This window comes from Pseudomonas sp. 18175 (genome assembly GCF_050432925.1).
Classification (GTDB): domain Bacteria; phylum Pseudomonadota; class Gammaproteobacteria; order Pseudomonadales; family Pseudomonadaceae; genus Aquipseudomonas.
The window spans coordinates 54730-112400 of the sequence record NZ_JBKFTO010000012.1; the positions used below are offsets into that span (position 1 = coordinate 54730).

The 57671-nt window shown below is 60.6% G+C and carries 46 protein-coding genes, 1 tRNA gene and 1 pseudogene (2 of these 48 only partly in view); 23 read left to right on the plus strand and 25 right to left on the minus strand.

Features of this window, described 5'->3' with window-relative positions; all coding sequences use genetic code 11:
* Positions 1-903: the 3' portion of an NADP(H)-dependent aldo-keto reductase gene (locus tag ACLD1Y_RS17555; RefSeq protein ID WP_106805156.1), read on the plus strand. It extends 138 nt beyond the left edge of the window; the window shows 903 of its 1041 coding nt (coding positions 139-1041); its start codon lies beyond the left edge, outside the window; the stop codon is at positions 901-903.
* 114 nt (positions 904-1017) lie between these two features.
* Here the strand turns inward: ACLD1Y_RS17555 and ACLD1Y_RS17560 are convergent, their stop codons facing one another.
* Entirely contained in the window at positions 1018-2154 is a 1137-nt protein-coding gene (locus ACLD1Y_RS17560; RefSeq protein WP_429479134.1) for an acyl-CoA dehydrogenase family protein, read from the minus strand.
* A 220-nt stretch (positions 2155-2374) separates the two neighbouring features.
* On the opposite strand from ACLD1Y_RS17560, the gene ACLD1Y_RS17565 reads away from it, so the two are divergent.
* Positions 2375-3295 carry a GlxA family transcriptional regulator gene (locus ACLD1Y_RS17565; RefSeq protein WP_429479272.1) on the plus strand — a complete coding sequence of 307 codons (921 nt, stop codon included), beginning with the start codon at positions 2375-2377 and terminating at the stop codon, positions 3293-3295.
* Positions 3296-3441: 146 nt separating this feature from the next.
* Here the strand turns inward: ACLD1Y_RS17565 and zapE are convergent, their stop codons facing one another.
* From zapE to ACLD1Y_RS17580, 3 genes are all read right to left on the minus strand, one after another.
* Positions 3442-4536, minus strand: coding sequence for a cell division protein ZapE (zapE, locus tag ACLD1Y_RS17570; protein ID WP_429479135.1), 1095 nt, complete (start codon positions 4534-4536; stop codon positions 3442-3444).
* A gap of 79 nt (positions 4537-4615) precedes the next feature.
* Positions 4616-5971 (minus strand): tryptophan--tRNA ligase, encoded by a 1356-nt coding sequence (locus tag ACLD1Y_RS17575; RefSeq protein WP_429479136.1) that lies wholly within the window; start codon positions 5969-5971, stop codon positions 4616-4618.
* A 24-nt stretch (positions 5972-5995) separates the two neighbouring features.
* Positions 5996-6631 carry an alpha/beta hydrolase gene (locus tag ACLD1Y_RS17580; RefSeq protein ID WP_429479137.1) on the minus strand — a complete coding sequence of 212 codons (636 nt, stop codon included), beginning with the start codon at positions 6629-6631 and terminating at the stop codon, positions 5996-5998.
* A 141-nt stretch (positions 6632-6772) separates the two neighbouring features.
* Here ACLD1Y_RS17580 and ACLD1Y_RS17585 point away from each other — a divergent pair, with 141 nt between their 5' ends.
* Positions 6773-7210: a YhcB family protein gene (locus tag ACLD1Y_RS17585; protein ID WP_105696206.1), complete on the plus strand. Its 438-nt coding sequence runs from the start codon at positions 6773-6775 to the stop codon at positions 7208-7210.
* 211 nt (positions 7211-7421) lie between these two features.
* Here the strand turns inward: ACLD1Y_RS17585 and ACLD1Y_RS17590 are convergent, their stop codons facing one another.
* The 3 genes from ACLD1Y_RS17590 to ACLD1Y_RS17600 all read right to left on the minus strand — a co-directional run bounded on the left by ACLD1Y_RS17590 (position 7422) and on the right by ACLD1Y_RS17600 (position 11072).
* The gene (locus ACLD1Y_RS17590; RefSeq protein WP_429479138.1) at positions 7422-9146 is read right to left on the minus strand and encodes an ABC transporter ATP-binding protein/permease; all 1725 of its coding nucleotides are present in this window, start codon (positions 9144-9146) and stop codon (positions 7422-7424) included.
* A 110-nt stretch (positions 9147-9256) separates the two neighbouring features.
* Positions 9257-9817, minus strand: a complete 561-nt coding sequence (locus ACLD1Y_RS17595; RefSeq protein WP_003171731.1) for a response regulator transcription factor — start codon at positions 9815-9817, stop codon at positions 9257-9259.
* Positions 9810-11072: an ATP-binding protein gene (locus ACLD1Y_RS17600; RefSeq protein ID WP_429479139.1), complete on the minus strand. Its 1263-nt coding sequence runs from the start codon at positions 11070-11072 to the stop codon at positions 9810-9812. Before ACLD1Y_RS17600 ends, ACLD1Y_RS17595 begins: the two co-directional genes overlap by 8 nt.
* Positions 11073-11278: 206 nt before the next feature.
* On the opposite strand from ACLD1Y_RS17600, the gene ACLD1Y_RS17605 reads away from it, so the two are divergent.
* From ACLD1Y_RS17605 to ACLD1Y_RS17650, 10 genes are all read left to right on the plus strand, one after another.
* Positions 11279-11992, plus strand: coding sequence for an SIMPL domain-containing protein (locus ACLD1Y_RS17605; protein ID WP_429479140.1), 714 nt, complete (start codon positions 11279-11281; stop codon positions 11990-11992).
* Between the two features lie 91 nt (positions 11993-12083).
* Positions 12084-13685 carry an ABC transporter substrate-binding protein gene (locus tag ACLD1Y_RS17610; protein ID WP_429479141.1) on the plus strand — a complete coding sequence of 534 codons (1602 nt, stop codon included), beginning with the start codon at positions 12084-12086 and terminating at the stop codon, positions 13683-13685.
* A 258-nt stretch (positions 13686-13943) separates the two neighbouring features.
* Positions 13944-15572 (plus strand): ABC transporter substrate-binding protein, encoded by a 1629-nt coding sequence (locus ACLD1Y_RS17615; protein ID WP_429479142.1) that lies wholly within the window; start codon positions 13944-13946, stop codon positions 15570-15572.
* Between the two features lie 303 nt (positions 15573-15875).
* Positions 15876-17480 (plus strand): ABC transporter substrate-binding protein, encoded by a 1605-nt coding sequence (locus ACLD1Y_RS17620; RefSeq protein ID WP_429479143.1) that lies wholly within the window; start codon positions 15876-15878, stop codon positions 17478-17480.
* Between the two features lie 172 nt (positions 17481-17652).
* Positions 17653-19056: an OprD family porin gene (locus ACLD1Y_RS17625; RefSeq protein ID WP_429479144.1), complete on the plus strand. Its 1404-nt coding sequence runs from the start codon at positions 17653-17655 to the stop codon at positions 19054-19056.
* Between the two features lie 81 nt (positions 19057-19137).
* A complete protein-coding gene (locus ACLD1Y_RS17630) occupies positions 19138-20736 on the plus strand; it encodes an ABC transporter substrate-binding protein (protein WP_429479145.1) in 1599 nt (532 codons plus the stop codon).
* 76 nt (positions 20737-20812) lie between these two features.
* Positions 20813-21823, plus strand: coding sequence for an ABC transporter permease subunit (locus ACLD1Y_RS17635; RefSeq protein ID WP_017739471.1), 1011 nt, complete (start codon positions 20813-20815; stop codon positions 21821-21823).
* A gap of 10 nt (positions 21824-21833) precedes the next feature.
* Positions 21834-22745, plus strand: a complete 912-nt coding sequence (locus tag ACLD1Y_RS17640; protein ID WP_429479146.1) for an ABC transporter permease subunit — start codon at positions 21834-21836, stop codon at positions 22743-22745.
* A 10-nt stretch (positions 22746-22755) separates the two neighbouring features.
* Positions 22756-23724 (plus strand): ABC transporter ATP-binding protein, encoded by a 969-nt coding sequence (locus ACLD1Y_RS17645; protein WP_429479147.1) that lies wholly within the window; start codon positions 22756-22758, stop codon positions 23722-23724.
* A complete protein-coding gene (locus ACLD1Y_RS17650; protein ID WP_025856265.1) occupies positions 23724-24695 on the plus strand; it encodes a peptide ABC transporter ATP-binding protein in 972 nt (323 codons plus the stop codon). Before ACLD1Y_RS17645 ends, ACLD1Y_RS17650 begins: the two co-directional genes overlap by 1 nt.
* Positions 24696-24796: 101 nt before the next feature.
* Here ACLD1Y_RS17650 and ACLD1Y_RS17655 read toward each other — a convergent pair whose 3' ends face one another.
* From ACLD1Y_RS17655 to ACLD1Y_RS17665, 3 genes are all read right to left on the minus strand, one after another.
* Positions 24797-25048: a hypothetical protein gene (locus ACLD1Y_RS17655; protein ID WP_429479148.1), complete on the minus strand. Its 252-nt coding sequence runs from the start codon at positions 25046-25048 to the stop codon at positions 24797-24799.
* A 99-nt stretch (positions 25049-25147) separates the two neighbouring features.
* Entirely contained in the window at positions 25148-25393 is a 246-nt protein-coding gene (locus ACLD1Y_RS17660) for a hypothetical protein (RefSeq protein WP_429479149.1), read from the minus strand.
* 242 nt (positions 25394-25635) lie between these two features.
* Positions 25636-27219 (minus strand): peptide chain release factor 3, encoded by a 1584-nt coding sequence (locus ACLD1Y_RS17665; RefSeq protein WP_135287375.1) that lies wholly within the window; start codon positions 27217-27219, stop codon positions 25636-25638.
* 295 nt (positions 27220-27514) lie between these two features.
* On the opposite strand from ACLD1Y_RS17665, the gene ACLD1Y_RS17670 reads away from it, so the two are divergent.
* From ACLD1Y_RS17670 to ACLD1Y_RS17690, 5 genes are all read left to right on the plus strand, one after another.
* Positions 27515-28267 carry an ABC transporter permease gene (locus ACLD1Y_RS17670; RefSeq protein ID WP_429479273.1) on the plus strand — a complete coding sequence of 251 codons (753 nt, stop codon included), beginning with the start codon at positions 27515-27517 and terminating at the stop codon, positions 28265-28267.
* A gap of 18 nt (positions 28268-28285) precedes the next feature.
* Entirely contained in the window at positions 28286-29182 is an 897-nt protein-coding gene (locus ACLD1Y_RS17675; protein WP_429479150.1) for a glycine betaine ABC transporter substrate-binding protein, read from the plus strand.
* An 11-nt stretch (positions 29183-29193) separates the two neighbouring features.
* On the plus strand, positions 29194-29847 hold the full coding sequence (locus ACLD1Y_RS17680) for an ABC transporter permease (protein WP_135287373.1): 654 nt from the start codon (positions 29194-29196) through the stop codon (positions 29845-29847).
* Positions 29844-31001, plus strand: a complete 1158-nt coding sequence (locus ACLD1Y_RS17685; protein WP_003171711.1) for a betaine/proline/choline family ABC transporter ATP-binding protein — start codon at positions 29844-29846, stop codon at positions 30999-31001. The genes ACLD1Y_RS17680 and ACLD1Y_RS17685 overlap by 4 nt, the downstream gene beginning before the upstream one ends.
* Before the next feature lie 1020 nt (positions 31002-32021).
* Positions 32022-33185: a type III PLP-dependent enzyme gene (locus ACLD1Y_RS17690; RefSeq protein ID WP_105520936.1), complete on the plus strand. Its 1164-nt coding sequence runs from the start codon at positions 32022-32024 to the stop codon at positions 33183-33185.
* Between the two features lie 139 nt (positions 33186-33324).
* Here the strand turns inward: ACLD1Y_RS17690 and ACLD1Y_RS17695 are convergent, their stop codons facing one another.
* Together ACLD1Y_RS17695 and ACLD1Y_RS17700 are read right to left on the minus strand one after the other, a co-directional pair.
* Positions 33325-34077 (minus strand): tetratricopeptide repeat protein, encoded by a 753-nt coding sequence (locus ACLD1Y_RS17695; RefSeq protein ID WP_429479151.1) that lies wholly within the window; start codon positions 34075-34077, stop codon positions 33325-33327.
* A 1-nt stretch (position 34078) separates the two neighbouring features.
* Positions 34079-34759: a Fe2+-dependent dioxygenase gene (locus ACLD1Y_RS17700; RefSeq protein WP_429479152.1), complete on the minus strand. Its 681-nt coding sequence runs from the start codon at positions 34757-34759 to the stop codon at positions 34079-34081.
* A 208-nt stretch (positions 34760-34967) separates the two neighbouring features.
* Between ACLD1Y_RS17700 and ACLD1Y_RS17705 the strand changes: the two genes are divergently transcribed.
* Entirely contained in the window at positions 34968-37274 is a 2307-nt protein-coding gene (locus tag ACLD1Y_RS17705; RefSeq protein WP_429479153.1) for a TonB-dependent receptor, read from the plus strand.
* 132 nt (positions 37275-37406) lie between these two features.
* Complete coding sequence (locus tag ACLD1Y_RS17710; protein WP_429479154.1) at positions 37407-39932, plus strand: PepSY domain-containing protein; 2526 nt, start codon at positions 37407-37409, stop codon at positions 39930-39932.
* A 71-nt stretch (positions 39933-40003) separates the two neighbouring features.
* Here the strand turns inward: ACLD1Y_RS17710 and ACLD1Y_RS17715 are convergent, their stop codons facing one another.
* The 4 genes from ACLD1Y_RS17715 to ptsP form a co-directional block, all read right to left on the minus strand.
* Positions 40004-41545, minus strand: a complete 1542-nt coding sequence (locus tag ACLD1Y_RS17715) for an alkaline phosphatase D family protein (RefSeq protein ID WP_429479155.1) — start codon at positions 41543-41545, stop codon at positions 40004-40006.
* A gap of 118 nt (positions 41546-41663) precedes the next feature.
* Positions 41664-43376: a PTS fructose-like transporter subunit IIB gene (locus ACLD1Y_RS17720; RefSeq protein ID WP_429479156.1), complete on the minus strand. Its 1713-nt coding sequence runs from the start codon at positions 43374-43376 to the stop codon at positions 41664-41666.
* Positions 43377-43387: 11 nt separating this feature from the next.
* Positions 43388-44308: a 1-phosphofructokinase gene (pfkB, locus tag ACLD1Y_RS17725; RefSeq protein ID WP_429479157.1), complete on the minus strand. Its 921-nt coding sequence runs from the start codon at positions 44306-44308 to the stop codon at positions 43388-43390.
* On the minus strand, positions 44309-47167 hold the full coding sequence (ptsP, locus tag ACLD1Y_RS17730; RefSeq protein WP_429479158.1) for a phosphoenolpyruvate--protein phosphotransferase: 2859 nt from the start codon (positions 47165-47167) through the stop codon (positions 44309-44311).
* 292 nt (positions 47168-47459) lie between these two features.
* Between ptsP and cra the strand changes: the two genes are divergently transcribed.
* Both cra and ACLD1Y_RS17740 read left to right on the plus strand, forming a co-directional pair.
* The gene (gene cra / locus ACLD1Y_RS17735) at positions 47460-48455 is read left to right on the plus strand and encodes a catabolite repressor/activator (protein ID WP_429479159.1); all 996 of its coding nucleotides are present in this window, start codon (positions 47460-47462) and stop codon (positions 48453-48455) included.
* A 2-nt stretch (positions 48456-48457) separates the two neighbouring features.
* Positions 48458-49255 (plus strand): TatD family hydrolase, encoded by a 798-nt coding sequence (locus ACLD1Y_RS17740; RefSeq protein WP_429479160.1) that lies wholly within the window; start codon positions 48458-48460, stop codon positions 49253-49255.
* On the opposite strand, the gene ACLD1Y_RS17745 is transcribed toward ACLD1Y_RS17740, so the two are convergent.
* From ACLD1Y_RS17745 to ACLD1Y_RS17770, 6 genes and pseudogenes are all read right to left on the minus strand, one after another.
* Positions 49181-49612 carry a hypothetical protein gene (locus tag ACLD1Y_RS17745; protein WP_429479161.1) on the minus strand — a complete coding sequence of 144 codons (432 nt, stop codon included), beginning with the start codon at positions 49610-49612 and terminating at the stop codon, positions 49181-49183. The two genes, ACLD1Y_RS17740 and ACLD1Y_RS17745, sit on opposite strands and share 75 nt — an antisense overlap.
* A 126-nt stretch (positions 49613-49738) precedes the next feature.
* Entirely contained in the window at positions 49739-50452 is a 714-nt protein-coding gene (locus tag ACLD1Y_RS17750; RefSeq protein ID WP_429479274.1) for a methyl-accepting chemotaxis protein, read from the minus strand.
* 144 nt (positions 50453-50596) lie between these two features.
* Positions 50597-51736, minus strand: a pseudogene (locus ACLD1Y_RS17755) (HAMP domain-containing protein); the annotation flags it as partial.
* Between the two features lie 268 nt (positions 51737-52004).
* Complete coding sequence (gene ampE, locus ACLD1Y_RS17760) at positions 52005-52841, minus strand: regulatory signaling modulator protein AmpE (protein ID WP_429479162.1); 837 nt, start codon at positions 52839-52841, stop codon at positions 52005-52007.
* The gene (gene ampD / locus ACLD1Y_RS17765) at positions 52838-53401 is read right to left on the minus strand and encodes a 1,6-anhydro-N-acetylmuramyl-L-alanine amidase AmpD (RefSeq protein ID WP_429479163.1); all 564 of its coding nucleotides are present in this window, start codon (positions 53399-53401) and stop codon (positions 52838-52840) included. The genes ampE and ampD overlap by 4 nt, the downstream gene beginning before the upstream one ends.
* A 61-nt stretch (positions 53402-53462) precedes the next feature.
* Positions 53463-55613: a DUF1631 domain-containing protein gene (locus tag ACLD1Y_RS17770; RefSeq protein WP_429479164.1), complete on the minus strand. Its 2151-nt coding sequence runs from the start codon at positions 55611-55613 to the stop codon at positions 53463-53465.
* A 189-nt stretch (positions 55614-55802) separates the two neighbouring features.
* Between ACLD1Y_RS17770 and nadC the strand changes: the two genes are divergently transcribed.
* A complete protein-coding gene (gene nadC, locus ACLD1Y_RS17775) occupies positions 55803-56651 on the plus strand; it encodes a carboxylating nicotinate-nucleotide diphosphorylase (RefSeq protein WP_429479165.1) in 849 nt (282 codons plus the stop codon).
* Between the two features lie 229 nt (positions 56652-56880).
* Here the strand turns inward: nadC and ACLD1Y_RS17780 are convergent, their stop codons facing one another.
* The 3 genes from ACLD1Y_RS17780 to ACLD1Y_RS17790 form a co-directional block, all read right to left on the minus strand.
* Positions 56881-57186, minus strand: a complete 306-nt coding sequence (locus tag ACLD1Y_RS17780; protein ID WP_429479166.1) for a DUF6388 family protein — start codon at positions 57184-57186, stop codon at positions 56881-56883.
* Positions 57187-57352: 166 nt separating this feature from the next.
* Positions 57353-57425 (minus strand) — tRNA-Thr (locus ACLD1Y_RS17785).
* 48 nt (positions 57426-57473) lie between these two features.
* On the minus strand, positions 57474-57671 hold the 3' end of the coding sequence (locus tag ACLD1Y_RS17790) for an O-antigen ligase family protein (RefSeq protein ID WP_429479167.1). 1203 nt of this gene lie beyond the right edge of the window; 198 of the gene's 1401 nt are visible here — the last part of the coding sequence; its start codon lies beyond the right edge, outside the window — the gene reads right to left on this strand; it ends in the stop codon at positions 57474-57476.

Here is a 57671-nt window from a genome sequence, read left to right on the forward strand (position 1 = left end):
CTCGACACGGCCGAAATGTACCCGGTGCCGCCCAAGGCCGACACCTACGCCACCACCGAGCGTTATATCGGTAATTACTTCAAAAGCCGCGGCGACCGTGCCGACTGGGTGCTGGCCAGCAAGATCGCCGGCCCCGGCAACACCATCGACTACATCCGCGATGGCCACCTGCGCCACAACCGCAAGCATATCGTCGACGCCCTGGATGCCAGCCTCAAGCGCCTGCAAACCGACTGGATCGACCTCTACCAACTGCACTGGCCGGAGCGCAGCACCAACTTCTTCGGCCAACTGAGCTACAAGCACAAGGACGAAGACGACCTCACCCCGCTGGAAGAAACCCTCGAAGCGCTGGATGAGCAAGTGAAGGCCGGCAAGATCCGTCACATCGGCCTGTCCAACGAAACGCCATGGGGCACCATGAAGTTCCTGGCCCTGGCCGAAGCCCGTGGCTGGACCCGCGCCGTGTCGATCCAGAACCCCTACAACCTGCTCAATCGCAGTTTTGAGGTGGGCCTGGCGGAAGTCGCCATTCGCGAACAATGCGGCCTGCTGGCCTACTCGCCGCTGGCGTTCGGCATGCTCAGTGGCAAGTACGAGAACGGCGCACGCCCGGCCAAGGCGCGCTTGACCGAGTACAGCCGCTTCAGCCGGTACTTCAACCCGCAGTCGGAGGCGGCGTGCAGCCGTTATGTGGCCCTGGCGCGCGAACATGGCCTGGACCCGGCGCAGATGGCGTTGGCGTTCGTGACGCAGCAGCCGTTTGTGACCAGCAATATCATTGGGGCGACTTCGCTTGAGCAGTTGGATAGCAACATTGCCAGTGCTGACTTGAAGCTATCGAAAGAGGTGTTGGAGGGGATTGAGGCGATCCAGAAAGATCATCCGAATCCTGCGCCTTGATTGATCTGTAGGCCGCCATCGCAGGCAAGCCAGCTCCCACATTTGGAATTGTGAACACATTCAAATGTGGGAGCTGGCTTGCCTGCGATGCGGCCCTCAAACACACCGCAATACTCAAAGCGCCCGCGCAATAATCTCCTTCATGATTTCATTGGTCCCCGCATAAATCCGCTGCACCCGCGCATCCGCCCACGCCCGCGCAATCGGGTATTCCCACATAAAGCCGTAACCGCCGTGCAGTTGCACACACTCATCGAGCACCTTGCATTGCAAGTCCGTGGCCCAGTACTTGGCCATCGCCGCCGTGGGCACATCCAGCTTGCCTTCCAGATGCAATGCCATGCACTTATCCACAAACACGCGGCCAATCTGAATCTCGGTCGCCATCTCCGCCAGCTTGAACCGGGTGTTCTGGAAATCGGCAATGGCCTTGCCGAACGCCTTGCGCTCGCGGGTGTAGTCCAGGGTCCATTCCAGCGCCGCTTCGGCGGATGACACGGCACCGATCGCCACGGTCAAACGCTCCTGCGGCAGCTCCTGCATCAAATACGCGAAGCCCGCTCCCGCCTGCCCCAACAGATTTTCCTTGGGCACGCGTACGTCCTGGAAGAACAGCTCGGACGTGTCCTGGGCCTTCATGCCGACCTTCTCCAGGCGCTTGCCCTTGGCAAAGCCCGGCGTGTCGGCTTCCACCAGAAACAGGCTGGTGCCCTTGGCGCCAGCCTTGGGATCCGTCTTGGCGACAACGATCACCAACTCGGCCAGATAGCCGTTGGTGATGAAGGTCTTGGAGCCGTTGATCACGTATTCGTCGCCATCCAGCACGGCAGTGGTCTTGACGCCTTGCAGGTCGGAACCGGCGCCCGGCTCGGTCATCGCAATGGCCGTGACCATCTCGCCAGAGATCAATTTGGGCAAGTACTTGTGCTTCAGCGCCTCGCTGCCGTAATGCAGGATGTAGGGCGCAACAATGTCCGAATGCAGGGAAAAACCAATGCCCGTGAGGCCCAGCCGGCTGATCTCTTCGATCACCACTGCGCTGTAGAGAAAGTCTGCCCCCAGCCCGCCATATTCCTCCGGCAGGTGGGAACACAGCATCCCCGCCTCCCCCGCTTTGCTCCACAGGCTACGGTCGATATACCCCTGTTTCTCCCATTGCCCATGGAACGGCGCGGCGTCTTTTTCGAGAAAGGTGCGCACGCTCTCGCGAAAGAGTTCGTGCTCAGGGCTGAACAAGGTTCTGGGAATCATGGGTCACCTGCGTGGATTGTCGGACAAGGACGAGCCCACAGAGCCTATGCCGCGAAGGCAGCACGGGACACTGGACACATGCGACAAAAAATAAGACGATCCAGCCGTCTGGTGACCACTTTCCCCTATAAGAATAAATGAAATTATGTCTAACCAAATCTCCACGCCGTTGCGGCGCGTCAGCATTTTGGCCATTGATCGGGTATTCGCTTCAACCCTCATGCAAGCCAAGGATTTCTTCCATCTCGCCAGCCTGCGTTACGGCAAGCAACAAGGCCTGGGCCTGACGCCAGGGTTTCAAACGCGCTTAGTCAGCCCCGACGGGCAATCGGTGCGCAGCTTCAGTGATGTGGTCATGCCGGTGGACGGCGGCCTGGAAGACGCCGATATCATCGTGCTCCCGGCCTTCTGGGACGACTTCGACGCCCTGTGCACCCGCTACCCCCAAGTGCTGCCGTGGCTGCGTGCGCAACACGCACGCGGCGCCGTACTCTGCGGTGAAGCCACCGGGGTGTTCTGGCTGGCCGAAGCCGGGCTGCTCGATGGCAAGGAGGCGACCACCTATTGGCGCTTCTTCAACGCGTTCAGCGAGCGCTTCCCGCGGGTGCAACTCAACCAGGACAAGCACCTCACCGACGCCGATAACCTGTATTGCGCCGGCGGCACCACCTCAGCGTGCGACCTGTACATTTACCTGATCGAACGCTTCTGCGGCGCCAATATCGCCCAGGCCGTGGCCCGTGACATTCTCTATGAAGTGCAGCGCAGCTACTCACCGGGGCGCATCGGATTCGGCGGGCAGAAGCTGCACCAGGACGTGATCATCCTGCAGATCCAGCATTGGCTCGAAGAGCACTTCGCCGACAAGTTCCGCTTTGAAGACGTCGCCCGGGAACACGGCATGAGCATCCGCAACTTCATGCGCCGCTTCCAGACGGCGACCGGTGACAAGCCGCTGCACTACCTGCAACGCCTGCGTATCGAGACGGCCAAAGGCCTGCTCTCGGGCAGCCGCAAGAGCATCAAGACCATCAGTTATGAGGTGGGGTATGACGATGCGAGTTTCTTTGCGCGGTTGTTCAGGCAGCACACGGAACTGTCGCCGAACCAGTATCGGCAGCAGTTTCAACAAGCCGCGTAGGCAAGGCAGAACGCGGTAAACAATGTGGGAGCGGGCTTGCTCGCGAATGCGGTGGATCAGTCAATAAAAATGTCGACTGACACTCCGCATTCGCGAGCAAGCCCGCTCCCACACTAGCCCACTTTCACATTAGATATGCATTGCGCTTACGGCTTGTGCCCGCGCGACAGGAACTCGTGGGACTGCATTTCCAGCAAACGGCTCAGCGTACGCTGGAATTCAAAATTCAACCGACCGCCGGTGTACAGGTCCTTCAACTCAACCTCAGCCGAGATGATCAGCTTCACGTTGCGGTCGTAGAACTCATCGACCATGTTGATAAACCGCCGTGCGATGTCGTCGGTGGTGACGCCCATCTGCTCCACACCGCTCAAGATCACCGCGTGGAAGATCTTACCCAGCTCGATGTAATCGTTCTGGCTACGCGGGCCGTCGCACAGCGCGCGGAAGTCGAACCAGGCCACGTCATCGCAGGTGCGCAAGGCAACGATTTCGCGGTTCTCGATCATCAGCTTGTCGTTTTCCACCGCCTGGGTGCATTCCGGCGTGAGGGCGCGGAAGCTCTTGCGCAGGCTTTCGTGCGCCGCGTCGTTGAGCGGAAAGTGGAACAGCTCCGCTTGCTCCAGGTGACGCAGGCGGTAGTCGACGCCGCTGTCGACGTTGACGATCTCGGTGTTCTGCTTGATCAGCGCAATGGCCGGCAGGAAGCGCGCGCGTTGCAGGCCATCCTTGTACAGGCCGTCGGGCACGATGTTCGAGGTGGCCACCAGGGTCACGCCGTTCTTGAACAGCTCTTCCATCAAGGTGCCGAGGATCATGGCGTCGGTGATGTCGGAGACAAAGAATTCATCGAAGCAGATTACCCGCGCTTCGTCGGAGAAGCGCTTGGCGATGATGGTCAGCGGGTTTTTCTCGCCCGGCAGGGTCTTCATCTCTTCGTGCACACGCTTCATGAAGCGGTGGAAGTGGGTGCGGACCTTTTCCTTGAACGGCAGCGCTTCAAAGAAGGTGTCTACCAGGTAAGTCTTGCCCCGGCCGACGCCGCCCCAGAAGTACAGGCCTTTGACCGGGGTGTGGTCTTTCTTGCCAAACAGCTTGCTGAACATCCCTGGCTTGCTTTGCGAGGCCGCGACGAGGTCGTCGTACAGGCGCTGCAAGTGACGCACCGCCGTTTCCTGGGCAGCGTCATGGAAGAATTCAGGGCGTTTCAGATCAGCTTGATATCGTTCTAGGGGCGTCATAATTTCGTTAGCAAGGCAACAAAAACGGGCCGTCACTGTAACGACGGCCCTGATTAATGGCAATCAACCCTTGGTCGGGTCAATCTTCGATTGGGGTCAACGCAATGCGCAGGGCTTGAATGGCGGCATCGCGGGTCGCGCTGTCGGCGAACTGAGCACTGTCGGCCACTGCCGCGCCGTCCAGCCACACGCTGAAACCTAGGGCTTCAGGGCGTACGTCCAGCATCACACCACTTTGCAATTGCTTGGTCACTGCACCTGCGGCCTTGCCATCGGCGAAGTTACGCGACAGCAGCAGTTGCTCGCCATCGGCGGCCAGCAGGCGGAAGCGGAAGCTGCCGTCGTCTTCGCGGAAACTCACGAAGCGCGCGGCTTTTGCAGCTTTCTTCTTGGTGGCGACCGGCGCTGTAGCCTGCTCGACGAACGAACGCAGGCCCACCGCCTCACGCAGCTCAGCCAGGAAGGGAGCTGCCACCGCACGGGCTTTCTTGGCGCCGATCAGCAGCAGGTCTTCCATGTCCGCAGGGCGCGACATCAGTTGGTGATAACGCTCGCGGGCTTCGCCCAACTGGCCGTCCAACAGTTGGAACAGGCGGTTCTTCGCCTCGCCCCAACCCAGGCCTTGCAGCAGTTCGGCGCGGAACGCTTCTTCCTGGGCCTTGCTGGCAAACGCCTGGTACAGGGTGAACAAGTGGGAGTTGTCCGGGTCCTTGGCTTCGCCTGGGGCGCGCGAATCGGTGACGATGCGCGAGATCGCGTCCTTCATGTCCTTGGCGCTGGTGAACAACGGGATGGTGTTGTCGTAGCTCTTGGACATCTTGCGGCCATCCAGGCCCGGCAAGGTGGCGACGCTTTCCTCGATCAGCGCCTCGGGCATGGTGAAGAACTCTTTACCGTTGCCGAACAGGTGGTTGAAGCGCTGGCCGATATCGCGGGCCATCTCAACGTGCTGGATCTGGTCGCGACCCACCGGCACCTTGTGGGCGTTGAACATCAGGATGTCCGCCGCCATCAGCACCGGGTAGCTGTACAGGCCCATGGTGATGCCCGCATCCGGGTCTTCGCCAGTTTCCACGTTCTTGTCCACCGAGGCCTTGTACGCGTGGGCGCGGTTGAGCAGGCCCTTGGCGGCAACGCAGGTGAGCAGCCAGGTCAACTCGGGGATTTCCGGGATGTCCGACTGGCGGTAGAAGGTCACCCGGTTTACATCCAGGCCACCGGCCAGCCAGGTCGCGGCGATTTCCATACGCGAGCGCTGGATGCGCTGCGGGTCATCGCATTTGATCAGGGCATGGTAGTCGGCCAGGAAGTAGAAGGAATCGGCATTGGCGTCTTGGCTGGCAAGGATCGCCGGGCGGATTGCACCGGCGTAGTTGCCCAAGTGCGGCGTGCCGGTGGTGGTGATGCCGGTGAGGATACGGGTACGCGTCGTCATGGGTAATCGCTTATCAGACTGCTATCAATTCGAGAGGCGCGGCAGCACCAGATCCTTGAGATCGGTGAGCTTGCCATGAAAAAAGTGCCCGCATTCTGCCACTTTCAGCAGCTCATGGGGGCGATTCAGGGCGCCAGACCAGTCGTAGACGGTTTGCGGGTCGACCACTTCGTCGGTTTCTGGCTGGATCAACGTCAACGGGCAGCCCTGGGGCAACACGTCGCTGTCGCGCAGGCGCATCACCGCAGCCGCCACCATGAACAGGTGCGCGAGTTGTTCGCCCTTGGCTTCCAGGCGCCCGCCTAGGCTGGCGGCCACGTAGCCGCCGAACGAGAAACCGAGCAACGTCATCGGCAACTCCGGGTGTTTTTCCCGCAGCCAAGTAGCGGCCGCTTCGGCATCGTCCACTTCGCCGGTGCTCATGTCGTGGGTACCGGCACTCGCGCCGACGCCACGGTAATTGAATCGCAATGTAATCAAACCGGCATCGCGGGCGGTGCGTTGCAGGGTCGATACGACTTTATTGAGCATGGTCCCACCCTGCACCGGGTTGGGGTGGCAGATCAGCGCCAGGCCCCGTGGTTCGGGGTGATCCAGGTACAGGGCTTCCAATTGGCCTACCGGGCCATCGATCAAAACGGGGGTTTCACGCATGAGCATGAGATGAACTCCGTGACCTCTCAATGGGTCGACTCGTCTAGCTAAAAGTCTGTGCTTGGCATCATTGCGAGCTTAATCGCGGTATACAGCGCAGGTTTGAGCCGTTAACGTAAAGCAAAGCCGTTTATAGAGGAAGGACTCGTGGAACACTCGCTCTTAGTTTGGTTGTTGCCGACTCTTGCCCTGGTTGCCGGTGTCGCCATTGGATTCCTGGTTGCTCGCCTGCTGCCGAATGCCGCGCCTAACCGCACGCAGCGTCAGTTGGATGACATTCAGGAACGTTTTGACAGTTATCAGAACGAGGTTGTTACCCACTTCAACAGCACCGCCAACCTGGTCAAGAAGCTCACCCAGAGCTACCAGGAAGTACAAGACCACCTCGCCGACGGCGCAAACCGCCTGGCTCTGGACGACATCACCCGTCAACGCCTGCTGGCCGCGTTGCATTCCGATGCACCGCAAGCGCCACGGGAGCGCCTGACCCCACCGCGGGAAAACCAGGAGCCGCCACGGGACTACGCGCCGAAAACGCCGAACGCTCCCGGCATGCTGGATGAGCATTACGGCTTGAAGAAGTAAGTTCTCTTCAAGCACTAAAAAGCCCGGCTGATCGATGATCAGCCGGGCTTTTTGTTGGCTTCATTCTACAGAACACTGGAGATCCAATGTGGGAGCGGGCTTGCTCGCGAAAGCGGTGGGTCAGTCGGCCCATCTGTAACTGACACACCGCATTCGCGAGCAAGTCGAATCGTCGCACCGCCGCTCCCACAGTTTTTGACCGCGTGCAGCCTTAAGCCGGTTGTTGTTCCTGCAACAACCCACCCTCAATCCGCACATGCCGCCCATGGAAGCGCTTGAGGCTGCTGCGATGCCCCACGCTGACGATACTCAACCCCGGCAACTCATCGATCAACGCCTGGTACAACGTCGCTTCATCCTCTTCATCCATGGCCGATGTGGCTTCGTCCATATACAGCCACTGCGGCGCGAACAACAACGCGCGGGCAAACGCCAGGCGCTGCTGCTCGCCCGGCGAGAGCATGCGCTGCCAATGGTTAGCCTCATCAAGACGGCCGATCAGATGCGGCAAGCGACACGTCTCCAGCACCTGTGCATAACGTTCTGCCGGGTAAGCACTGTCGTCCTGTGGATAACTCAACACGGCCTTCAACGTCCCAATCGGCAGGTAAGGCTTTTGCGGCAAGAACAGGTAACGCGCCGCCGGCAAGCGAATACTGCCGTGACCTGCTGGCCAGAGGTGGCCCATCGCACGCAGCAGCGTACTTTTACCGCTACCGGAACGCCCGCTGAGCATCACCCGCTGGCCGGGCTCCACGCTCATGTCGGCATCGGTCAGCAGGTGGCGGCCATCAGCCAAGTCCATGCCTAAGCCTTGCACCACCAGGCGCTCGCCTTCGGGGCGCACATCAATCGCCGGTGGGCGTTGCTCGTTATCCGCCATGGCCTGCTGGAAACTAAGCAGACGATCACTGGTGGCACGCCACGACGCCAAGTCTGAGTACGCGCTGATAAACCAGCTGAAGTTCTCCTGCACATTGCCGAACGCCGAGTTGATTTGCATCAGCTCGCCCAACTCGATCTTGCCGGTGAAGTAGCGCGGCGCGGCGACGATAAACGGGAAGATGATCGCAATCTGGCTGTAACCGGCGGTGAAGAAGGTCAGGCGCTTGGACACTTTCATGATGTCCCAGAAGTTGTGCCAGACCTTGCCGAAGCGTGCGCTCAAGCGCTGGTTTTCATTCGGCTCGCCGTTGTACAGCGCGATGCTCTCGGCGTTTTCACGCACCCGCACCATGGAGAAACGCAGGTCTGCTTCGAAACGTTGTTGTTGGTTACTCAAGCCGATCAAGCGACGGCCGATCAAATGCGTCAGCCAACTGCCCACGGCCGCATACAGCAGTGCACACCAGAACATGTAGCCGGGGATGGTGATGCCGAACACTTCGATACTGCCCGACACGCCCCACAGGATGATGGAGAACGACACCAGGCTGACCACGTTGCGCAGCAACCCCAGGCCAAGGCTCAAGGTGTTGGACGTGAAGTTGTTGAGGTCTTCGGAAATCCGCTGGTCCGGGTTATCGGTGTAGCCACCCTGCTCCAGCTGGTAGTAGTTCTTGTCGGCGAGCCAACGCTTGAAATGTTTCTCGGTGAGCCAGGCACGCCAGCGGATGGTGAGCATCTGGGTCAGGTACAGGCGGTACACCGCGCCGAGGATCGCCACGGCCGCGATCCCGCCGAAATAGCCGATCAACTGCCAGAACGCAGCCGTGTCCTTGTGCTCAAGGGCGTTGTAAAAGTCCTTGTACCAGTGGTTGATCCACACGGAGATCGCCACGCTGAACAGTGACAGCGCGATCACCGCCGCCAGTAACAACCAAGCCTTGCCCTTCTCCTCACTGCGCCAATAGGGCGTGATCATCGCCCAGGTGCGGCGAAAGAATTGCCCATGCACCGCGTCATTGACCGCGGAGTACTCAGCGTTCTGATTCATCGTTCAGGCTCTGTAAGAAAATGTGACAGGCGTTTGAACCGATCATAGACGATCGGTTCAAGGCTCCGTGCGGCCTGAAGCGGACTGTTCAGCCGCTGTTCAGAACAGGCTCAGCGACGTACCGGGCGCTTCTGCAATTTGCGCTGCAAAGTGCGGCGGTGCATGCCCAGGGCGCGGGCAGTGGCGGAGATATTGCCTTCGTGCTCGGTCAGCACGCGCTGGATGTGCTCCCATTGCAGGCGGTCTACCGACATCGGGTTTTCCGGCACCAGGGTGTCGAGGTCGGCATGCTCGGAGAGCAAGGCGGCCAGCACGTCGTCGGCGTCCGCCGGCTTGCACAGGTAGTTGCACGCACCGCGCTTGATCGCCTCGACGGCGGTGGCAATGCTGGAGTAACCGGTGAGGATCACCACGCGCATTTCCGGGTCGAGTTCCAGCAGCTTGGGCAACAGCACCAGGCCCGAGTCGCCGTCCATTTTCAGGTCGAGGGCGGCGTAGTCCGGCAGGTCGGCCTGGGCGATGGTCAGGCCCTCTTCGGCGGAACCTGCGGTGCTTACGCGGAAACCGCGACGGCTCATGGCCCGCGCCATCACGCGGGTAAAGGTGGCGTCGTCATCTACCAGCAACAGGTGCGGCAGTTCTTCGCCTTCGACTTGGATCTCGTCACTCATCGATATCTCCTCGTGCGACACGGGGCAGGCGCAGCTCGGTGAGCGTGCCGCCTTCCTCATGACTATAGAGCTTCACTGAGCCGCCCGCGCGGGTCACGCTGGCCTTGCTCAAAAACAGGCCGAGGCCGAAGCCTTTGCCCTTGGTGGTAAAGAAGGGTTTGCCGATCTGCTCGGCAATGGCCAACGGCACGCCAGCGCCGTGGTCACGAATGCTGATGGTCACGTCTTCGGCGTCCCAGTCCAACTGTACGCCCAAGCCTTCTGGGCAGGCGTCGGCGGCGTTGTTCAGCAGGTTGAGCAGGGCCTGTGTCAGGTCTGGCGGCGGTGCCATGCGTGGCACCGCGCCTTGGCCCAGCAGGTTGAAGCGGTAACTGGCTTCGGGGCGCATCAGGTGCCAGCGGTTCAGGGCTTCATCGAGCCACTGGGTCACGTCCTGCATCTCCACCGCCAGGCGGCGATTGGCTTCGGCGGCGCGTACCAATTGCTGCAAGGTCTGTTTGCATTGCTTGACCTGCTCGCGCAATACACCGAGGTCTTCTTGCAGTGCCGGGTCGTGATGGTCCTGGGTCATTTCGTTGAGCAGTACGCTCATGGTCGCCAGCGGCGTGCCCAACTCATGGGCGGCGCCGGCGGCCTGGGTGGCGACGGCCAGCAATTGTTGGTCACGCAGGCCTTCCTCACGACGGATGGCGCGCAGCTCTTCCTGGCGGCGCAGCTCTTCGGCCATGCGTGCGGCGAAGAAGGTGATCACGGCGGCAGACAGCGCGAAACTTAGCCACATCCCGTAGATCTGCAGGTTTTCCCGGGCGATGGGAAAGGTTTGCAGCGGGTAAAAGCGTGCAAGCAGCAGGGTGTATAGCGCCAGCGCGATGCCCGACAGCGCAACCGAATAACGCCATGGCAACGTCACTGCGGCGATGGTCAGTGGCACCAGGTAATAAGAAACGAACGGGTTGGTGGAACCACCGGAGAAGTACAGCAACACACTGTGGATAAACAGGTCGCAGGCCAATTGCAGCGCGTATTCCAACTCGGTCACCGGCCATGTGGTGCGCAACCGGATCGCGGTAAACACACACAGCACGATGGAGAATCCGAGGGTCACGCCCAATTGCAGCCACGGCAGCGGCAGCAGGTCGAACCAATAGGCGAGCCCAACGGAGCCGGCCTGTGCGGCTAGGACCAGGGTGCGGATGAACGTCAGGCGCCAAAGGTTTTGGCGAGTGGCGGAAGTGAGTTTTACGGCGGCGAGCATGAGCTCTCCCGGTGAGCGCTGCAGGCGGATCGGCAGGAGTATAAACGAAGCCGGCACGCTGGCACGGCGTGTGTGGCTCTTTGCCGCAGGCCGGGCAAATGACCGTTCGTCGCCGCCTGGGTAGTTTGTTGCGAATGTGTAAACCCGAAGAACCCCATGCCACCGTCTACAGTCATACCGAACACGAACACTCTCAAGGAGCTTCCATGTCTCGTTTCACTCGCAGTGCAGCCGTTATTACCCTGGGCGTCGCCGCCCTGGCCAGCCTTCCCGCCCTGGCCGCCGATGCGCTGAACTACAACCAGATTTCCCTGCGCGCCGAGGTCAGCCAGGAAGTGGCCCGCGACAAGATGATCGTGACCCTCTACACCGAGTCCCAGAACACCGACCCGGCCAAGCTCGCCGCCGAAATCACCACCGCTGTGAACAAGGCCCTGGGCCAGGCCCGCGAAGTCAAAGGCGTAACCCTGCGCCAGGGCAGCCGCAACAGCTATCCGATCTACGACAACAAAAGCCAGAAAATCACCGGTTGGCGTGAACGCGCCGAACTGCGCCTGGAAAGCGCTGACTTCCCGGCGCTGTCCAAACTCACCGGCGAGCTGCTCACCACTCTGAAAATAGACAGCATGGACTTCGCCATCGCCGACAGCACCCGCAAGGCCAGCGAAGATGCACTGCTCAAGGACGCCGTCGCCGCCTTCAAGGCCCGCGCCCAACTGGCCACCGACGCGTTGGGCGGCAAGGGCTACAAGATCGTCAACCTGAACTTCAACACCAATGGTTATCCACAGCCCTACGCCCGTGGCGGCATGATGATGAAAGCCGCGATGGCCGATTCAGCACCGACGCCAGAAGTGGAAGCCGGCACCAGCCAGGTCAACATGAGCGCTGACGGCGTGATTGAAGTACTGATGCAGTGACCTCTACCTGACAAACCTGAACGGCGGTACCCTCGGTACCGCCGTTTTTCGTTTGGGCAGCCTATATATGCCTGCCATCTCAGGGGTCTCCATGGAAAGAATCACCTTCAAACCGCTGCTCCTCGCCGCCGGCCTGCTGGCCTTTATGCCAATGGCCCAGGCCGCCAGTACCTTGGTCTACTGCTCCGAAGCCAGCCCCGCCGGTTTCGATCCCAGCCAGTACACCAGTGGCACCGACTTCGATGCCTCGGCCGAAACCGTGTTCAACCGCCTGACCCAGTTCAAGCGCGGCGGCACTGAAGTTGAACCCGGCCTTGCGACAAGCTGGGACGTATCCAAAGACGGCCTGACCTACACCTTCCACCTGCGCGATGGCGTCAAGTTCCACACCACCGAGTTCTTCACACCTACCCGCGACTTCAACGCCGATGATGTGCTGTTCACCTTCAACCGCCTGCTGGATGCCGAAAGCCCGTTCCGCAAGGCCTACCCTTCCGAGTCGCCGTACTTCACCGACATGGGTTTGAACACCACGATCAAGAGCGTCGAAAAACTCGACGAGCACAGCGTGCGCTTCAACCTGAACAATGTGGACGCCGCGTTCGTGCAGAACCTGGCCATGAGCTTCGCCTCGGTGCAGTCCGCCGAATATGCCGCCCAATTGCTCAAGCAGGGCAAGGCCGAAGACATCAACCAAAAGCCGGTCGGCACCGGGCCATTTGTGTTCAAGCGCTACCAGAAGGACTCGCAGATTCGCTTCGTGGCCAATAAACAGTATTGGAAACCCGAGGATGTGAAGCTCGACAACCTGGTGTTCGCCATTACCCCAGACGCCGCCTCGCGCCTGCAGAAACTCAAGGCCGGCGAATGCCAGGTCAGCGGTTACCCGCGCCCCGCCGATATCGAGGTGATGAAGCAAGATCCGAATTTGCGCGTGCTGCAACAAGCCGGTTTCAACCTGGGCTTTTTGGCCTACAACGTGACCCATCCGCCGCTGGACCAACTCAAGGTGCGCCAGGCGCTGGACATGGCCATCGACAAGCCGGCGATCATCAAGGCGGTGTACCAGAGCGCCGGGCAATTGGCGCAGAACGCACTGCCTCCGGCCCAGTGGTCTTATGACCCAACGATCAAGGACGCACCCTATGATCCAACCAAGGCCCGGGCGCTACTAAAAGAAGCAGGCGTTGCACCTGGGACGACCATCAACCTGTGGGCCATGACGGTCCAGCGCGCGTCCAACCCTAACGCACGCATGTCGGCGCAAATGATCCAGCAAGATTGGGAGAAAGTCGGCATCAAGGCCAACATCGTCAGCTATGAGTGGGGCGAATACATCAAGCGCGCCAAAAATGGCGAGCACGACGCGATGATTTACGGCTGGACCGGCGACAACGGCGACCCGGATAACTGGCTTGGCGTGCTCTACAGTTGTGCTGCGGTGAAGGGCAGCAACTACGCCAAATGGTGTAACCCGGCCTACGACAAGCTGGTGCAACAGGCCAAGCTCAGCAGCGACCGCGAGCAGCGCATCAAGTGGTATCAGCAGGCACAAAAAATCCTTAAGGAACAAGTACCTATAACACCTATTGCAAACTCGACGGTTTTCCAGCCACTGCGCAAGGAAGTCAAAGACTTCAAAATCAGCCCCTTCGGGCTGACGCCGTTTTATGGCGTGAGTCTAGATAAGTAACAATCAAGCCCCAACCGAGTGCGCTAGACGCCTCGGCTGGGCTTTTTTGGTGCGGACCGCGCACCGAAAAAACCCTCGAAATGTACGAAATTATGTACAAACTTTCATAATTGCGACATTCCAGTACGTTCGTACCACTCTTTACCCCTCCTAACGGTTCTGGATCTTGCAATGGGTACGGCCCCTGCATAAGTATCCGCAGGCCGGCTCACGAGGTCGCCCTCACCACCAAAAATGACAACAAATCATGAGGCCAACATGCTTAAACACGCAGTCATTCCGTTAATTGTTAGCGCGGGCCTTATGGCCGCAGCCCCTTTCGCCCAAGCGGCGACTAACCTGGTGTTCTGCTCCGAAGGGAGCCCGGCCGGTTTTGATCCAGGCCAGTACACCACCGGAACAGACTTCGATGCTTCGGCCGAGACCATGTTCAACCGTCTTACCCAGTTCGAGCGCGGCGGCACCGCTGTGATTCCTGGGCTGGCCACCAACTGGGACGTTTCCCCGGATGGCCTGACGTACACCTTCCACCTGCGCGACGGCGTGAAGTTCCACACCACCCCGTACTTCAAACCGACCCGTACCTTTAATGCCGATGACGTGCTGTTCACGTTCAACCGCATGATCAACAAGGACGATCCGTTCCGCAAAGCCTACCCCACCGAGTTCCCGTACTTCACGGACATGGGGATGGACACCAACATCAAGAACATCGAGAAAGTCGATGACCACACCGTCAAGTTCACCCTTGGCACCGTGGACGCGGCGTTCATCCAGAACCTGGCCATGAGCTTCGCTTCGATCCAGTCCGCCGAATACGCGGCCAAACTGTTGAAAGAAGGCAAGCCACAGGACATCAACCAGAAGCCGATCGGCACTGGCCCGTTCGTATTCAAGAGCTACCAGAAAGACTCGAACATTCGCTACACCGGCAACAAGGACTACTGGAAACCTGAGGACGTTAAGATCGACAACCTGATCTTCGCCATCACCACTGACCCGTCGGTGCGCATCCAGAAGCTCAAAAAGAATGAATGCCAGGTCACCCTGTTCCCACGTCCCGCCGACCTCAAGGCGCTGGGCGAAGACAAGGACCTGAAACTGCCGAACCAGGCCGGTTTCAACCTGGGTTATATCGCTTACAACGTCATGGACAAGGTCAAGGGCAGCGATCAGCCAAACCCACTGGCCGACCTGCGCGTGCGCCAGGCCCTGGACATGTCGGTGAACAAACAGCAGATCATCGACTCGGTATACCAAGGCGCCGGACAACTGGCGGTCAACGCCATGCCGCCGACCCAATGGTCGTACGACACCACCATCAAGGACGCCAAGTTCGATCCTGAGAAAGCCAAGGCGCTGCTCAAGGAAGCGGGCGTCAAGGAAGGCACCGAGATCGTCTTGTGGGCCATGCCGGTTCAGCGTCCGTACAACCCGAACGCCAAGCTGATGGCAGAAATGCTGCAAAACGACTGGAAGAAGATCGGTCTGAACGTAAAAATCACCAGCTACGAGTGGGGCGAGTACATCAAGCGCTCCAAGGGCGGCGAGAACCAGGCCATGATCATTGGCTGGAGCGGTGACAATGGTGACCCGGACAACTGGCTCAACGTGCTGTTTGGCTGCGACTCGCTGAGCGGTAACAACTTCTCCAAATGGTGCGACAAGAAATTCGACGGCATCGTCAAAGAAGCCAAGGCCACCTCGGATGTCGCCAAACGCACCGAGCTGTACAAGCAGGCGCAACACATCCTCAAAGATGCAGTCCCGATGACACCTATCGCGCACTCGACGGTGTATCAACCCATGCGCAACACCGTACAGGACTTCAAGATCAGCCCGTTTGGCCTGAACTCCTTCTACGGCGTGAGCGTCAGCGGCAAGTAAGGATCATTGGCGGCGACGTTTCACAACGTCGCCGTTATTGCATTCGCCTGGACCGTAGGAAACAGACCACATTCGCAATCATTGCTTCCTACAGCAATTAACTGCGCCCTGTGTCTCTATTGCCTACAAGGTCAATCCGATTTTGCGCATTTACTGCGAAGTCCGCGGCCCATAACGTCGTAGGACAGCAGCAGCTCTAATTGGGAAAGGCACTTGCTGTGCGTGGGATCAGTGATGTCCTCCTGTCTGAAAGGTCGGAGGATTGCTCGCTGATAACAACTACAAACAAGGATCGGGATCGTCATGCGCCATACCACCGTTCTATCCGCAATTTTTGGCACCAGCCTGCTGGCTGTGGCCACGATGGGCCAAGCCGCCGACAAGAAGAGCCTGGTGTTCTGCTCCGAAGGCAGCCCGGCAGGTTTTGATACTGCGCAGTACACCACCGCCACCGACAACGATGTGGCCGAACCGCTGTACAACCGCTTGGTCGAGTTTGAAAAAGGCGCGACCAACGTACTGCCTGCGCTGGCGACCAAGTGGGATATTTCCGAAGACGGCCTGACCTACACCTTTCACCTGCGTGAAGGGGTGAAGTTCCACAGCAACAAGGAGTTCAAACCGACGCGGGACTTCAACGCCGACGACGTGCTGTTCACCTTCAACCGCATGCTTGACCCCGACCAACCGTTTCGCAAGGCCTACCCCACCGAGTTTCCGTACTTCAACGGGATGAGCCTGAACAAGAACATCGCCAAGGTCGAAAAAACCGGCCCGCACACCGTGGTGATGACCCTGAACTCGGTTGACGCCGCATTCGTGCAAAACATCGCCATGAGCTTTGCCGCGATCCTCTCGGCCGAATACGCCGAGCAATTGCTCAAGGCTGGCAGGCCCAGCGACATCAACCAGAAGCCGATTGGCACTGGCCCGTTTGTGTTCCAGCGCTACCAGAAGGATTCGCAGATCCGTTATGTGGCCAACAAACAATACTGGGACCCAAGCAAAGTCCAACTGGACCAACTGATCTTCGCCATCAACACCGACGCCTCGGTGCGGGTGCAAAAGCTCAAGGCCGGCGAATGCCAGGTGACCCTGCATCCGCGCCCGGCTGACGTGGACGCCCTCAAGGCCGACCCGAACCTGCAACTGCTGACCAAGCCGGGCTTCAACCTTGGCTATATCGCCTACAACGTGCGCCACAAACCCTTCGACCAGCTCGAAGTGCGCCAGGCGCTGGACATGGCGGTGAACAAGCAGAGCATCCTCAACGCCGTGTACCAGGGCGCGGGGCAATTGGCAGTCAACGCCATGCCGCCGACGCAGTGGTCTTACGACGACACCATCAAGGACGCCGCCTACAACCCGGAAAAAGCCAAGGAGCTGCTCAAGGCGGCCGGCGTGAAGGAAGGTACCGAGATCACCCTGTGGGCGATGCCGGTACAACGGCCGTACAACCCCAACGCCAAGCTGATGGCCGAGATGCTGCAAAGCGACTGGGCCAAGATCGGCCTCAAGGTCAAGATCGTCAGCTACGAGTGGGGCGAATACATCAAACGCACCAAGAATGGTGAGCACGATGTGAGCCTGATCGGCTGGACCGGCGACAACGGTGACCCGGACAACTGGCTGGGCACCCTGTACAGCTGCGACGCCATCGGCGGGAACAACTACTCCATGTGGTGTGACCCGGCGTACGACAAGCTGATCAAGCAAGCCAAGGTCGTGACCGACCGCGAACAACGGACGGTTCTGTACAAACAGGCGCAGCAACTGCTCAAACAGCAGGTGCCGATCACGCCAGTCGCCCACTCGACGGTCAACCAGCCGTTAAGCGTGAAAGTCGAAGGATTCAAAGTGAGCCCCTTCGGCCGCAACGTGTTCTCGGGCGTCAGCATCACCCCATAAAAAAATAACCGGATTGCGCAGGGCCTTTTAAGGGCCTTGCTGCAAACGTGCGGCCTTTTATCGGGAATTTTCCTACGGCAAACGTTTGCAATGGCTTGAACGAGTTACACACCCAATAGCCGGTTCACCTAAAAAGACCGGCATAAAAAAGAGAACCAAAGGAGCTTCATCCATGAAACTGAGCAGCAAAGCGCTTCTGGCCCTGGCCATCAGCAGCATCACGGCCACCGCCTACGCTGAACCCGCCAGCCAGGAATTCGTTCCTACCACCCTGGCCGGCGCCAGCGCCCAAAGCGAGGCCAAAGGCTTTATCGAAGATTTCAGCTTGGGCGGCACCACGCGTAACTGGTACTCCCATGAAAGCCTCTATCGTGGCGGCTCCTGGAACTACACCGAGCACGGCGTAGCCAAGACTGACCGTAACCGTACCAACTGGGTTCAAGGCACCATCATCAACGCCAGCTCGGGTTTCACCCAGGGCACCGTAGGCGTCAAGACCGAAGTGGCCGTGTACAACGCCCTGGTTCTGGACCGCAGCAAGCGTGATATCAAAGGTGGCTCCAACCGTACCCTGGCTGATTCCGACGGCAACGCTGTAGACCAGTGGAGCAAACTGGGCCTGGCCAACGTGCAGTTCCGTGTATCGAACACCACGCTGACCGCCGGCCGTCAGAACTTCAGCACGCCGATCGTCGACAACATCGGCAACCGTGCACTGCCTTCGAGCTTCCAGGGCGTGAGCTTCAACAGCGAAGAGTTCAGCAACCTGTCGTTCCAGGGCGGCGTGTTTGACCGGGTGTCGCCACGTACCGAGCAGAGCCTGTCCAAATTCCGCTCCGAGTACAGCGCAGGCGGTGCAAACGGCGCGACCACCGACAAGGTCTACACCCTGGGTGCCAACTACCAGCCGTTCAAGAGCCTGAAGACCAGCTTCTTCGGCGCCAACGTGAAGGACTTCTGGAACCAGTACTACTTCGGCGCAACCCACGAGTTGGGTGACAGCCAGATCCTGTCCCTGACCACCGGCTTGAACTACTACAAGACCGTGGACGAAGGCAAAAAGCTGATGGGCGAAATCGACAACAACACGTACTCGTTGTCGCTCGGCCTGGCGCACCAAGCGCACAGCTTGACCTTCGCCTACCAGGCGGTTGACGGTAACGAGTACTTCGACTACCTGCACGAAACCAACGGCATCTACCTGGCCAACTCCCTGACCTCCGACTTCAACGGCCCGAACGAGAAGTCCTTCCAGGTTGCCTATGGCCTGAACATGGCCGAATACGGCGTACCGGGTCTTAAGTTCAACGTTTACTCGGCACGCGGCTGGGGCATTGACGGTACTCACTACAACAGTGGCAACGGCACACTCGGCTACGGCGCGCAGATCAAGCTCCAGGATGGCGAGAAGCATCAGGAGTACGGCGTCGGCGCCAGCTATGCGATCCAGAGCGGCCCACTCAAGGCCACCGCGATTCGCGCCACCTACGTGGAACACCGTGCCAGCGAACAACAATCTGACGGTTCTATCAAAGAATTCCGTCTGGTCACCACCATCCCGTTCAACATCCTTTAATTAGCGCCAGGTAGACGGCGGGCTCAGGACGAGCCCGCCGTCTACGCTTGTCTGGTTCCATCGAGTGTTCGAGGTCTGATAATGAAAATGCTCCCGCTACAAGCCGCCATCGCTGTCGCGCTGTTAAGCGTGGCTGTTGGCATTTCGGCCAAACCGCTGGTGGTCTGCACCGAAGCCAGCCCGGAGGGTTTCGACCCGGTGCTGTACACCACGGCGGTCACCGCTGACGCCGCGGCCGAAACCATGTTCAACCGCCTGGTGGACTTCAAGCCCGGCACCACCGAAGTGGTTCCCGCACTGGCCAAGGCCCTGCCTGAAATCAGCGCCGATGGCCTGACCTACACCTTTCACCTGCGTGACGACATCAAGTTCCACACCACCGACTACTTCAAACCCACGCGCAACATGAATGCCGACGACGTGCTTTGGAGCTTCCAGCGCCAGCTGGACCCGAACCACCCGTGGCATAAAAAGTCCCTCGTGGGCTACCCGTACTTTGAAAGCATGGGCTTCAAGGAACTGCTCAAGAGCGTCGAGAAGACCGACGATCACACCGTCGTCTTTACCCTCACCCGCCCTGAAGCACCGTTTTTGGCCGACCTGGGCATGGCATTCTCTTCCATCCATTCGAAGGAATACGCCGACCAGTTGCTCCAATCCGGCAAGACCGAAGACCTTAACGCCAAGCCCATCGGCACCGGCCCGTTCGTCTTCACCCGTTATCAGAAAGATGCTCAGGTGCGGTTCAAGGCCAACCCCGACTACTTCCGTGGCAAACCGCAGGTAGACCCGCTGATCCTGGCGATCAGCACCGATAACAACGTGCGCCTGCAGAAGCTCAAGGCCAACGAATGCCAAATTGCGCTGTTCCCCAAGCCAGATGACATTCCAAGCATCAAGAAAGACCCGAACCTGAAAGTCGATGAACTGGCGGCGATGACCACCAGCTACACCGCGATGAACACCACCCACAAATACATGAGCGATGCGCGGGTACGCCACGCCATCAATATCGCGTTCGACAAGGCCGGCTATACCGAAGCCCTGTTCGGCAAAGGTAATGCCGTGGTGGGCACCGGCCCTTATCCACCGACTTTGTTGGGTTTCAGCGACAAGTTGAAGAACCCGCCGCGCGATCTGGACAAGGCCCGCGCCCTGCTCAAGGAAGCCGGCGTACCGGAAGGCACTGAATTCACCCTGTTCACCCGCAACGGTGGCGGCCCGACCAACCCCAACCCGATGCTCGGCGCCCAGCGCATGCAGGCAGATCTGGCGCAGATTGGCCTGAAAGTGAACATCAAAGTCATGGAATGGGGCGAAATGCTTAAGCGTGCTAAAAACGGTGAGCACGACATGGTTTCGGCGGGCTGGGTCGGCGACAACGGCGACCCAGACAACTTCCTCACGCCCAACCTGAGTTGCGATGCGGCCAAAAACGGCGAAAACTACGCGCGCTGGTGTAACAAGGAGTTTCAAGACTTGATCGACAAGGCACGCGCCGTCGCTGAACCCGCCCAGCGCGCTGCACTCTATGAACAAGCACAGGACGTTTTCGACAAAGACCAACCCTGGCTGCCCATGGCATATCCGAAACTGTTCACGGCCATGCGCAAAAACGTAGAAGGTTTCCAACAAAGCCCTCTGGGTACCAATAACTTCGCCACCACCCAGGTGAAGTAAATAAGAAAAACGCTCGGCACCGCCCACCAGGGCAGTGCCGAACTTGCCTAACCGGCTGATTGAGGTACACAACACGATGTTTAGTTTTATTGCCCGCCGACTGGGGTTATTGATCCCCACGTTTTTCGGCATCACGTTGCTCACGTTTGCGTTGATTCGCATGATCCCTGGCGACCCCGTCGAAGTGATGATGGGTGAAAGGCGCGTCGACCCCGAGATGCACGCACAGGCAATGGAACGCCTTGGCCTTAACAAGCCGCTGTATGCGCAATACCTGGACTACGTCGGCAAGCTCGCCCAGGGCGACCTTGGCGAATCCCTGCGCACCCGCACCAGCGTGTGGACTGAATTCACCGCCCTCTTCCCCGCGACCCTGGAACTGTCCATGGCCGCCCTGTTGTTCGCCGGTATCCTGGGCCTGTTGGCCGGGGTGATCGCGGCACTCAAGCGAGGATCCCTGTTCGACCATGGGGTGATGGGCATCTCCCTGGCGGGATACTCGATGCCGATCTTCTGGTGGGGCCTGATCCTGATCATGTTCTTCTCGGTGAGCCTTGGCTGGACCCCGGTTTCCGGGCGGATCGACCTGCTCTACGACATCGAGCCGCGCACCGGCTTCATGCTGATCGACACCCTGCTGGCTGACGAGCCGGACGCGTTCTTCGACGCCCTGCACCACCTGATCCTGCCGGCCATCGTGCTCGGCACCATCCCGCTGGCAGTGATTGCGCGGATGACCCGCTCATCCATGCTCGAAGTGCTGCGCGAAGACTACATCCGTACCGCCAAGGCCAAAGGCCTGTCGCCGGCGCGGGTGGTGTTCGTGCACGGCCTGCGTAATGCCTTGATCCCGGTATTGACCGTGGTCGGCCTGCAAGTCGGCACGCTGCTGGCCGGTGCGGTACTGACCGAAACCATCTTCTCGTGGCCCGGCATCGGCAAATGGCTGATCGAAGCCATTGGCGCGCGGGACTACCCGGTGGTGCAAAACGGCATTCTGCTGATCGCCTGCCTGGTGATCCTGGTGAACTTCGTGGTGGACATCCTCTACGGCTTCGCCAACCCACGCATCCGTCACCAGCGCTGAGATCAAGACCATGACCACACCTACTCAAGTGTCAGCAGTCGATCAAAGCCTGCTGTACCCGTCCCCGTACAAAGAATTCTGGCAAGCCTTCTCCAAGAACAAAGGCGCGGTTGCCGGCCTGGCGTTCATGCTGCTGATCGTGTTCTGCGCGATTTTCGCCCCTTGGGTGGCGCCGCATAACCCGAGTGAGCAATACCGTGACTTCCTGCTAACCCCGCCGTCGTGGCTTGAAGGCGGGCAAATGCAGTTCCTGCTGGGCACCGACGAACTGGGCCGCGACCTGCTCTCGCGCTTGATCCAGGGCTCGCGCCTGTCGCTGCTGATCGGCTTGTCATCGGTAGTGATGTCGCTGATTCCGGGCATCCTGCTGGGCTTGTTCGCCGGGTTCTTCCCGCGCCTGCTAGGCCCGACCATCATGCGCCTGATGGACATCATGCTGGCCCTGCCCTCGCTGCTGCTGGCGGTTGCCATTGTCGCCATCCTCGGCCCTGGCCTGATCAACACCGTGATCGCCATCGCGATCGTGTCGCTGCCCTCCTACGTACGCTTGACCCGCGCAGCGGTGATGGGCGAACTGAACCGTGACTACGTAACTGCCGCGCGCCTGGCTGGTGCTGGCTTGCCACGCCTGATGTTCATCACCGTGCTGCCCAACTGCATGGCGCCGCTGATCGTGCAGGCGACCTTGAGCTTCTCCTCGGCGATTCTCGATGCCGCCGCCCTGGGCTTCCTCGGCCTTGGCGTACAACCGCCAACCCCTGAGTGGGGCACCATGCTGGCTTCGGCCCGTGACTACATCGAACGCGCCTGGTGGGTAGTGAGTTTGCCGGGTTTGACCATTTTGCTCAGCGTGCTGGCAATCAACTTGATGGGCGACGGCTTGCGCGATGCGCTGGACCCGAAACTCAAGAACGCCGCCTGAGGAGATTCCCATGTCACTGTTAGAAATCAAGAATCTCAACGTACGCTTCGGCGACAAGACCGCCGTACCGGTAGTCGATGGCCTCGACATCTCGGTCGACAAAGGCGAAGTCCTGGCGATTGTTGGCGAGTCGGGTTCGGGTAAATCCGTGACCATGATGGCGCTGATGGGCCTGATCGAGCACCCCGGCATCGTCACCGCCGACTCGCTGACCTTCGACGGCAAGGACATGCTCAAACTGAGCAACCGCCAGCGCCGCCAAATCGTCGGCAAAGACCTGGCGATGGTCTTCCAAGACCCGATGACCGCGCTGAACCCTAGCTACACCGTGGGTTTCCAGATTGAAGAAGTGCTGCGCCTGCACCTGAAAATGTCTGGCAAGCAAGCGCGCAAACGCGCCATCGAACTGTTGGAAAAGGTCGAGATCCCAGGCGCTGCCAGCCGTATGGACGCCTACCCGCACCAACTGTCCGGCGGTATGAGCCAGCGTGTAGCCATCGCCATGGCGATTGCCGGCGAGCCAAAACTGCTGATCGCCGATGAGCCGACCACCGCGTTGGACGTCACGATTCAAGCGCAGATCATGGACCTGCTGCTGGCCCTGCAAAAAGAGCAGAACATGGGCCTGGTGCTCATCACCCACGACTTGGCCGTAGTGGCCGAGACCGCCCAGCGCGTATGCGTGATGTACGCCGGCCAAGCGGTGGAAGTCGGCCAGGTGCCGCAGTTGTTCGACATTCCGGCACACCCCTACAGCGAAGCGCTGCTCAAGGCGATTCCCGAGCACAGCCTGGGCGCCACGCGCCTGGCCACGCTGCCGGGCATCGTGCCGGGCCGTTATGACCGCCCGCAAGGTTGCCTGCTGTCACCGCGCTGCCCGTACGTGCAGGAAAGCTGCCGTACCCAGCGCCCAGGGCTTGACCCGAAAACCAACAGCCTTGCGCGCTGCTTCTACCCCTTGAACCAGGAGGTGGCGTAATGGCCGTCGTTCTTACCGCCCGCGACCTCACCCGTCACTACGAAGTGTCCCGTGGCCTGTTCAAGGGCCACGCCACGGTGCGTGCCCTCAATGGCGTGTCTTTTGAGCTGGAAGCCGGCAAGACCCTCGCGGTAGTGGGCGAGTCGGGTTGCGGCAAATCCACATTGGCCCGTGCCCTCACGCTGATCGAGGAGCCCTCTTCGGGCTCGTTGAAAATCGCCGGCCAGGAAGTCGCCGGTGCCGACAAAGCCCAGCGCAAGCAATTGCGCAAAGACGTGCAGATGGTGTTCCAGAGCCCGTACGCCTCGTTGAATCCCCGGCAGAAAGTCGGCGACCAACTGGGCGAACCGCTGCTGATCAACACCAACCTGTCCGCCGCCGAACGCCGCGAGAAAGTGCAGGCGATGATGAAACAAGTGGGCCTGCGCCCCGAGCATTATCAGCGCTACCCGCACATGTTCTCCGGTGGCCAGCGCCAACGCATCGCCCTGGCCCGCGCCATGATGCTGCAACCCAAAGTGCTGGTGGCCGATGAACCCACCTCGGCACTGGACGTGTCGATCCAGGCCCAGGTGCTCAACCTGTTCATGGACTTGCAACAGGAATTCAACACCGCCTACGTGTTCATCTCCCACAACCTGGCGGTGGTGCAACACGTCGCCGACGACGTGATGGTGATGTACCTCGGCCGCCCGGTAGAAGTGGGCCCCAAGGAAGACATCTACGCCCGCCCTCTGCATCCTTACACCCAGGCATTGCTGTCGGCCACCCCGACCATTCACCCGGACCCGAACAAACCGAAGATCAAGATCGTCGGCGAGCTGCCCAACCCGCTGAACCCGCCGCCTGGCTGCGCGTTTCACAAGCGTTGCCCGTATGCGACGGCGCGGTGCAGCACCGAGGAGCCGCAGTTGCGGGCGTTGGATAATCGGCAAGTGGCTTGCCACTACGCGGAGCAATTTGTGGCGTGACCGCGCAAAAAAATGCCCTGGGTGATTAGGCCCAGGGCATTACATGAGTTCTAACGCCCCACCCGTCGGATTGCGCATCAACCCGGCGGGCGGGGCTTTTTTTATGTGTCGCTATCACCTTGATCATCGCTGTTGTCATCATCCGGTGGCGCTTGTTGGTCATCGTCATCCTCGGAGCCGCCTTGGTCCTTGTCGCCGGCTTCTGATTCGCTTGCAGCCAACTGCAAGGTCTTTGACGCCACAAACCCCGTCGCTTGGCTCTGCACGGCGGTGTTGGCCCATGCGGAGGAGGCACCCAGCGATAACACCACCAGCACTTTGAGCAACAGCACTAAACGTTGAAAGATAGTCATGGTCAGTTTCCATCCCGTCAGTGAATCACACGCACCGGCATTCGACCGGCACTATCAATCAAGCTAGTTCCGTCCAAGGGTTTGCGCCAATCGCGCCTGTCAGGTATCGCCGTCGTCGTAGGTTTCGCTGTCTTCCCCTTCGTTATAGGGGTTTTCGGCGTCTTCCTTGGGCGCAGGCTGGGCCTGGGGCTTCCAGCTGCCGGAGTTGACTTCGTTCTGCTTGCGCTTGGTGACGGGGCCGGTGTCTTTCCATTGGGGCGTGCCGGCGTCGGCCAGGGCGTGGGTGGTGGGGAGTAGCAGGCCAGCGAGCAGTATCAGGTGGATGGCGCGTTGATGAGTTCGCACAGCGGTCTCCTTTACAGTCTGAGGGTAAAAGCTAGTCCCGATATACGGTTCTCGCCAACCTCAAGCCTTGTGAAGAGCAACCTGTGGGAGCGGGCTTGCTCGCGAAAGCGGTGGGTCAGTGAAATATGTATCGGCTGAAACACCGCATTCGCGAGCAAGCCCGCTCCCACATTTGGTTTTGCAGCGCCTATAAAAAAGGGTGAAGCCATCACAGCTTCACCCTTCTCGATACCGCTCAGACCTTAATGGTGCTCGCGAGTCGCGCGGAATTTCACATCCGGCCAGCGCTCTTCCATCAATGCCAGGTTCACCCGCGTAGGCGCCAGGTAGGTCAGGTGACCACCGCCGTCCACCGCGAGGTTTTCTACCGCCTTGTTGGAGAACTCTTCCAACTTCTTCTTATCGCTGCAATCGATCCAGCGCGCGGAGTACACGGTGATGGGCTCGTAGGAGCATTCGACCTTGTATTCCTCTTTCAAGCGGCTGGCGACCACATCGAACTGCAGCACACCGACGGCGCCGAGGATGATGTCGTTGCTGCGCTCGGGGAAGAACACCTGGGTGGCGCCCTCCTCGGCCAACTGCTGCAAACCTTGGCGCAGTTGCTTGGATTTGAGCGGGTCGCGCAGGCGTACGCGGCGGAACAGTTCCGGGGCGAAGTGCGGGATGCCGGTGAAGCCCAGGGTTTCGCCTTCGGTGAAGGTGTCGCCGATCTGGATGGTGCCGTGGTTGTGCAGGCCGATGATGTCGCCGGCGTAGGCTTCTTCGAGCTGTTCACGCTCGGAGGAGAAGAACGTCAGGGCGTCGCCGATGCGTACGTCCTTGCCGGTGCGCACGTGGCGCATTTTCATGCCTTTTTCGTATTTGCCGGAGCAGATGCGCATGAAGGCGATACGGTCGCGGTGTTTGGGGTCCATGTTCGCCTGGATCTTGAACACGAAGCCGGTGAATTTTTCTTCAACCGGCTCTACGGTGCGCTCGTTGGCCACACGGGCCAGTGGGCGCGGGGCCCAATCGACAACCGCATCCAGCACGTGGTCCACGCCGAAGTTGCCCAGGGCAGTCCCGAAGAACACCGGGGTCAGTTGGCCGTCGAGGAACTCCTGCTGGTTGAACTCATGGCAGGCGCCCTGCACCAGTTCCAGTTGGTCGACGAAACGGTCGTACTCGTCACCCAGGTGGGCGCGGGCTTCGTCCGAGTCGAGCTTCTCGATGATCTTGGTTTCGGTGCGTTCGTGACCGTGGCCGGCGGTGTAGACAATGATGTAGTCGTCGGCCAGGTGGTACACGCCCTTGAAGTCGCGGTAGCAACCAATCGGCCAGGTGATCGGCGCGGCCTTGATCTTCAGGACTGCTTCGATTTCATCCAACAGCTCGATAGGGTCGCGGATGTCGCGGTCGAGTTTGTTGATGAAGCTGACGATGGGCGTGTCACGCAGGCGGCACACGTCCATCAGCGCGATGGTACGTGGCTCGACGCCTTTACCGCCGTCGAGGACCATCAGCGCCGAGTCGACCGCGGTCAGGGTGCGATAGGTGTCTTCGGAGAAGTCTTCGTGGCCCGGGGTGTCGAGCAGGTTGACCATGTGGTCGCGATACGGGAACTGCATGACCGACGTGGTAATGGAAATACCCCGTTGTTTTTCCATTTCCATCCAGTCGGAGGTGGCATGGCGGTCGGATTTGCGGGATTTCACCGTGCCGGCCACCGCGATTGCCTTGCCCATCAGCAACAGCTTCTCGGTGATGGTGGTTTTACCGGCATCGGGGTGGGAAATAATGGCGAAAGTGCGGCGTTTCGCGACTTCGGCGGCCTGGTGGGTCATGGGAAATCGCCTGGCAGGTGAGTCAAAAAAGGGCGGCGAGTATAGCGTAATCACAGGCACCCGGACCACCGTTCACCCGATTAGGGGTGGCTAAATGCTGCCAAGTGTGGAACCTTTTAAAAGGTCGAGACGTCCACTCCCCTGCTACCGCACTCGGAACAGGGGCTGATAAATCAGCAAGTTAGCCTGACGAGGCTGCGCTCATGGCTTGATCTCACGTCGCCTTACCGACATGACCAAGCTGCTTTTCGCGACCACATTCGCCGACAGCCAGGAATGGCATTGCCGCTCGGAAATGTGTTCGCCGACAAAAGAAAAAAGGAGTCCGCCTGTGGCTATTCGCTATGGCAAAGGGCTGATAGGAGGTGCGGTTGTCGTCGCCCTCCTGGCCCTGCTGGTCCACTGGATTGGCATCAACACGATCGAGATGTACCGCGACGATTTGTTGTTTTACCTGCAAGCACATTTGATCCTCGTTCTAGTCTCCATGCTGGCGGCCCTTGTTGTGGGCATCCCCGCCGGTATCCTGCTCAGCCGACCGCACATGGTCGGGCGCGCAGAACGCTTCATGCAGATCTTCAACATCGGCAACACCGTCCCTCCCCTGGCCGTACTGGCCATCGCCCTCGGCGTCCTCGGCATCGGCAGCGGCCCGGCCATCTTCGCGCTGTTCCTAGCCTCCCTCCTGCCCATCGTGCGCAACACCTACGAAGGCCTGAAAAACGTCCAGGGTTCCCTCAAAGAAGCCGCCACCGGCATCGGCATGACGCCGCGCCAGGTGCTGTTTCGCGTGGAATTGCCCAACGCTGTGCCGATCATCATCGGTGGCGTGCGCGTGGCCCTGGCGATCAACGTCGGTACCGCCCCGCTGGCGTTCCTGATCGGCGCCAACAGCCTGGGCAGCCTGATCTTCCCCGGCATCGCCCTGAACAATCAGCCGCAATTGCTGCTCGGCGCCGCGTGCACCGCGTTGCTGGCCTTGCTGCTTGACGGTCTGGTGACCATGGCCAGCCGCCTCTGGCTGGAACGCGGGTTGCGTCCGTCTTAAGGCTGCTAAGGAATTCACATGAAAAAACTGACTTTGATATTGAGCTGCGTCCTGCTGTTCGCAGGCATTGCGCAAGCCGCCGAAAAACCAGTCATCCGCATCGGCGCCCGGGTGTTCACCGAACAGACCCTGTTGGCCGAAATCACCTCCCAGTACCTGCGCACCAAGGGCTATGACACCCGCGTGACCGGTGGCCTGGGCAGCAACCTGGCGCGCAGTGCCCAGGAAAGCGGGCAACTGGACCTGATCTGGGAATACACCGGCGTGTCGCTGGTGGCCTACAACCACGTGGACGAGAAGCTCGACAGCGAACAGTCCTACGCACGGGTTAAAGAACTCGACGCGAAAAAAGGCCTGGTCTGGCTCTCGCCGTCGCGTTTCAGCAACACCTATGCCCTGGCGCTGCCTGAGAAGGTTGCCGAGGAACACCCTGAGATCAATAGCATCAGCGACCTGACTGAAGCCGTCGCGTCCAAGGCCGACGCCCACCGCCTGGTGGCCCTGGACACCGAGTTCGCCAACCGCTCCGACGGCCTGGCCGGCATGGTCAAGCTGTACGACATGAACCTGACCCGCAAGAACACCCGGCAGATGGACGCCGGCCTGGTCTACACCGCCCTGCGTAATGGCCAGGTGTTTGCCGGTTTGGTCTACACCACTGACGGTCGCCTGAACGCATTCAAATTGAAGCTGCTGGAAGACGACAAGCACTACTTCCCGGACTACACCGCAGCGCCTGTGGTGCGTCAGGTTTATCTCGACGCTCACCCGCAACTGGCCGCCGACCTCAAGCCACTGGCCGCGCTGTTCGACGATGAAACCATGCGCCAGCTCAATGCGCGGGTCGACGTCGACCATGAAAGCCCATCCGCTGTTGCCGCCGATTTCTTGCGCCAACACCCGATCAATCAATAAGAGGAGAAGACATGGAATTTCTGAACGCCTTTTCCCATCTTGACTGGGCCCAAGTCCTGCACCTGACCTGGCAGCACATCACCCTGGTGGGCATCGCCGTGATCCTCGCGATCCTGATCGGCGTGCCGCTGGGCATCCTGATGACGCGTTTCCCGACATTGGCCGGCCCGCTGCAAGCCAGCGCCACGGTGCTGCTGACCGTGCCGTCCATCGCCCTGTTCGGCCTGCTGCTGCCGTTCTACTCCAAATTCGGCCAGGGCCTGGGGCCGATGCCGGCGATCACCGCGGTGTTCCTCTACTCCCTGCTGCCGATCATGCGTAACACCTACCTGGCCCTAACCGGCGTGGAACCGGGCATTCGCGAGGCCGCACGCGGCATCGGCATGACCTTCGGTCAGCGCCTGCGCATGGTCGAGTTGCCCATCGCCGTGCCGGTGATCCTCGCCGGTGTACGCACCGCCGTGGTGATGAACATTGGTGTAATGACCATCGCCGCCACCATCGGCGCCGGTGGCCTGGGTGTACTTATTCTGGCTTCCATCAGCCGCAGCGACATGTCGATGCTGATCGTCGGCGCCGTGTTGGTCAGTCTCCTGGCCATCTTCGCCGACCTGCTTTTGCAATGGCTGCAACGCTCGCTGACTCCAAAAGGATTGCTCAAATGATCGAACTTCAAAACCTGTCCAAGACCTTCCAAAGCAACGGCAAGACTGTCACCGCCGTGAACGATGTGAGCCTGACCGTCAACGAAGGCGAGATTTGCGTATTCCTCGGCCCTTCGGGCTGCGGCAAGAGCACCACGCTGAAAATGATCAACCGCCTGATCAAGCCCACGTCGGGCAAGATTTTGATCAACGGTGAAGACACCACCGACCTGGATGAAGTGACCCTGCGTCGCAACATCGGCTATGTGATCCAGCAGATCGGCCTGTTCCCCAACATGACCATCGAAGAAAACATCGTGGTCGTGCCCAAGCTGCTCGGCTGGGACAAACAGAAATGCCACGACCGCGCCCGCGAGTTGATGAGCATGATCAAGCTGGAGCCCAAGCAGTACCTGCATCGCTACCCGCGTGAATTGTCGGGCGGGCAGCAACAGCGTATCGGTGTGATCCGCGCACTGGCGGCCGACGCGCCGTTGCTGTTGATGGACGAGCCCTTCGGCGCAGTCGACCCGATCAACCGCGAGATGATCCAGAACGAGTTCTTCGAGATGCAGCGCGCGCTGAACAAGACTGTGATCATGGTCAGCCACGACATCGACGAAGCCATCAAGCTGGGTGACAAGATCGCCATCTTCCGTGCTGGCAAGTTGCTGCAGATCGACCATCCGGACACCCTGCTGGCCCACCCGGCCGACGAGTTCGTCAGCAACTTCGTGGGCCAGGACAGCACCCTCAAGCGCCTGCTGCTGGTGAAGGCCGAAGACGCGGCGGACAACGCCCCCTCGGTCAGCCCGGAAACCCCGGTGGCCGATGCGCTGGAACTGATGGACGAGCACGACCGCCGCTATGTGGTGGTCACCTGCGCCGAGAACAAGGCGCTGGGTTACGTACGACGTCGCGACCTGCACCGTCAGACCGGCACCTGCGGCCAGTACCTGCGCGAGTTCAACGCCACGGCGGCGTATGACGAGCATTTGCGCATCTTGTTGTCGCGCATGTACGAGTTCAACCGCTCGTGGTTGCCGGTGATGGATGCGGAGCGGGTGTTCCTTGGGGAAGTGACGCAGGAGTCGATTGCTGAGTATTTAAGCTCTGGTAAGTCCCGTGGGGGCAAGACCAGTATTGTTTCGCCAGCGGAGACTGCGCTGGCGTGACCTGAAACTACGCGCTTAATCATATGGGAGGGGGCTTGCTCTCGCCCATATTCGATCGAATATCACGATTTTTTCTGGTTATTACAAATTGGTATCAGAAACTGTGAGAAGTCACAGGTTCTTTTTATCTGGCAAAGCATTCAACTGACCCTGTGCAGCCTTTTATCTGCACATGAGAGCCTCTGCGCATACCTGCGCATTGATATGCCTTCCTTCAGATTCAGGAGCCTGTAATGACCAATTCCACAACTTCAGACTTGCCAACTGCACCGCCTGGCCGCGAAGACCAGCCGGATCCGAACCCAAATCAGGCGGTAACGTTGCGATTGAGCCCAAGCGGGAATCCCCATACGGTAACCAGAGGAAACTCATACGAAATACGTCCTTTCGCCGATCTACTGGATGCCAATGGGAATAAGGTTCCCGGTAACGGAAGATGGATCGATCCAAATATCCCAGGGGTATTCGTCGGTGCAGGTCTGGGGTACTTGAACGGTAACGTCAGAATCACGTCAGTGACGAGCAATATGAGTATCCCCGTCACGCTCACGCAAATTGACCCTCCCTATCTAAGTGGCAGTTGGACATTCCAGATTGTAGTGAGAGGTTAAGTCAGTAAGGTTTCCTGAACACTCATGCCAGGAATGCGGGGGCGGAACGTTTAAAAAAGCCCCCCTTTTTCCTCTCTGTCTCCTCTTTCGGGGAACATCATTCCGTCACACCTGTCGGTTACATAAGTAGCTGCACGGGTCCCCGCGACGAACGCGTGCAAAAACGCGACATTTTTAGTTGATCTCAAGCCCCTCACGCCCTAAAGTTCGCGCCGAACGTCCATGCTGGAAACGATCCATCCGGCTCAAGTACTGACGACGAGACAGCAAGGCCAAGGGCTGCATTACCGCCCATGGCCTTTTTGCTTTCGGCGACATGCCTTGGGAAGTAGGCGAACCAAAGTGGGGATACGGAGGACGTTCATTTGCACCCATTGTTAATTTCAGTTTGCCAGTAGGAGTTCCCAGCATGTCGATCAAGGTCGAAGATTATTTCGCGCGCGCCACTTTTGACAAAATGAAGGCGTTCGCCGATAAGCAAGAAACCCCGTTCGTGGTGATCGACACCGCGATGATCAGCCAGGCCTACGATGACCTGCGCGCCGGTTTCGAATTCGCCAAAGTCTATTACGCGGTCAAGGCCAACCCGGCCGTCGAGATCATCGACCTGCTCAAAGAGAAAGGTTCGAGCTTCGACATCGCCTCCATCTATGAGCTGGACAAAGTGATGGACCGTGGCGTCAGCGCCGACCGTATCAGCTACGGCAACACCATCAAGAAATCCAAGGACATCCGCTACTTCTACGAGAAAGGCGTGCGCCTGTTCTCCACCGACTCCGAAGCCGACCTGCGTAACATCGCCAAGGCCGCACCGGGCTCGAAAGTGTATGTGCGTATCCTCACCGAAGGCTCGACCACAGCTGACTGGCCTTTGTCGCGCAAATTCGGCTGCCAGACCGACATGGCCATGGACCTGCTGATCCTGGCCCGTGACCTGGGCCTGGTGCCGTACGGCATCTCGTTCCACGTCGGTTCCCAACAGCGCGACATCAGCGTGTGGGACGCGGCGATCGCCAAGGTCAAAGTGATCTTCGAACGCCTGAAGGAAGAAGACGGTATTCACCTGAAGCTGATCAACATGGGCGGCGGCTTCCCGGCCAACTACATCACTCGCACCAACAGCCTGGAAACCTACGCTGAAGAAATCATCCGCTTCCTCAAGGAAGACTTCGGCGACGACCTGCCGGAAATCATCCTGGAGCCGGGCCGTTCATTGATCGCCAACGCCGGTATCCTGGTGAGCGAAGTGGTACTGGTTGCGCGTAAATCCCGTACCGCCGTCGAGCGTTGGGTGTACACGGATGTGGGCAAGTTCTCCGGCCTGATCGAAACCATGGACGAAGCCATCAAGTTCCCGATCTGGACCGAGAAGAAAGGCGAGATGGAAGAAGTGGTTATCGCCGGCCCAACCTGCGACAGCGCCGACATCATGTACGAGAACTACAAGTACGGCCTGCCGCTGAACCTGGCGATTGGTGATCGTTTGTACTGGTTGTCCACCGGTGCGTACACCACCAGCTACAGCGCGGTTGAGTTCAATGGGTTTCCGCCGTTGAAGTCGTTCTACGTCTGACCCTGTAGAAACCGGCTCCCTGTGGCGAGGGAGCTTGCTCCCGCTGGGCTGCGCAGCGGCCCCGACGATGTTGGGAGCGCTTCGCACTGGAGCGCCAGCCCGGTCCAGCGGGAGCAAGCTCCCTCGCCACAGCCGGTGTCTACAGACTCAGCTGTGTCGCACGCGCCTCGTACTCCTCGGCCATCGCGCGGACTTGCGGATCATCCGCCGCCGCCAACGCCTTCTGCGCCGTGTGCAAGAACTTCAAGTTCCCCCCCGCCAATGCCTTGCGCAACCACTCCAGCGCTATATCGACCTGGCCTCTGTCCGCCAGCACCGCCGCGTAGCTGAACTGTCCGCGAAAATCGCCGCCTTCCGCTGAACGGCGATACCAATCCACAGCGGCATCCAGATCCCTCGGGCAAAACCGTCCATCTTCCAGATAACGCCCCAGCAGGTTCATCGATTTAGCGTGGCCTTGCTCGGCGGCCTGGCGATAGAAGGCCAGCGCTTGCCCTTGGTCTTCGGCAACCCCGCGACCGGTGGCCAGCAGATTGGCGCAGTTATACTGCCCCCAATCCAACCCCGCCTCGGCCGCCACGCGGTATTCCCGCGCCGCCGCCGCTTCATCGACTGCACAGCCCCAACCATGCTCCAGGCAACGCCCAGCCATATTGCGCGCCATCAAGTGCCCGCCCTGGGCCGCGATCTGGAACCAGCGCAGCGCCAGCGCTTCATCCTGTGCGATGCCTCGGCCTTCCAGCAGGATTTGCGCGAGCAGGGCCTGGGCATCCACCACCCCTTCTTTCGCCGCGATCAGGATGGCCTGGGCGGCACGTACCGGAGAGTCGTCGAGCATGCTTTGCAATTGCTCGACGTTGAGCACTTCTTCGCGACGCAACAAAAAACCCATGTCAGACCTCAGCCCAGCGGCGCAGCAGGTTGTGGTAGGTGCCGGTGAGTTGGATCAGCGCCGGGTGGTCGGGCATATCGGCGCTCAGTTGCTGGATCGCGCCGTCCATTTCAAACAGCAGCGTGCGCTGGCTGTCTTCGCGCACCAGGCTTTGGGTCCAGAAGAAGGAGGCGTAGCGCGCGCCACGGGTCACGGCGTTGACTTTGTGCAGGCTGGAGCCGGGGTACAGCACCATATCGCCGGCTGGCAACTTGACCCGTTGCAGGCCGAAGGTGTCCTGAATCTCCAGCTCGCCGCCGTCGTACTCCTCCGGATCGCTGAAGAACAGGGTCGACGACAAGTCGGTACGCACCCGCTCAAAGCTACCCCGGGCCTGACGCACGGCGTTATCGATATGGAAGTCGAAACTCTTGCCTTCGGTGTAACAGTTGAACAGCGGCGGGAAGACCTTGTTGGGTAACGCCGCCGACATAAACAGCGGATTTTTCCACAACCGCTCCAGCATCGCCGCGCCGATTTCCTTGGCCAGGGGGTGGCCTGCGGGCAATTGCAGGTTGTGTTTGGCTTTGGCGGATTGGTGCCCGGCTGTGATTTTGCCGTCGGCCCAATCGGTGGTTTCTAGCGCCTGGCGGATGCGCTGCACTTCTTCACGAGAGAACAGGCCGGGAATGTGCAGCAACATGGGGCGATACCACCTGAATTCAGAGAGGCGCCAATGGTATTGATTCTTATCAAGCCTGTAAAACGCCGAGACGGATGAGATCGTAAAAACCGTAAGGGGAAAGTGTAAAGAACGTAAATTTGATGCAAATAGCAATGTATCGCAATTGATATGAATACTTGTTCGCCCTATATTCCGCCGCCTCACATCCTTGGGGAAAGGACACGTCATGTCGCGCACTTCAATAAAAACACCTGCCAGTTCACCACGTATGCTGGCCTCGGCCATCGGCGTTGCTCTCACTGCAAGCTCTGCTGCCCACCTGGCACAAGCGGCTGAAGACACCGAACAAAAAGGCGAGCGCAACAGCATTTCTCTCGGCGCCACCAGCATCACCGGCCAGGAGCAGGACAACACCTCCTACCAGGTCGAAAAAGCCTCGTCGCAGAAGTACACCGCGCCGCTGGTGGACACACCGCGCTCGGTCACCGTGGTTCCGCAACAAGTGCTCAAGGACACCGCTGCCACCTCGTTGCAGGATGCCTTGCGCACCGTACCGGGCATCACCTTCGGCGCTGGTGAAGGCGGCAACCCACAGGGCGACCGCCCGTTCATCCGTGGTTTTGACGCCCAAGGCGATACCTACTTGGACGGCGTGCGCGACACCGGCGGCCAAAGCCGTGAAATCTTCGACATCGAATCGATCGAGGTCAGCAAAGGCCCGAACTCCTCGTTCGGCGGTCGTGGCTCGGCCGGCGGCAGCCTCAACCTGGTGAGCAAAACCCCGCAAGCACGGGACTTCACCAACGGTGGCTTCACCTACGGCTCCGACCAGACCCGACGCTACGTGCTCGACGTAAACCGCCAGTTCCTGGATGACAGCGCCGCGTTCCGCCTGAACCTGATGAGCCACGAACAGAACGTCGCTGGCCGCGATGCAGTGAACTACGACCGCTGGGGCGTGGCGCCGTCGCTGACCTTTGGCCTGGGCACCCCGACCCGCGTCAACCTCAGCTACTACCACATGGAAAGTAACGATCTGCCGGACTCGGGGATTCCCTACGCCTTCCCCAACAGCAGCACGACCGCCACTCACGTCCATGACAAACCCACCGACGGCGGCGACAGCAGCAACTTCTACGGCCTCAAGAGCCGTGACTTCCGCAAGACCCGTGCGGACATCAGCACCGTCTCCGTCGAGCACGACCTGAGCGACACCATGACCCTGAAAAACACCCTGCGCCATGGCAGCACCGGCCAGGACTACATCCTCACCCAGCCGGACGACAGCACACGTAACGTCAGCCGTTTCGGCACGGTGTGGCGTCGAGCCAACACCCGCGTCTCCACCACCACGACCACCACCAACCAGACCGACCTGTTCGGCAACTTCCAGGCCCTGGGCTTCAAGCACAGCTACTCCACTGGCCTTGAGTTCACTGGCGAAGAAACCCGCGTCAGCGGCTACACCGTCAGCCCGAACGCCAACCCGACCTGCACCGTGGCCGCCGGCAGCCTGGGTGGCCAGTGCACTTCGCTGAGCAACCCGAACCCGGACGACGCCTGGAACGGCACCATCGCGCGCAACTACATGGGCACCAACACCAAGGCCACCAGCCGCGCCGCCTATGTGTTCGACACCATCGAACTGGACCCCAAATGGCTGCTGAACATCGGCCTGCGCTACGACACCTTCGACACCGAAGCCAACACCAACGCCGTGCCGACCTCTACCGTAAAGGCACGCAGCAAGGTCAAGGACGACAGCCAGTTCTTCAACTGGCAGGCCGGCCTGGTCTGGAAACCGCTGGATAACGGCAGCATCTACACCTCCTACGCCACCTCGGCTTCGCCAGCTGGCGGCCTGGTGGGTGAAGGCGTGGACAACAACGCGATCCCGACCGGCATCAACACCAGCGACCTGAAACCTGAAGAAACCGTCAACTACGAGCTGGGCACCAAGTGGGACCTGTTCCACAACCGCCTGTCCCTCTCGGCTGCGGTGTTCCGTACCGAGAAGAAAAACACCCGCATCCTGGTGGACTCCAACACCTACCAAACCGCAGGTGAATCCCGTGTCGACGGCCTTGAGCTGTCGGCCAGCGGCAAAATCACCGAGCAATGGCAAGTGTTCGCCGGCTACAGCTACCTGAAAGCCGAGCTGGTTGACCCAGGTAAAAACGGCAACCGCACCGGTGTAGTCACGGCAGGCTCCAACAAAGGCAACCAGATGCCCAACACCCCGGAGAACTCGTTCAGCCTGTGGACCACCTATGACGTGACCCCGAAGCTGACCATCGGTGGCGGCGCGTTCTACGTCGACCAGGTTTACGGCGATGCGGCCAACACCGTGTATGTGCCCTCGTACACCCGCTACGACGCCATGGCCAGCTACAAGTTGACCAAGAACGTCGACCTACAGTTGAACGTGCAAAACCTGACTGACAAGACCTACTACGACAAGGCCTACGCCTCGCACTTCGCCAACCAGGCAGCTGGTCGTACGGCGCTGTTGTCCACCAGCTTCCACTTCTAATAGCGGCAGCTAAACGCAAAGCCCCACGCATCGGATGCGTGGGGCTTTTGCGTGTAAAACAGAATATTTCTCGATAACTCACGGCATAATGCGCGCCGTGCATTCACATCCAGATAGACGAGGCGGTCAGACGTGTTGAAGAAAACCCTGTTCCAGTTGCACTGGTTCTTCGGCATTACCGCCGGGCTGGTGCTGGCCTTGATGGGGATCACCGGGGCCGCGGTCTCGTTTCAGGATGAAATACTGCGAGCGCTCAACCCCACCGTACTGACCGTCGAGAAGCGCGAAGCCGGTGTGCTGCCACCTGCCGAACTGGTGCGCAAACTCGAAGCCACCGAAGGCAAGACCGTCTCCATGCTCTGGGTAGAAAGCGAAAGCGGCAACGCCGCCCGCGTGTTCTTCACCCCACCACCCGGCGAGCGCCGTGGCCAAATGCGCTACTTCGACCCCTACACCGGCGACTACATGGGCGACGCCGTTGGCCAGGACGTGTTGGGCTTTATCCTGCAACTGCACCGTTTCCTCGCCATGGGTGAAACCGGGCGCAACATTACCGGCGCCTGCACGCTGATCCTGGTGTTCTTCTGCCTCTCTGGCCTGTACCTGCGCTGGCCACGCCAGGTGGCGAGCTGGCGGGCGTGGCTAACGCTGGACTGGCGCAAAAAGGGTCGCAGCTTCAATTGGGACCTGCACTCGGTGTTCGGCACCTGGTGCCTGCTGGCCTACCTGCTGGCGGCGCTGACCGGCCTGACGTGGTCCTACGACTGGTACAGCCAGGGCGTGACCAAGTTACTCTCCGACGCCCCGCACAATGAACGCATGCGCAAGCGCGGCCCGCCGCCCGCCGGCCCCGCCCCCGTGGCCAACTACGACGCGATGTGGAGCAGCATCTACAGCAACGCCGGCCCCGGCTTGAGCGCCTACAACATCCGTATGCCTGCGGTCGCCGGCCAACCTGCGACTGTTTACTACCTATTGAAAGATTCGCCTCACGACCGCGCGCTGAACCAGATCAACCTGGACCCGGCCACCGGCGAGGTGAAATCCCACGTCCAATACGCCAGCAAAAGCTTCAAGGCACAGATCCTGACCAGCATCTACGCGCTGCACACCGGCAGTTATTTCGGCCTGGCCGGTCGTATCATCCTGACCGTCAGCTCGCTGTTGATGCCGCTGTTCTTCATTACCGGCTGGCTGTTGTACCTGGACCGCCGCCGCAAAAAACGCCAGGTGCGCGATGCGCGTAAAGGCCTCGGCGCCAACGCCAGCGATGCCCCGGCCTGGCTGATCGGCTTTGCCAGCCAGAGTGGTTTTGCCGAGCAGCTTGCATGGCAAACGGCGGGCCAATTGCAGGCCGCCGGGTTGCCGGTGAACGTGCAGGCGTTGGGCAGTGTCAGCCAGGATGACCTGCGCCAATCGCAAAATGCGCTGTTTGTGGTCAGCACCTTTGGCGACGGCGAAGCACCCGACAGCGCCCGTGGCTTCGAGCGCAGCGTGCTTGGCCAGGACCTGTCCCTCAAGGGCTTGAACTACTCGGTACTGGCCCTGGGAGACCGCCAGTACGAACATTTCTGCGGCTTTGCCCGGCGCCTGCATTTCTGGCTGACGAACCAGGGCGGCAACCCGTTGTTCGCCCCCGTGGAAGTGGACAGCGGCGACACCAGCGCCCTGCTGCACTGGCAACAGCAACTGGGCCAACTCACCGGCCACGCACCGGCAGCCGCCTGGCCCACCGCCCAATATGAAAACTGGACGCTGGCCCAACGCAGCCTGCTCAACCGCGGCAGCACCGGCGCCGATGTCTACCTGCTGGGCCTCACCCCACCTTCACCGCAAACTTGGCTAGCGGGTGACCTGGTGGAAGTGCTGCCGCGCAATTGCCCTTGGGCCATCGAGCACTTCCTCGAAGGCCTGGGCTTGGCCGGCAGCGACGGCGTGCTGATCGATGGCTTGGCGCACAGCCTCGACCAGGCCCTGGCCACGCGCCAATTGCCCACCCATCGCGCCCATCTGGTGGGCCTGCATGCCCAAGCGCTGGTGGATGCCCTGGTGCCGTTGGGCATGCGCGAATACTCCATCGCATCAATTGCCAGCGACGGCGTGCTGGAACTGATCGTGCGCCAGGAACGCCACCCTGACGGCAGCCTGGGCCTGGGCTCAGGCTGGCTCACCGAACACGCCGCCCTCGGCTCGGCCATCAGCCTGCGCCTGCGCCGCAACAGCGGTTTCCACCTGCCCGATGCGCCGGTGCCACTGATCCTGCTGGGCAACGGCACCGGCCTGGCGGGCCTGCGCAGCTTGCTCAAGGCCCGCGTTGCCGATGGCCAGCAACGTAACTGGCTGCTGTTTGGCGAACGCAATATCAAGCATGACTTCCTCTGCCAGGACGAACTGCAAGGCTGGCTGGCCAGCGGTGATCTGGCGCTGCTGGACCTGGCGTTTTCCCGTGATCAGGAAGAGAAAATCTACGTACAGGACCGCCTGCGTGAGTCGGCGGACGTGCTGCGCAAGTGGCTGGCCGATGGCGCGGCGATTTATGTGTGCGGCAGTTTGCAGGGCATGGCGGCGGGGGTGGATGCGGCGCTGGTGGATATTCTGGGCAGTGAGGCGGTGGAACGCTTGATTGAACAAGGCCGTTATCGCCGGGATGTGTACTGAGATTGTGTAGCCACTGAAAGTCAAAATGTGGGAACTGGCAACCCAGCTCCCACATTTGATTGCATTTCAGATCAGGTGGGTTGCAGTTTTTGCTGGAACACCGACACCCCATCCAAGTCCCGCAATATCACCGTCAACTCCCCCGTCTGCCCATCAATCTGCACCTCACCAAAAAACTGGAACCCGGCCAACGGCGAGGTGTTCTGTGCCGGCGGTGCTTTCTCAAACACCACCTCTGGCCCAAAGGTCATGTCCAACGGGTTCGGCCCAAAACTCCCCGCGTTCAACGGCCCGGCGACAAACTCCCAGAACGGTTCGAAATCCTGGAACGCCGCCCGATCCGGGTGATAGTGATGCGCTGCGCAGTAATGCACATCCGCCGTCAGCCACACGTGGTTGCGTACCTTGTGCGCCCTTAAAAAACCCAGCAATTCGGCGATCTCCAGCTCCCGGCCCTGGGGTGCGCCGGGGTCGTTGTTGGCGATGGCTTCCCAGCGCGGCACGCCAGGGCTCACCTCACCGTCGGGCACGCCCAGGCCGATGGGCATGTCGGCGGCGATCACTTTCCACTGGGCTCGGGAGTCCTTGAGTTCTCGCTTGAGCCAGTCCAGTTGCTCCCGGCCGAGGAAGGGTTTTTCACCCCCCAGGTTGTCATCGTTGGGGCCACGGTAGCTGCGCATATCCAGCACAAATACATCCAGCATCGGGCCGTAGCTGAGCTTGCGATAAATCCGCCCACCCCAGTCCGCGGCCTGGCGGCGCAACGGTGAATATTCCAGCCAGGCCTGGCGTGCGTGGTTAACCAGCGTGTTGATGTCCTTGGTCGCGTAACGGCCATCGAGCTGCTTACTGGGCGACCAGTTATTTACCACTTCGTGGTCGTCCCACTGCCAAATTTGCGGCACCTCGGCATTGAAGCGGCGCACGTTTTCGTCCATCAGGTTGTAGCGGTAATTGCCGCGATAGTCATCGAGGGTTTCGGCGACTTTGCTCTTGGCCTCGGTGGTGATATTGCGCCAGATGCGCCCGTCCTCAACGGTCATTTGAGTGGGCACCGGGCCGTCGGCGTAAATGGTGTCACCGCTGTGGATAAAAAAGTCCGGCAGGCGCAGGCGCATGGCTTCGTAGATGCGCATGCCACCGATGTCCGGGTTGATGCCGAAGCCTTGGCCCACGGTGTCGCCGCTCCACACAAAACGGATATCGCGACGCTGTTGCGGCACGCTGCGCAGGTGACCGAACCAGGGCTCGCTGGCCACGCCGGTCTGGGCGTCTTCAAAGGACACTCGATAGAAAATCGCCTGGTCGGCGGGCAGCCCGGTGAGCTCGACACGGGCGGTGAAGTCGGTACTGCTGTCGGCCAGGGGCGAGATGAAACGGCGTGGGTTGGTGAACACACTGCGGGTGTCCCACTCAACCACCATCCGCGCCGCACGGTCGCTGCGGCTCCAGATCATCGCGCGGTCGCCCAACAGGTCGCCGGACTGCACGCCATCGGTGAGTTGCGGGCGGTCCTTCACCGAAGCGATCACCGCCGGGGCAAGGCCGGGCAACAACAGCCCAGCGCCGACGGCTTGCATCACACGGCGCCGGCCGAGATCGAAGTGGCTCATGGGGTGCCCTCTTGGCTATCAAAAGGGCAACTTAAGCATGCGCAGATGACACTAATCTTGCGACCCGTGAAGATCAAATGTGGGAGCGGGCTTGCTCGCTCCCACATTTTTTACTGCGTCAGGCTTGAGCCGGTGTCACCGCCAGCTCGACCACTTCCGGCCGCTTGATCACCGCATACACCAACCCGGTGACCACACTGCCCGCCACAATCGCCAGCAAATACAGCAGCGCATGGTTCATCGCATTCGGAATGATCAGCACGAACAACCCACCATGGGGCGCTGCCAACACGCAGCCGAAGTACATCGACAAGGCACCGGTCAATGCGCCGCCAGCGATGCTGGCCGGAATCACGCGCAACGGGTCTTTAGCGGCAAAGGGAATCGCGCCCTCAGAGATAAAGCACATCCCCAGGATCATCGCCGCCTTACCCGCCTCGCGTTCGGTCTGGGCAAACTTGCGGCGTGCCAGGAACGTAGCGATGCCCATGCCAATCGGCGGCACCATGCCAGCGGCCATGGTCGCGGCCATCGGTGCGCCGCTGTGGGCCGCCAGCAGGCCAACGGAGAACGCATACGCCGCCTTGTTGATCGGCCCGCCCAAATCCACGCACATCATGCCGCCCAGCAGAATGCCCAGCAGCACCGCGTTGGTGGTGCCCATGGTGCTGAGGAAATCGGTCAGCCCCACCAGCATGCGCGCCACCGGCGGGCCTACGAGGTAGATCATTGCAAGGCCGGTGAACAAACTGGCCAGCAACGGGATGATCAGGATCGGCTTGAGCGCCTCCAGGCTCTGGGGCAATTTCACTGCGCGGGTGATCAGCTTGACGCAATACCCAGCAAGGAAACCCGCGAAAATACCGCCGATAAAACCGGCGCCCAGCGTACCTGCCAACAAGCCGCCGATCATGCCCGGCGCAATGCCTGGGCGGTCGGCAATCGAGTAGGCGATATAGCCGGCCAACAGCGGCACCATCAGCATAAAGGCACGGTCGCCAACGGTTTTCAGCGCGGCGGCCAAGGTGCCTTCCTGCTCGAAGGCGTGGATGCCAAACACGAACGACAAGGCGATCAGCAACCCGCCCGCCACCACCATCGGCAGCATGAACGACACACCGGTGAGCAGGTGTTTGTACACGCCAGTTTTTTCCGACTTGGCCACCGCCCCCGTTGCAGCGCTTTCCACCGCACCTTCGGCCAGGGCCTTGTTGAGGGTCGCTTCGGACTGCTTGAGGGCAATGCCGGTGCCGCAGCGGTAGATCTTCTTACCGGCGAAGCGCTCGGTAGCGACTTCGATATCCGCCGCGAGCAACACCACGTCCGCATCGGCAATCGCTTGCGGGCTCAGGGGCGTGCGTGCGCCGACCGAGCCTTGGGTTTCGACCTGCAGGTCGTAGCCCAGGCGCTTGGCAGTCTGCTGCAAGGCTTCGGCGGCCATGAAAGTGTGGGCCACACCCGTTGGGCAAGCGGTGACGGCTACGATACGTGGCGCGTTTTTCGCCACCTGCTGCGCGGCGACAAACACCTCGGCCTCTTGCGCGCCGCGACGCAACACCGCTTCGACATCCGCCAACGCCTGGGCAGGCGTGCTCTGGAATACGCGCTTGCCAACGAAGCGCTGCATATCCACCGGGGTGCTGCTGACCAGCAACACCCACTCGGCCGCATCAATAGTGGCCTGGGACAGTTGGCGCTCCGGGCGCTGCACATCCACCACTTCAACGCTGGTGCTCCAGCCCTGGCGCTGCGCGGCGGCGTCCAACAAGCGGGCGCACAGCACACTGGTGACCATGCCGTTCGGGCAGGCAGTAACAATGGCTAACTTCATGACTATCCCTCTTATTGTTCTGTCAGCGTGCGCACGTGGACGCCGCTTTCGAGGCGCGCCAACTGCGCGTCATCGCTGATGCCGAAACCGATCTGCGTCACCGCCATGGCGGCAATCGCCGTGGCGCGGCGCAGGGTGTGCTCCGGCGTATCGCCGCTGAGCAAACCGTGGAGCATCCCGGCGAGCAATGAGTCGCCCGCGCCCACGGTGCTGGCAACCGTCACCTGTGGCGGTGTGGCATGCAGCGCCGTGCCTGGGCGGTACCAGTTCACGCCGGCGGCGCCATCGGACACCACCACATGTTCCACGCCCAACTGGTGCAACTGGCTGACGGCATCGGCGGCATTGCCCAAGGCGTCGGCCAGCTCTTCGGTGTTGGGTTTGACCAACCACGGCCCGGCCTGCAAACCGGCGCGCAGTGCTTCGCCGCTGGTGTCGAGAGCGACTTTCAAACCAAGATTTTTCAGTGTCTCAAGCAAGCCTTGAAACCACTGCGGGCTGACGCCGCGCGGCAAACTGCCGGCGACGACCACTGCATCGAATTCAGGACCGACAATCGCAACCATTTTGAGCAGTTTTTGTTGCGCCTGCTCGTCCACAAACGGCCCCGGTGCGTTGATGTCGGTCACCCGGCCGTCCTGTTCGGCAATCTTGATATTGCTGCGGGTTTCCCCCGCCACGCGGATGAACGCGTCGCCAAACCCACGGCGGGCGATCAGGGCGTTGAATGCCTGGGGGTTTTGCGCGCCGAGAAAACCGCCCACGCTCACCTGATGCCCAAGGTCGGCCAACACTTGCGCCACATTCACGCCCTTGCCGGCAGCGTGGGTCAGCACATTTTCACTGCGATTGACTTCGCCTGGTTCCAGGCGCGCCAGGCGCACTGTCAGGTCCAACGCTGGGTTCAGCGTCAGGGTCAGAATCCTTGCCATTTACACGGCCTCCACAAGGGCGCGCACGTCGGCGGGCGAACCCACCGCCAGCGCTTTTTGCGCCAGGTCCTGGGCCTGGCTCAGACTGAATTCGCGCACGCGCGCCTTCACTTCAGGAATGCTGCGGGCCGATACGCTCAACTCATCCACACCCAGGCCGATCAGCACCGGCACCGCCAGCGGGTCGGCGGCCAATTCGCCGCACACACCAACCCATTTGCCATGGGCATGGGCGGCGCGCACGGTGATATCGATCAGTTGCAACACCGCTGGGTGCAGGCCATCAGCCTGGGCCGACAGGGTTGGGTGGCCACGGTCGATGGCCAGGGTGTACTGGGTCAGGTCGTTGGTGCCGACACTGAAAAAGTCCACTTCCTTGGCCAGTACCGGCGCGAGCAACGCGGCAGATGGCACTTCGATCATGATGCCCAGTTGCAGGTCGGCCACCGGGATTTCCAGGCGCAGACGCTCGGTCATGTCACGGGCGGCGCGCCATTCATCCACGCTGCCGACCATGGGGAACATGATGCGCAGCGGACGGTTATCCGCCGAGCGCAGCAGCGCGCGCAATTGCGCTTCCATGATCTGCGGGCGTTGCAAGGTCAGGCGAATGCCGCGCACGCCGAGGAAGGGGTTTTCTTCCTGGGCAATCGGCCAATACGGCAGCGGTTTATCCCCGCCCACATCCAGGGTGCGCACCACCAGCGGACGACCGCCGAGGCCGTCGAGCACGCGGCGGTACTCGGCTTCCTGGGTGGCTTCGTCCGGCGCTTGGGGGTGGGCCATAAAGATCAGTTCGGTGCGCAGCAGGCCGATGCCTTCGGCGCCCTGCTCCACTGCGCTGGCAACACCGGCGCTTTCACCGATATTGGCGAACACTTCCACGGCATGGCCGTCGCGGGTCAGGGCCGGTTCGTGGCGCTGGGCGGCGGCGGCTTGCAGGCGTTGCTCACGGGTATCGCGCTCAACCGTCGCACGCTGCAAGGTGGCCGCGTCGGCGTCCACATGCAGGCGGCCGCGTTGGCCGTCCAGCAACAGCGGCGTGCCCGAGGCCAGCAGCAACACGGCCGGGCCTGCACCGACCAGCGCCGGAATGCCCAGGGCACGGGCGACGATGGCGCTGTGGGCCGTGGCACCACCACGGGCGGTGAGGATACCGGCGACGCGGGCCGGGTCCAGGCGTGCAACGTCCGAAGGGCCGACTTCATCCATCACCAAGATGTAGGGGTCGTTCGGTTCCTGCACGGTTTCGACGCCACACAGTTGGGCCAGCACACGGCGGCCAATGTCGCGCAGGTCGGCGGCGCGCTCGGCGAGCAAGGCATCCTGCAACGACTCCTGCTGTTTGGCGGCCGCTTCGATCACGCTCATCCACGCCGCTTCAGCGCTTTCGCCTTGCTTGAGGCGGGTGTCGACTTCGTCGGTCAGCTCCGGGTCGTCGAGCATTTCCTGGTGGGTGATGAAAATCTCGCGGATCGCTTTGGATGTGCTGCGCTCGATCAAGCCTTGGATATCACGGCGCACATCGTTGAGCGCTGCGTGCAGGCGTTGACGCTCGATCACGGCGGACTCGCCGCGCAACGGGTAATCGAACACCTGCTGGACCTGGATATGGGCCGGGCCAATGGCGATGCCCGGCGCGGCGGCGATGGCCTGGATCTGGCTACCGGCCACGGGCGCGCTGAGCACGGGTTCGATATCGACTGCCGCGGGCTGGGCGCTCGCGGTGGGCAGCGGCTCGACGTCTTCGCCGAGGCCCTCTTGCACCGCGGCCAACAGGGCTGGCAGTGCGTCACCGGCGATGCTTGGCTCGGCGACAAACTCCAGCACCTGGCCACGCCGCGCGCCGAGGCTCAGCAGCTTGCTCAGGCTTTTGACCGACACCGCGCCCACCGGGCCATCCACGATGCGCACGCGGATATCGCCGTCAAAACTCTTGGCCAATTGGGCCAGGATTTTCGCGGGCCGTGCATGCAGGCCGTGGGCATTGGCCAGGGTAATACGGGCACTCGGCCAATCGGGCGGCAGCTCGCCACCCAGGACTTCCAGCACCGCACGGCTGCTGGTGGCACGGCCCAGCTCCTGGCCGCGACCTTCGATCAACAACGCACACAGGCGCTCCAGCAAGGCTTGGTGCGCTTCGCCGAGGCTGGCCAGGCAGAACAGGCCGTTGAGCGGCTGGCCGAGGTAACGCATGGGTTTGTCCGGCGTGACAAAAGCCAGGCCCGGGCGCTTCACCGTCTGCTCGCTGTGCAGCCACCACAGGCCATCGCCCAGGGGCAGTGCATCCACTTGTTGCAACACCGCGGCGAAACCATTGCTTACACAATCGGCCTGGCGCAGCAGGCGTGCACCGCGCCACACCAGCTCTTCGAAATCATCGGCCGATACGCCGAGGCTGATCATCTGCGCATCCAGCGCCAGTTCCTGTGGTGCACCTTGCAACAGTTTCAGCAACGCTTCGGCGGAACCGGCACGGCGCAATGCCTGGCCCAGGTCGGTTTCACCGAGGGCGCGGGTGAGCAGTTGCAGCAGGCGCAGGTGTTCGTCGGATTTGGCGGCAATGCCAATGGCCAGGTAGACGATCTGGCCATCGCCCCAGTCGACGCCCTCGGGAAATTGCAGCAGGCGCACGCCAGTGGAATGCACTTGGTCGCGGGTTTCGGGGGTGCCGTGGGGGATGGCAATACCTTGGCCAAGAAAGGTCGAGCCTTGGGCTTCACGGGCTTGCAAGCCACTGAGGTAACCCTCGGCGACCAGGCCATCGGCCACCAGTTTTTCTGCGAGCAGGTGCAAGGCAGCAGATTTATCCACAGCCACCTGGCCCATGGAAATCTGCTCTACAGTGAGCTCAAGCATGCCGTTCTCCTAGTTAGTGCGGTGGTGCACTAGGTATTGTTTTGAATAAACAGTGTAAGGGCGATTCGGAATAACTGACTGAGTAGTCAATTGGCAGTGGCCACTCAGTAGCGAATATCGTAAAAATACGCCTGCTGAAACGTTTAATCTAGAATTTATGGCAGATTACGCGTTAATTGCGCATCCTTGAAGAACCACTCGGCGCGTGAGTCTAGGCATTGGTCGTGTACAGGAATCGGTTACGATTGGACAAAATGTCGGGGCAAGCTCCAAAAAACAAGGAAATCCCGGTTTGAAACTCAGTGATATCGCACGTCTGGCCGGTGTGTCCGTGACCACCGCCAGCTACGTCATCAATGGCAAGGCCGAACAACAACGGATCAGCAACGCCACCGTCGAACGGGTGCGTGCCGTGGTTCAGGCCCACGGTTTTACCCCCAACCCCCAGGCCGCGGGGCTGCGCAGTCGGCACACGCGCACCTTGGGCTTTATCCTGCCCGACCTGGAAAACCCCAGTTATGCACGCATCGCCAAGCTCCTGGAGCAAGGTGCGCGGGCCCGTGGCTATCAGTTGCTGATCGCCAGCTCCGACGATGACGCAGACAGCGAGCGCCAACTGCTGCAACTGTTTCGCGCCCGGCGCTGTGATGCGTTGTTCGTGGCCAGTTGCTTGCCACCCAACGATGACAGCTACCGTGAGCTGCAAGCCAAAGGCCTGCCGGTGATTGCCATCGACCGGGAGATGGACCCGACGCAGTTCTGTTCGGTGGTCAGCGATGACCGCGAGGCCAGCCAGCAATTGACCGCCAGCCTGCTGCAACTCAAGCCCAAGCAGATCGTGCTGCTGGGTGCGCGGGCCGAGCTGAGCATCAGCCAGGAGCGCACCAAGGGCTTCTGCCTGGCCCTGCGCGACAGCGAGGTGGAAGGCAGCATTGAACACGGCCTGGCCTTCAGTCGCGAATGCGGCAAGCAGATGATGGAAGAACTCTTGCAACGCTTGGGGCATTTGCCCGACGCGCTGATCACCACGTCCTACGTGCTGCTGCAAGGCGTGTTCGATGCACTGCAAGCGGTTCCAGTAAAAGAACGCCAAATGCAGCTGGGCACCTTTGGTGACACCCAGTTGCTGGACTTCCTGCCGCTGCCGGTCAACGCCATGGCCCAGCAACATCAACTGATCGCCGATGCCGCCTTGAAGCTGGCCCTGGCTGCGATTGAAGAAGAACAGTACCAGCCGGGCGTGCACGCTATCGGCCGCACGTTCAAGCAGCGTATTCACGAGGCCTGAGCGTGGAGCTGATCGACACCCACACCCACTTGGACTTCCCGGACTTTGACAGCGACCGTCGGGAAGTCCTCGCCCACAGCCATGCGCTGGGGGTGCGACGCATGGTGGTGTTGGGGGTGTATCAGCAAAATTGGCAGCGGCTGTGGGATCTGGTGCAAGCCGATCAAAGCCTGTTCGCCGCCTTTGGCCTGCACCCGGTGTACCTGGATGACCACCGCGCCGCCGACCTGACCGAACTGGGCGACTGGCTCACCCGCTTGCGCGGCCACCGCCAGCTGTGCGCGGTGGGGGAAATTGGCCTGGATTACTACCTCGAAACACTGGACCGCGAACGCCAGCAACGCCTGTTTGAAGCCCAACTCCAGCTGGCGGTGGACTTCCAGTTGCCCGCGTTGCTGCACGTACGCCGCAGCCACGCGGCGGTGATTGCAACGCTCAAGCGTATCCGCCTGCCACGGGGCGGCATCATCCACGCCTTTGCCGGCAGCCAGGAAGAGGCCCGCGAATACATCAAGCTGGGTTTCAAACTGGGCCTGGGCGGTGCCGCCACTTGGCCCCAGGCCCTGCGCATGCACAAAGTGCTGGCGCAATTGCCGCTGGATGCCGTGGTACTGGAAACCGACTCCCCCGACATGGCCCCTGCCATGTACCCCGGCCAGCGCAACAGCCCGCAACACTTACCGGCCATCTGCAACGCGCTGGCCGAGCGCATGGGCATTGAGCCTTTATTGCTGGCGCAGGCGAGCACACGCAATGCGTGCGAGCTGTTCAATTGGCAGGGTGGGAGTGACCACCTGTAACTCCAGCGTGATGCGCTGGCGATAACGCGCATAACGCAGTGCCAGAAAATGCACCAGCAGCACCACCAGCGACACGTTGAACTGACCGACCAGGCTGATCAACCCCACCCACTCCGCCACCAGCGCCACGATCAACACCACGCATGTCAGCACCACCATGCTCGGGCGCACCAGCGCCCAATGGTCCAAGGTCCTGAGTTGGCGTAACTGCCTGGGGCAATTCAACTGCAAGATCCGTTGGCAATACGGACAATCGAAGGGTTCTTCGATGGAGATGGCGTTCAACTGCCACGGTTTGAGTACGAAGGTGATGTCGCAGTGGGCGCAGTGCCCTTTGATGCCGATTGCAGCGGTCATCGCTGTGCTCCCTTGGACTTCGACTTGAGTGAAACAAATTCTCACTTATCCACGCTGCCAAAAAAGAGCCACAGGGAAATCAGGACATGCACCACACCGTACAGAAATAAATCCTACACATACGACCTACACACGAAACGCCCCGATCAATTGCTTCAACTCAATCACCTGCATCGACAGCTGCCGGCTTGCGGCCTCGGTCTGATGGGCGCCCTCGGCGGCATGCTCGCCGGCGCGGTTGATTTCGACGATGTTCTGGTCGATATCGTGGGCGACGGCGGTCTGCTGCTCCACCGCAGCGGCAATCTGCTGGTTCTGATCGACGATCATGCCTACGGCGCCCAGAATGTTTTCCAACGCCTGCTGGACCTTTTCCGACTGCCCCACCGTGCCATTGGCCATGGCGTGGCTGGTGCCCATGGCCTTCACGGCCGCATCCACACCGCTGTGCAACCGGCTGATCATCTGATCGATCTCCTCGGTGGAGCGCTGAGTGCGGCGGGCCAGGGTGCGCACCTCATCGGCCACCACCGCAAAGCCACGACCTTGTTCACCGGCCCTCGCAGCCTCGATGGCAGCATTGAGCGCCAGCAGGTTGGTCTGCTCGGCGATGCTTTTGATCACTTCCAATACGCTGCTGATGGATTGGCTGTCGGTGGCCAGTTGATTAATCACCTGCACCGACTGGTCGATCTCCGTCGCAAGCCGCGCAATGCTGCCCTGCTGGGATTGCACCAAGCCACGGCCGTTGACGGTTTCATCGTTGACGCTGTGGGCACTGCTGACCGCTGCCGCCGCACTGCGCGCCACTTCTTGGGCGGTGGACGACATCTGGTTCATCGCCGTCGCCACCTGCTCGATCTGCGTACGCTGGCCCGACACCGCCTGATTGCTCTGGGCCGAGACCGTTTCCACCTGGCCAGCCTGCACCTCGACCTGGCTGACGGTGTGCCCGACACGCTCGATCAGGTCATGAATCTTTGCCACGGTGCCGTTGAACACTTGGCCCAGGTCGCCCAATTCATCACGGCTGTGGGATACAAAGCTGACGGTCATATCACCTGCGGCCACTTTATCCATCATCAGCCCCAGGCGCCGCAGGGTGGTGCGGGTGGAGGCATAGAAACCAGCATACAGATAGAAAATCAGCAGAAACACCGCGCTCAGGGCCGACACCAGCACCACCATGTGCATGCGATTCTGCGCCAGGCGCTGCTCCAACTGCTGCCCGATAAATGCCAGGGTAGCTTCGTTGAGCTGGTACGTCTGGGCCATCAACTGGCTGACATTGTCGTAGAACGGCTGCCAGGGCGCATCGAGGGTTTCGGCCATCACCACCTGCTCTTCAAACAGCTCGCTGCCTTGCTTAAGGCTGGCGCTGCTGGCCTTGGCCGTGCCATCGAGGGCCGCACGCGCAGCGGTGCTGGAACCCAGAGCGTCCTGCAGTTTCAAGCCGTATTCGGCCTGGAGTTTTTCCAGCTGTTGCAGCAATTCGTCAAAGCGGGTACTGGACGATGAATTGAGAAACCCCAGCCCAAGGGAATAGCTGCCCATCGCGCGCCCTTCGCCCAGGGTCTGGGTGATTTGCGGGGTGACGCTGGTGATCAGCTCGCTGAGCTGGCGCAAATCGCTCTGGGGGTCGCGGCTCAGGCCGGATTGACTGGCGATGACCTGGCTGAGCATCTGCGCCTTGTTCAGTAACTTGCCGATCAGCGCACTTTTGCTCAGCAGCGAGGTTTCCTGTTGTTGGGCCTTGAACGCGCTGATCAACTCATCGCGCTTGCTCTCAAACGCGGCGATTTGCTCGGGCTCGGTGGCCATGGCGCGCAGGCCTTGCAGGCGATTGAGCACGCTTTGTTCCAGGGTACTGATCTTGCCCTCCAGGTCAGCGGCCTTGCCGGACTGGCCGAGGGCGGCGTTGATCTGCACTTGGTTGTTGAGGGTTTCCAGATCACGCCGCAACGCCAGGCTACTGCCGAGTAAATCCAGGCTTTGCAATTCGACACGGGTGCCCTGGAACTCGCGCCAGGAATCGCGTACCAGGTAATAGTTGGTCGCCAGCATTGGCAACAGGAACAGCACGCTGATCAGGCTGAACTTCATGCCGAAGCTCAGGCGGTTCATCAGCGCGACGGCGGGATAGAGCAAGCTCTTCACAGGTGAACTCCCTTTCTTTTATTTTTATTGAGGCGCAGGGCGGCAGTTAGCCATCATCTGTATAGCTCAATTTGAAAGGGAGTTTTGTAACTTAAGGTTAACGAGAATCAGGACACTGCGAAAACCTTGTAGTGAGCGGGCTTGTGTGGGAGCGGGCTTGCTCGCGAAGACGGAGTGTCTGTCAACCTATTCATCGACTAATCCACCGCTTTCGCGAGCAAGCCCGCTCCCACACTTAAGGCAATACGGTCCAGATCGCGAACCCGGCGTACCACAGGACGGCGGCACGCAGCAGCATTTCCCACAGGCGGTCCAGGCTGTTGATACCTTCGGCGCCGACTACCGGCGGTGGGATTTCGGCGGCCACCAGGCCGACTTTTTCCACCAGTTGGGCAGCGCTGATGTCCCAACTCAACAACTCGTGGAGCATCACGCGGCTGACCGCGACAAAGTTGCCCACCAGGGCGAAGCTGGCCGCCAGTAGCCGTACCGGCAACCAGTCAAACGCGTGGCGAAGCTGCTCGGCGCGCTCGGCCACCAAGGGATTTTTGCTGTGCTCACTGGCCAGCGCCAGCAGGCGATAGGCCAACGCAGCCACCGGGCCTAACAGGAAGTACCAGAAAATCACCGCGAAAAAGCTCTGGTAGGCCTGCCACAACAGGTGGCCCTGAACGCGCTCAAGCAATTGCTCGCCACTGTCGGCGCTCAAGCTAAGGTCGCGCTCGGCCACGTGCTCTGCGGCCTGCAGGTCGCCCCGGCGCCAGGCATCGCGAAATGGGCCGAGCCCGGCCAGTAAATCGCCACGGCCCAGGCTGTAGATCACTACCAGCACGTGCACCGGCAGGGCCAACAAACCGTAGGCCACCGGCTCCAGCACCAGCAGCAACAGCGCCAGTAACGCCACCGGCAACAACACCAGCAGCGCCAGAATCAGCCATGGCTGCTTGCCCATGCGCGGGCTCGACTCCAGCTTGGCCAACTCACGCAGCCATCCGCCATCACGTTGCAACCGCTGGCGCAGGGCCGAGAACTTCTCGATCCATACGGCCAGCACCAACACCAGAAAACTCATCGTGCTTGTCCTCCATCCTGCAGAGCGCTGCGAAAGCGCGTCCAATCAAAAGCCGGCCCCGGGTCGGTCTTGCGCCCCGGTGCAATATCACTGTGCCCACATATACGCTGGGGGGTGATGCCTGGGTACGCCGCCAATAGCTGACGGGTCAGGTCGATCAGCGAGCTGTATTGGGCGTCGGTGAACGGCAGGTCATCCGTGCCTTCCAGCTCAATGCCCAAGGAAAAGTCATTGCACGTTTCACGCCCCTCGAAACACGAGACCCCGGCATGCCAGGCCCGGTCGATACAGGACACAAACTGCGTCACCGCGCCGTCGCGCTCAATCAGAAAGTGCGCAGACACCCGTAGGTCGGCAATCCCTTCAAAGTAGGGATGTTCCGTGACATCCAGGCGGTTCTGGAAAAACTCCTGCACCTTGCCGGTGGCAAACTGCGCTGGCGGCAGGCTGATGTTGTGCACCACCAACAGCGAGATCTCGCCTGCGGGGCGCTCGTTGAAGTTGGGCGAAGGGCAATGACGGATGCCCTGGCACCAACCGCTGGTGGGGTCCAACTGCATACGGGTTCCTTGAATGAGTCAACGTGTGACCAGTATGCCGCGTTCGCCCCTGCGGTTGCGATCACTTGCCGCGATTGAGTTGTCGCAACCTGCCCACCACGGTCACCAGCGCCCGCTCGAACAACGGCCCGTCGTCCAGGGTATGCAGCGCACCACACTTGAACGCCACCGCCAGTTGACCGGCACTGCGCTCCAATACCTTGAGCCCCGTACGGCTGACAAAAATATAGACATTGGCAGGCGCCATGATTGCCGTGAGCTTGCAACGCTGGACGCTGGTTTCGCCCTCTTCGAACACAACCCAGCTACCGACCTGCAACGCGCGGGCCTTGAGCAGGTCGGGATCATCCTCCGGCAGCGCGTCCACAGGATCTGCCGAGGGGGTACAGAGCACGAACGGTTCGCGCACTTCGATCAGCGCATCGACATCCTCCGGGGCCTGGAGATGCAGGGCCTGCAAGCGCACAAAGAATTCACGGGTACTGAAAGGGTCGAACGCCGCGCTGGTCAAGCCGTCGCGCAAGGCTTTGAGCAGGCCCGGCACCTGGTCCAGCAAACGCTGCCCGGCTTTGGTGTCGTCCTGCAGGCTGACGCTCCAGATCAGCTCATCAAGGGTGCGCAGCCCTGCTTGCCACTGCACCGATTGCTCACCGTGCTTGAGGTTGGCGAGCAACAGCACCTGGCTCCAGGCTTGCTGCACGAACAGCACCACCGAGCGCGGCAGGACCTTGCCCAGCAAGCGCCGATTCAAAACATCGGCGACCCGCTGGCGCACGGCTTCGGTACGCAGGCGGGCTTGCTCGGTATCACGGGTGTGCTGCTCAAGCAGGTCGCTGCGCCGCCGCTCATCGACGGCAAACGTGCTGAACTGTGCCAGCAACTGGGAAAAAATCTCCGCGTCGTCGACAAACTCATGGAGCAAGCGCTGCACCACCTGCTCGATGCGCAGGTATAGGGTGTCGCGCTGATAGTCGGCGTGCGGGCTCCAGCCCATGGCGGTGGCCGCAAGTTCATTGAGCAGGCACCGTGTCGGGTGGCTGGCGCAGCTGAAAAAACTCTTATCCAGCACTGCCACTTTCAGCATCGGTATTTGCAAGCGGCCGATCAAGGCCTTGAAGGCATCCGGCACCGTACGGTCGTTGAGGATAAATTCAAAGAGCATCGCGACCAGGTTGATCACGTCCTCATCCGCTGCCTCCACCACCCGCGACTTGCCGCTCTTGACACTGACACGGGTGAGCAACTGCTCAAGCTGGCTGCGCAGGTCGAAGTCGTCTTCGGCATCTGGCTCAGGCACGTATTGTTGCAAGTGGGACAGCAGGCGCAGCAGGTCGCGGGTGGAAATGGGCTGGGGTTCGGCGCTGGCTTCAAGGGTGGGCGCAACACTGCCGCGCACGGCGACGAGCAAGTGCTGCAACGCGGCGAAGGCTTGCTGGTCTGTGTCATCGCCGGGCTGATCTACCACCGGAGACGCTTCTTCGCGCTGATGGTCCCGTGCAGCACGCCCACCAGGGCGGCGCGACGGGACGGCCTTGAGTTCAGGCAATACGCCCGTCACGACCAGCAGTTGATTGGCTTCGCCGTACAGTTGGTCAGCGTCGCTGAGCACATACTTTTCAAAAAGCTTGAGCATGATCAACTTGACGCGGATCTCCACGCCCAGGCTGCGCCCGGCCCGCAGGAAGAATTCACACAGCAGCGCAGGGCCCAAGGGGTTTTCGCGGTCATCCAGACGGTTGCCCAGCAGGGCACTCAAGCGTGAGGTGAGCTGCCCCAAGGCCAGGCCATCGCGATGGCGCACTCGCCCCAGCATGGCCTCAAGGGCCACGGCTTTTTCCAGGTCGTCCCTGGAGGTGCCCGGCGCCGTTTCGTAGGACACCACCGGCAGCCACTGCCGCTCGCTGCGCCCGGCCTGACCCAGACTGGCAAAGGCCTCGAACAGACGCTCCATGAACACGCGCTCGAAATTCTTGCGCTTGAGGCGCAGGTCACGCATGGCTTCAAAGAAAATATGGTGGTCGAGGTTGTTGCGGGCCTTGTCTGCCATTTCGAACAAGGTGTCGTCGGCGTTATCGAACAGCTCCTGCAAGCCTTGCTGCAATTGCTGCGCCGCCTTGTCGCGCACTTGCAACAACACCACCGGCAACCGGGCGAGCGGTGATGGCGTAGCGTGCGCCTTGTTGATTGGCACCACCTTTCCGTCATTGTGCATCCTGGCCTCCTGAAACGGCGGTATTGGGCGGACGTCAAAGCTATGACGCCAATTGCAAGGCGCGAGATTATCTTGCAAACGAGGGTGTTTACGCCAGCACACTCTGCCATTTGGTCGTAAATGAGCAGGTCGCTGGGTTCAAACGCGCACTGCCCCTATAATCGGGGCACTTTGTTTGTGGAGCCTGTTATGCCCAATCTCCGTCTTGCCGACCTCACCGCCGAAATCGAAGCCAACGTGCGCCGTGCACTCTTGGAAGACATCGGCAGTGGCGACATTACCGCGCAGTTGATCCCGGCCGAACGGCTGGCCACGGCCACGATCATCACCCGCGACGCCGCCGTTATCAGCGGTACGGCCTGGGTGGACGCCGTATTCCGCCAACTGGACCCACGGGTTGCCGTGCATTGGCAGGTGGCCGACGGTGAACGTGTCAGCCCCAATCAGGTGCTGTTCCGCCTCGAAGGCCCGGCGCGTTCGCTGCTCACTGGTGAACGCAGTGCGTTGAATTTTCTGCAACTGCTGTCCGGCGTTGCCACGCGTGCCCGATACCTGGCGGATTTCGTCGCCAGCACCCAGGTCAAGCTACTGGATACCCGCAAGACCCTGCCCGGCCTGCGCCTGGCGCAGAAATACGCGGTGACCTGCGGCGGCTGCCATAACCATCGCATCGGCCTGTATGACGCGTTCCTGATCAAGGAAAACCATATCGCCGCCTGCGGTGGCATTGCCCAGGCGATTACGGCCGCCCACAAGATTGCCCCTGGCAAGCCGGTGGAAATCGAAGTAGAAAGCCTGGATGAACTGCGCGAAGCCCTGGCGGCGGGCGCCGACATCATCATGCTCGACGAGTTGAGCCTGGAAGACATGCGCGAAGCCGTGCGCCTGAACGGCGGCAAGGCCAAGCTGGAGGCCAGCGGCGGAATAACTGAAAGCACCCTGCTGCCCATCGCTGAGACCGGCGTGGACTACATCTCCATCGGCGCGATGACCAAGGATGTGAAGGCAGTGGATTTGTCGATGCGCCTAAGCATCTGACCCTGTAGCGAGCGGGCTTGCCCTAATGCCAGTCAGTTAAGGGCAAACACCGTCAGTGTGGCGAGGGAGCTTGCTCCCGCTGGGCCGCGTAGCGGCCCCAAAGATGGGACTGCTGCGCAGTCCAACGGGAGCAAGCTCCCTCGCCACAGGTTAGCTTTTACTCTTTCTAACCCTTAACTGACTGGCATTGGAGCTTGCCCCGCTCACCACAACAAGCCCGTAGCACTGCTCAGACGACGAGATCATTCATCTCGCAATACTCGTCCCATTCGACACCTAGCACCTCGGCGGCCTCTTTGTGCAAGGCCAGCCGTGCCACTTCAAATTCATCCGCTGTCGAGGTGTACTTGAGGGTCAGCTCCCAGGGCTGATAGCCCTGGCTCTCGGCCTCGTCTTCGAATGCCCACTGAATCTGGTCACGCTGATCATCAGCGCTCAGGTCCTTGATCTCTTCTTTAAGCTGCGGCGACTCCTCAAGGTATTTTTCGAGGGCTGCTTGATGCCGAACTTCCTGGGGCATTTCAGTCGTGGTCATGTTGTTCTCTTTAGATCGAGGAATGGGGATGCATCTGGGACATCAAGGTTGCGCAGATACAAAAGAGCAAGCACGGATGCCGGCTCGTCTGGCCTTCAGAACCATTCTTGGGATCATCTGAAAACGTTGCCTTTGAAGCATTGCCTTTGAAACAGCGTTGCCTTTTTGCCCGAGACAGGAATCGAACCTGCGACCTTCGCGTTACGAGTGCGCTGCTCTACCGGCTGAGCTACACGGGCGGTGGGCTAAAGCTAGCACCGCATCGGGCGTCCGGCAACTTGCAGCACTCAGCGGGCAATCACGCCTTGAGCCCAAAAGCGCGGTTGCAGAAAATTGTCATGGGTGCCGAGGTACTCCCGCTGGGCCTGCTGGAGGTGAGGGACGTCGCGCACCGCGATCACGATCAGCAGACCAACGGCCAACACACTCAAGCCCTTCCACGCAGTCCAGGCCAAAGGCATCGCGGGCGTCACCGGGCCTTGCCA

Excerpts from the sequence above, each read along its gene's own strand:
- ACLD1Y_RS17565 (WP_429479272.1), top strand. The coding sequence starts at position 2,375 with ATGCAAGCCAAGGATTTCTTCCATCTCGCCAGCCTGCGTTACGGCAAG.
- zapE (WP_429479135.1), bottom strand. The coding sequence starts at position 4,536 with ATGACGCCCCTAGAACGATATCAAGCTGATCTGAAACGCCCTGAATTC.
- ACLD1Y_RS17635 (WP_017739471.1), top strand. The coding sequence starts at position 20,813 with ATGTTTAGTTTTATTGCCCGCCGACTGGGGTTATTGATCCCCACGTTT.
- ACLD1Y_RS17670 (WP_429479273.1), top strand. The coding sequence starts at position 27,515 with ATGTGTTCGCCGACAAAAGAAAAAAGGAGTCCGCCTGTGGCTATTCGC.
- ACLD1Y_RS17745 (WP_429479161.1), bottom strand. The coding sequence starts at position 49,612 with ATGACCGCTGCAATCGGCATCAAAGGGCACTGCGCCCACTGCGACATC.
- pfkB (WP_429479157.1), bottom strand. The coding sequence starts at position 44,308 with ATGGCAAGGATTCTGACCCTGACGCTGAACCCAGCGTTGGACCTGACA.
- ACLD1Y_RS17665 (WP_135287375.1), bottom strand. The coding sequence starts at position 27,219 with ATGACCCACCAGGCCGCCGAAGTCGCGAAACGCCGCACTTTCGCCATT.
- ACLD1Y_RS17690 (WP_105520936.1), top strand. The coding sequence starts at position 32,022 with ATGTCGATCAAGGTCGAAGATTATTTCGCGCGCGCCACTTTTGACAAA.
- ACLD1Y_RS17640 (WP_429479146.1), top strand. The coding sequence starts at position 21,834 with ATGACCACACCTACTCAAGTGTCAGCAGTCGATCAAAGCCTGCTGTAC.
- ACLD1Y_RS17720 (WP_429479156.1), bottom strand. The coding sequence starts at position 43,376 with ATGAAGTTAGCCATTGTTACTGCCTGCCCGAACGGCATGGTCACCAGT.
- ACLD1Y_RS17655 (WP_429479148.1), bottom strand. The coding sequence starts at position 25,048 with ATGACTATCTTTCAACGTTTAGTGCTGTTGCTCAAAGTGCTGGTGGTG.
- ACLD1Y_RS17715 (WP_429479155.1), bottom strand. The coding sequence starts at position 41,545 with ATGAGCCACTTCGATCTCGGCCGGCGCCGTGTGATGCAAGCCGTCGGC.
- ACLD1Y_RS17750 (WP_429479274.1), bottom strand. The coding sequence starts at position 50,452 with ATGAACCAGATGTCGTCCACCGCCCAAGAAGTGGCGCGCAGTGCGGCG.
- ACLD1Y_RS17605 (WP_429479140.1), top strand. The coding sequence starts at position 11,279 with ATGTCTCGTTTCACTCGCAGTGCAGCCGTTATTACCCTGGGCGTCGCC.
- ACLD1Y_RS17680 (WP_135287373.1), top strand. The coding sequence starts at position 29,194 with ATGGAATTTCTGAACGCCTTTTCCCATCTTGACTGGGCCCAAGTCCTG.
- ACLD1Y_RS17675 (WP_429479150.1), top strand. The coding sequence starts at position 28,286 with ATGAAAAAACTGACTTTGATATTGAGCTGCGTCCTGCTGTTCGCAGGC.
- ACLD1Y_RS17620 (WP_429479143.1), top strand. The coding sequence starts at position 15,876 with ATGCGCCATACCACCGTTCTATCCGCAATTTTTGGCACCAGCCTGCTG.
- ACLD1Y_RS17685 (WP_003171711.1), top strand. The coding sequence starts at position 29,844 with ATGATCGAACTTCAAAACCTGTCCAAGACCTTCCAAAGCAACGGCAAG.
- ACLD1Y_RS17560 (WP_429479134.1), bottom strand. The coding sequence starts at position 2,154 with ATGATTCCCAGAACCTTGTTCAGCCCTGAGCACGAACTCTTTCGCGAG.
- ampD (WP_429479163.1), bottom strand. The coding sequence starts at position 53,401 with ATGCAGTTGGACCCCACCAGCGGTTGGTGCCAGGGCATCCGTCATTGC.
- ACLD1Y_RS17645 (WP_429479147.1), top strand. The coding sequence starts at position 22,756 with ATGTCACTGTTAGAAATCAAGAATCTCAACGTACGCTTCGGCGACAAG.
- ACLD1Y_RS17625 (WP_429479144.1), top strand. The coding sequence starts at position 17,653 with ATGAAACTGAGCAGCAAAGCGCTTCTGGCCCTGGCCATCAGCAGCATC.
- ACLD1Y_RS17695 (WP_429479151.1), bottom strand. The coding sequence starts at position 34,077 with ATGGGTTTTTTGTTGCGTCGCGAAGAAGTGCTCAACGTCGAGCAATTG.
- ACLD1Y_RS17575 (WP_429479136.1), bottom strand. The coding sequence starts at position 5,971 with ATGACGACGCGTACCCGTATCCTCACCGGCATCACCACCACCGGCACG.
- ACLD1Y_RS17705 (WP_429479153.1), top strand. The coding sequence starts at position 34,968 with ATGTCGCGCACTTCAATAAAAACACCTGCCAGTTCACCACGTATGCTG.
- ACLD1Y_RS17770 (WP_429479164.1), bottom strand. The coding sequence starts at position 55,613 with ATGCACAATGACGGAAAGGTGGTGCCAATCAACAAGGCGCACGCTACG.
- ACLD1Y_RS17700 (WP_429479152.1), bottom strand. The coding sequence starts at position 34,759 with ATGTTGCTGCACATTCCCGGCCTGTTCTCTCGTGAAGAAGTGCAGCGC.
- ACLD1Y_RS17610 (WP_429479141.1), top strand. The coding sequence starts at position 12,084 with ATGGAAAGAATCACCTTCAAACCGCTGCTCCTCGCCGCCGGCCTGCTG.
- ptsP (WP_429479158.1), bottom strand. The coding sequence starts at position 47,167 with ATGCTTGAGCTCACTGTAGAGCAGATTTCCATGGGCCAGGTGGCTGTG.
- ACLD1Y_RS17650 (WP_025856265.1), top strand. The coding sequence starts at position 23,724 with ATGGCCGTCGTTCTTACCGCCCGCGACCTCACCCGTCACTACGAAGTG.
- ACLD1Y_RS17780 (WP_429479166.1), bottom strand. The coding sequence starts at position 57,186 with ATGACCACGACTGAAATGCCCCAGGAAGTTCGGCATCAAGCAGCCCTC.
- ACLD1Y_RS17630 (WP_429479145.1), top strand. The coding sequence starts at position 19,138 with ATGAAAATGCTCCCGCTACAAGCCGCCATCGCTGTCGCGCTGTTAAGC.
- ACLD1Y_RS17615 (WP_429479142.1), top strand. The coding sequence starts at position 13,944 with ATGCTTAAACACGCAGTCATTCCGTTAATTGTTAGCGCGGGCCTTATG.
- ACLD1Y_RS17595 (WP_003171731.1), bottom strand. The coding sequence starts at position 9,817 with ATGAGTGACGAGATCCAAGTCGAAGGCGAAGAACTGCCGCACCTGTTG.
- nadC (WP_429479165.1), top strand. The coding sequence starts at position 55,803 with ATGCCCAATCTCCGTCTTGCCGACCTCACCGCCGAAATCGAAGCCAAC.
- ACLD1Y_RS17600 (WP_429479139.1), bottom strand. The coding sequence starts at position 11,072 with ATGCTCGCCGCCGTAAAACTCACTTCCGCCACTCGCCAAAACCTTTGG.
- ACLD1Y_RS17590 (WP_429479138.1), bottom strand. The coding sequence starts at position 9,146 with ATGAATCAGAACGCTGAGTACTCCGCGGTCAATGACGCGGTGCATGGG.
- ampE (WP_429479162.1), bottom strand. The coding sequence starts at position 52,841 with ATGAGTTTTCTGGTGTTGGTGCTGGCCGTATGGATCGAGAAGTTCTCG.
- ACLD1Y_RS17580 (WP_429479137.1), bottom strand. The coding sequence starts at position 6,631 with ATGCTCATGCGTGAAACCCCCGTTTTGATCGATGGCCCGGTAGGCCAA.